The organism is Chitinophaga sp. XS-30, from assembly GCF_008086345.1.
In the GTDB taxonomy this organism is placed as follows: domain Bacteria; phylum Bacteroidota; class Bacteroidia; order Chitinophagales; family Chitinophagaceae; genus Chitinophaga.
Map to the genome: position 1 here is coordinate 1 of NZ_CP043006.1, position 57,671 is coordinate 57,671.

Sequence of the window (57,671 nt, forward strand, 5' to 3'; positions counted from 1 at the left end):
ACAAATGACCTGTTAATCATGCCCGTACGGTTTAACACTTTTCATTGTAGTGAATTGCAGGCTAAGCGGGTGTTTTAGCCGACAAATACTTGAATAAACAGGAGCCGACATTCTGTAATTGTTCCAAATAAAACAAGGGCAGATTTATTTTTTTTTTCAACATTTTAATCAGATATTCGTCGTCCTGTCAAAAAATTCTTCAACTGCCCATATTGAAGAATTTGTATTCGAGAACACCCAAATTATAAACACGATTAATTTTTTTTGATTAAATGAATAAAACTTGCGAACAAGTTTGGGAGAAGTGTCTGAATATAATCAGGGATATTGTGGAATGGCAACCATTCAAAACATGGTTTGAACCAATAAAACCAGTAAAGCTAGAAAACAATGTTTTAACGATCCAGGTCCCCAGCCAGTTTTTTTACGAGTACCTGGAAGAACACTATGTCGGACTGTTAGGAAAAACGATCAAGCGCGAATTAGGAAAAGAAGCAAGACTGGAATATCGGATAGTAGTAGAGAATGGCACCCCCCATCAACATCCTAAAACGGTGAATATGCCTACGCAGTTTACCAAGCCTCAGAAGGATAGTGAAGTAGATTTTCCGTTAACGATACAAAATCCGGTGAAGAACCCTTTCGTCATTCCGGGTATCAAACGCGTGCAGATAGATTCCCAGCTGAACCACAACTACACCTTTGAATCCTTTATTGAAGGAGATTGCAACCGTGTGGCCCGCAGGGCCGGCAAAACGGTGTCCGACAAACCGGGCGGCACATCCTTCAACCCGCTCGTGATCTACGGTGGTGTGGGCCTTGGCAAAACCCACCTGGCACAGGCCATCGGCAATGAAGTGAAAAGGCAGAACCCCAACAAGGCCGTGCTTTACGTCAGCGCCGAAAAATTCATCAATCAGTTCATCGATCACTCCAAGAATAATATTATTAACGATTTCATACACTTCTACCAGTTAATAGATGTACTGATCGTTGATGATATACAGTTCTTTGCCCGTGCGGAGAAATCGCAGGATGCGTTCTTTGCCATCTTCAACCACATCCATCAGAGCGGCAAACAGCTGATCCTTACATCGGACAAACCGCCGAAGGATCTGGACGGCCTCCAGGAACGCCTGCTCAGCCGGTTCCGCTGGGGCCTCAGCGCGGATATGCAGATACCCGACTTTGAGACCCGCATGGAAATACTGGAAATGAAGATGCGGAACGACGGCCTCGAAATGCCGAAGGAAGTTGTGAAGTACGTAGCTTACAATATCCAGAGCAATGTAAGAGAACTGGAAGGTGCACTGATCTCGCTGCTAGCCCAGTCTTCCCTCAACCGCAAAGAGATAGACCTGGAACTGGCCAAGCGCGTGCTGAAATCCTTCGTGAAAACATCCTCCAAGGAGATCACGATCGAAAGCATCCAGAAAATGGTCTGCGAATATTTCGATGTGCCGTATGACAAGCTGCTGCAGAAAACCCGCAAGCGCGAGATCGTTCAGGCCCGCCAGATCACCATGTACCTGGCCAAGAGCTTTACCAAGAATTCATTAAAGACCATCGGCGAACACTTCGGCGGACGGGACCACACCACCGTGATCCACTCCTGCCAGACGGTGAAAGATCTGATGGATACGGACAACAGTTTCCGTGACAGCGTTATAGAGCTGCAACAAAAAGTGCAACTCGCCGCAATGTAACAATCCATGTAACCCTATCGCAACTATCCTTGCAAAAATATTTGATACCGGGCCAGGCGCCCGGTATCTTTTTTATATGCAAAACTGTAGTGCCGGCAGGAATTATGTGCGTGTACACCCTGTTCAGTACCACCGGCAGCGCGGAAAGTGCGGGTGCAAACCGGCTCAGGATCACGGGTAACAACGCGGGCCGGCGCGGGCATAAACCCTGCTCCGGGTCACATACCGCATCGCCGTTGTGCCGGACACGCATTAAAGCAGCGCATCCAGCTTCGTCTGCCATTGCCGCTCCATGGCTTTGACCTCCGCTTCCGGTATGCCATATGTACTGATCCATGCCCATACAACAATATCGGCATCCGGACTGTACCTGTCCAGTATCAGCCGGAACAAGGCATCGTTCATCCCGGGAATAGTGCCGCAAAAATCCTGCGGAGGATTGAAATAGGCAACGGCGCCTTCGTACCTGTCCCCAAACGGTGTGGTGTAGGCGTAGCTATCCCCATTCACAGTCAATCCGTTTTCCACCAGTATATTCCATATCTCTTCGTGCGACCTGGCAGACTTGCGTTTGGCAAAGGCCACCAGCCTGTCTTTCCCCGCATGAAACTCCAGGTAATGTTTCAGGCCCAGGGATTCTGTATCCCATCCGCGGCGCACACCATCATACATCTCGTCCCAGTTGCTGCCACCGCCGAAGCCGGCATGCACGATCCGCAGCATGGTGCTGCCGCCCCGGGCCTCCAGGAAAAACTCCACCGCCAGTCGGCGTGGCTCGGGCGATACAATGGAATGATGCTCCTGCCCATATCCGAGGCGGAGATAATCCAGCTCTTTTTCCTCTTCGATTTCCATGCGCCAGTCCACCTTGTCGCCCCAGGAAAGCTCAACAGCTTCGCCGGGCTGAATATTGGCGTGCAGCGGGAACCAGCGTTCCATTTCCCGGGCATCCGTAAGCGCTTTCCATACCGCTTCCACCGGAGCGTGGATCTCACGGGTAATATCTACTACCCTGCCGGGTGCTTTAGTGATTGGATCGTTTTTCATGTTGTTGTTTTTTAAGTGTGGGGTGAGAGAATACGTGAAACTGGTACGGCCTTGCATGCGGATCATCCGTATGATACCGGGCTGCCAGTTTCGCGATGGTCCTTGACAGTTCTTCCGTGAAGGCATGCAGTTTTTCAGGGTCGGTAAACCGTACTTCCGTCTGCAAAGAAAAAGTGGCCAGCTTTTTCTTTGCCTTATGGGCGCCGGTCTGCAATTCCGCTACTTCCTGTATCAACCGGGATGCTGCGGACACCAGGTAATGGGACGAATATTTGTCCTGTACTTCTTCCGGGTCCACCTGTGCTGTATTCAATACCACGAGGTAAGATTTGGCGCTGGCTCGCATGATCCTTTCGGTGCAGTTTCCCTTCCGTCTTTCTTCCACCAGTTCTATCAGTTCATTTTTTTCCAGTTCCCTCAGATGATAATTGAGCTGCTGCCGCGGCATATCCAGGATGCGCGAGAGCCCTGCTGCGGAATTGGGTTCCCGGAGATTTTCGAGGATACTCATCCGCAAAGGATGCATCATGGAAGCGGCTACCTGTTTGTCCCTGATAAATTGTGCTTTCATCTGTCAATAATTATTCTTTACGGGTCAGATGGAATGGTATTTCATCTGTTCCTATTTATTCTTTACGGGTCAGATGGAATAATACTTCATCTGACCATATCTCAAAATTACACCGAAAAATTAATTTTTCAAGGAAAAAATATTAATCGGTAAAATCAGCTACAGATTATTGATATACATATAGTGGAAATTAAATTGTTATGATCGGTATTGAAGGAGCTATCGGGGATCAGCATTAATTCACTAAATTGATAGAGTCACAGGACATCAACCAAAATCTAAACCCTTTTTTATGGCAACATCTTCCACGCAGGAGGCACAACGGCGGGAAAACCCTATACTTGCCGTTATCACCATCGCCTTTGCGGTGGGCATTCTGGATGGGCTTGCCGCTATTATCAATTCCTTCGTCCGCTCCGGCGTAAAACCAGAACAGGTATTCCATTTCATTGCCAGTGCGTTGCTGGGTAAAGCTGCCTATAGTGGTGGCGGAGGTACTGCGCTGCTGGGGCTGGGACTGCATTTTCTGGTGGCGCTGATCTGGAGCGCGCTATTCTTCGCGGCCTATTCGCGCATGCGGTGGCTGCAGGGGAACAAATGGCTGACAGGCTTTGGGTACGGGATATTTGTATGGCTGGTGATGACGTTCATTGTGCTGCAGGCAGCGGGATTATTACGGCTGCCTCTCGATCCCTGGGGTGCGGTTACGGGCATACTGATCCATATGTTCCTGGTAGGATTGCCCATCGTGATCATGACGCGGCGGTTGAGCAATCGTCCCGTTTAACCCAGCGTTTCCCCAAAGAGCCGCAAAGTGCGCTCCCAGGCGAGTTTGGCTGCGGCTTCATTATACCTTGCGGCGGAAGTATCGTTATGGAAAGCATGCTGCGTACCTTCATAGATGTACAGCTCATACTTGATCCCGGCGGCCTTCAGCGCTGCTTCAAAAGCAGGTATGCCGGCGTTTACGCGATCATCTTTTTCTCCGTAATGCATCTGCATCGCCGCCTTGATCTTCGGCACATCGGATGCGGCGGGTTGCGTGCCATAGAAAGGCACCGCTGCTTTTAACGCCGGATGATGCACAGCCATCTGATTGGTCAGTGCGCCGCCCCAGCAAAACCCCACACATCCGGCCTTGCCATTGTATTCGGGCCTGCTCTCCAGGTAATCGAAAGCATTAAGAAAATTATGCAGGTTCTTCGGAGCTTCCAGCTTGCCGAACATCCCCCGCGCTTCATCTTCATTGGCGGGCGTTCCGCCGAAAGGGGACAATGCATCCGGCGCCAATGCCAGGTAACCGGCCTTGGCTACCCTGCGGGTAACGTCCTTGATATGCGGCGTCAGGCCACGGTTCTCATGTATCACCACAACAGCGCCGCGTTTGCCGGCTTCATCCGGACGAACAAGATAGCCCTTCATGGTGGTGCCTTCGCCGGGATAGGTAATATCCTCTTCCCGCAGGCCTTCCTGCAAAGGCTGTATGGTAGCCGCGCGGGCGTAGTTGGATTCCAGCATCGGCAATACGGCCATCGCAGCGGCCATGCCACCGGTCAGCCTGATCAATTGCCTGATGAAATCTTCCCGCTTCAGGGGCTTATGGGTGTACTCGTCGAATAGATTGATGATGCGCTGGTCCATAGGAAACTATTTACAGTAAATTAAGCAATTTTCCCCTCATGTCACGATGATCGCTCCCATTATTTCCGCCTCCGGTACAACGCACATGGTGATTCGGGAAAGAATACTTAACTTGATATTGTCATCCCAATACACCATCAAATGTTCGTATATGCTGTTGCGTGACAGGCTTTCGCTGGTACAGGTATTCCGTATCACCTGGAAGCTGGATATTTTCATTGTCCTGGTCTGTACACTTGCCTACCTGGTAGACACCTACTGGCTGAAAGAACATATATCCATCCCTGCCAGCATCACCGCAGTACTGGGTACCGCGCTGGCGTTCTTCATCGGTTTCAACAACAACCAGGCCTATGACCGGTGGTGGGAAGCGCGAAAGATCTGGGGCGCCCTGGTGAATGATTCCCGTTCCTGGGCCAGGAACCTCCTCTCTTTCTGTGACAACAATGCCGCGGGGGAAACAAAGCATATCGCCCGGCGGATGATCTTCCGCCACATCGGCTTCCTCTATGCCCTCAAAGCCAGTCTCCGGCAAACGAATGACCGGTATTACGAAGGCTATCTTGGCGGTACGGAAGACGATGCCGTCAGGAACAGCCAGAATATTCCCAATGCCATCCTCAACCTGCAGGCAGCTGACCTGCAGCTTTTACGAGAGCAACAGGCGATAGACGGGTTCCTGTTTCGCGAACTGAATACCATGCTGGTCAACCACTGCGATAATATGGGGAAGTCCGAACGCATCCGCAATACTGTATTCCCGCCCAGTTACCTCTTCTTTACAAGGATATTCATCTGGTTCTATGTCATCTTGAATACGCTCATGCTGGCGGAGGCCATCGGCTTCTGGTCCGTTATCTTTGGCTGGGCGATAGGTTTTGTTTTCCATGTTACCCATATGAACGGCATAAGCCTGATGAACCCCTTCGAGCAAAACCCCATGTCCATTCCGCTGGACAGCATTTCCCGGACGGTGGAGATCAACCTGCTTGAAATGCTTGGCCATCAGCCCCTCCCATCCCCCATTGAGCCTACCGGGGGACAATACCTGCTGTAAATCCGGGAATTGTGAGGAAGGCGGGACGCCGTATCCTGAATCTTCGTTTCAGTCTCCGATACGGATATTTTTCAGTACATTTGAATGCTAGTTAAGAGAAAAGTGTGTGTCCCAAAATCTCTCCTGTATCTATTATAATGTATTTCGATGTCCGGACAAACCAGTAAGCATGCCGACGAACACCCCCCGGTGATGAAATTTAAAGTACCTCCGGAGATGGAGGTGCTAACACAAAAAACCAGTACACTCCCTAAAGACTATGAGCGATACCGCGTTCCCGGAGCTGATGTTGAATTTATCAGCGGCCCTTTCGGTTGTTATTTCACGCAGGAGATCCGGCAGAAAGACTGGGTCATCGGCTGGCTGAATTTCGACATCAGGGAAAGCGTATATCTTTATCCTGTAACCTCAGCGCCTTTTGTGGGCCTCTATTGCGGTCTGCGGGGCAATATCCCATGCGAGCTGCACGGGCGCGAAGAGATCCTTACCCTGCAGGAAGACAAGTTCGGGTTCTATTATGTACCGGAATACGCGATGAACAAAGCGGATTTCATGCCTTTCCATTATACCGCCGTGTACATTTCCTTCACCAGCAGGTTCCTGCAAAAGTTCGGGGCCAGCAATCCGGAATTCACATCGGTGATCGAGAAACAGGTAAAACGGGTCATGGAAGGTGAAGAGGTGAACATTATCGCCCTGAATTCAGATGCGCATTCCATCATCAAAAAAATGAAGCTCCGCCCGGCAGACGATCCTCACTTTCTCATATTTCAGGACATTAAAGTGAATGAATTGCTGCTGCAGTATTTTGAACTGCTCAGAGCGGCACAGCACGTACCCGCCAATATCCAGGCAGCGCTGAACTTCATTGCCGAATACTTCGATACGCCGGTTTCCATTGCGGAACTGGCGGAGCAAGCCGGACTGACCGGTGATGAAGATACCTTCAAAAAGCAATTCAAAGCCGTTACCGGCCTGGCGCCGGACCGGTATCTCAAAAAATTCCGGACAGAAAAAGCAGAGCAGCTGTTGCTGACCACTACCCTGAAGATCGGGGAGATTGCGGTCAAAACCGGGTTTACCGACAGTGCGCATCTGGCACGGACTTTCCTGGAAAAACATAAAATGACGCCCAAGGCTTTCCGGGCAAAACAGCAGTAAGTTCCCGGAAGAGCGTTATACACCCGGCAAAAAACCATACAATTTTTTGCAGGCAACCGTACAAATCATTCTGATAATTTCTCTATTACTTTGTTTCAGCACGAGCCGGTAACATACCAAGGTTATGCTTCTGTCTAACCCGGCTTTATGCTTTCAGATTAACTAGTAGTTTTTTTCCATTTTTAGCTTAAGACACACAAACTGTTTGTTTCTCCAACTTAGCTCAATACCGCTGTAAAAAGCGGGCAACTGATCCTCTCCAAGCCTTTCTGTAAGCCACCAGGTAATTCACATGGCCGGCTTGCGGAAAGGTCACCAGTTGCTTTTTTCCTTTCAGGTTGCCATATATCCCGTCAATTTCCGCTCTTGTTACCCTGTCGTCCTGTTCTCCGTAGAAAAGCAATGTGGGGATATCCACCGCTTTTGCGTATTCCACAGGGCGGTGCGAGAAGGCTGGAAAGCCGTGCTGTACGCCGCCCCAGAAGATCAGGAACCCCGCCAGCGGAAAACCCGGAACGCCAACTGCGTTGAAACGCGCGCAGGCAGCTTTGTACAGTGAACCGAACGGGCATTCCAGCACCAGCGCCCGGGGCCGGATATGGTCATCATGCACCGCCTTCAGCACGGCCACCGCACCCATCGATGTACCAAATAGCAGGATGTTTCGCTCTCCGGTATTGACGAGGTGCTCGTACACCGTTTTTACGTCCCTGGCCTCCTTGTAACCGATGGTGGTAGCGTTGCCGCCGGAACGGCAATTTGTAGTATTTATTCGACCGCCTTTTCCATACGGCTTCTAATTCAGATAAAATAAATACATTTGCCCCTGAATAGTACCCCGTTAACCGTTGAGCATAACTACATTCTTATCACTAAAACAACGCAAATGAAAAAAATGATCGCTGAATTCATCGGAACATTCTGGCTTGTGCTTGGCGGCTGCGGCAGTGCCGTACTGGCTGCTGCATTTCCGGAAGTAGGGATAGGCCTGGCAGGCGTATCACTGGCATTTGGCCTGACAGTGCTCACGATCGCCTACTCGCTGGGGCATATCTCCGGTGCGCACCTTAACCCGGCGGTATCTATCGGGTTATGGGCCGGTGGCCGGTTCGATGGCAAAGATCTGCTACCTTATATTGTAGCGCAGGTCTTGGGCGGGATCGCCGCCGCAGGTGTTCTCTACATCATTGCTACCGGTAACGGAAGTGAAGTAGGCAGCTTTGCCGCTAACGGGTATGGGGAACATTCACCGGGCGGGTACAGTCTCACTGCCGCACTGGTCACGGAGATCGTGATGACGGCCATGTTCCTGCTGATCATACTCGGCGCCACGGACGACCGCGCACCGAAAGGATTTGCCGGCATAGCTATCGGCCTTGCCCTCACCCTGATCCACCTGATCAGCATCCCGGTAACGAATACTTCGGTGAACCCGGCCAGGAGTACCAGCCAGGCCATCTTTGCGGGAGGCGCCGCCCTCGGACAGCTATGGCTTTTCTGGGTGGCCCCGATCGTTGGCGCCCTGCTGGCAGGGACGATCTATAAAGGCGTATTTGCTGAAAAGAAACTGGCGTAAAAAACGCCGACTGTTATTAAAAATACGGGCTGGCTAAATGTATAGCCAGCCCGTTATGTTTTTGCCAGGCAAGTCCTCAAAGCACCAGTTGTTCAAACAGCCGGGCGAGCGCCTGCTGCGGGTTGCCGCAAAGGCCGGGATGCACCCGGGATGTTTGTACCACGGTGCTGCGCATGGCCGTGAGCCAGCGGAAGCGGGACGCCACGTCCAGCCGCGCGATAGGGCCTCCTTCTTTATCGCCGTTGCAGATATGTTCAAATGCCATGAGGTAGGTTTTCAGTTCCGCGATATCCAGGCCTGGACTGAAGGCATGCAGGCGTTGTTCATCCAGCGCATACATCATCCGCAGAAAGTTTTGCTGCCTGCAATACAACACCACGCCCACGTTGAGGAATTCCTCACGCTCCACTCTCGGCACTACCCGGATAACGGCGTACTCAAATAAGTGATGTCCTTGCATGTTGCGCTTCTTTTACAAAAATTTCCGATGATGCCACCCTGTTAGCCAGGAACCGGGCATATACCTCCCTCCGTTCGGCCGCCACGGCATCCGGGGCGGATACGGTGAGCCACTCGTCCGGGATCAGCGATACGATGGCCTGAATGCGTTCCTCCGTGAGCATGGCGCGGAACCGGGCGTCCGCCGTTTCCAGTTCAGCCGCCTGCGGCAGCAGCACATGGTCTTTTACATTCACAAAGGGGCGGCGGGACTGTTCTTCCCAGTTATCCCAGGAATGATGGAAGTACAGTGATGCACCGTGATCGATCAGCCAGAGCTCTTTGTTCCAGATAAGCATATTGGTGTTACGCGCCGTTCTGTCCACATTCGTGAGCAGGCAATCCAGCCACACGATCTGCGAAGCCAGTTCAGGGTCGATGCGTGTTACCGCGGGGTCGTAGGTGATGGCGCCGGACAGGTAATGCAGTCCCAGGTTCTTCCCTACGCTGGCTTTGAGCAGGTCCTGTATCTCTTCATCCGGTTCGGTTCGGCCGAAAGCGGTATCCAGCTCCGCAAATACGATCTCCGGCACTTTCAGTCCCAGGCTGCGGGCCAGTTCACCGCCGATCAGGTCGGCTATCAGGGCTTTGATGCCCTGGCCTGCTCCCCTGAATTTGAGCACATACAGGAACCCGTCATCCGCCTCCGCGATGGCCGGCAGAGAGCCACCTTCGCGCAGCGGTGTAACATACCGCGTTACGTTTACCGTTCTGACCGGTGATTGATCATGATGCATAACAGACATTCGATAAATATAGCGCAAGATATCAAGAAATCAGGAGGAGGCCCCGCCTGCGGGCGTTATTTATCTTTCCCAGAAATGAGGCGGTTGAATGCCAAGGGAACGGAGGTACACATATCCCTGTCCGCGGTGATGCACTTCATTATCGATCCAGTACAGGGTGATGCTGTACAGCGGCCCTTCATATTCCCCGAAGGCCACATCCACTTCCTGGAAGCGCTGCGGCGTTACCCTGGCCCACCATGCATCGATCTCGGCGGTTACCTCGTCCCAGCGCTGCAGCAGGGCGGCTTTGGTCCTGGGTACGGCTTTCTGTTCATGATGGAACAGCTCATCGAGCTTTTTCCATTCGCCGGTGGCCAGTCCTTTTGCCCCCGGTGCCGCCATGCCGATCATTTCCATGGCCAGGTCCGCAAAGGGACGCATGCCGCCAACGGAATAGGAAAAAAGTTCTTTTTCGGGGAATGCTTCGATCGTACGGCGTGTCAATCTGCGGTGTCCCTGCCAGTGTTCCAGGAGTTGTGAAGCAGTGATAACGGTGTTTTCCATGACTGATAGTTTTTAAGTTGATCACAAAGAACACCGCGGGAAATGACAGCCCTATGTCAGCAGCATTTTTCTTACAATAAAAAAAGCGGTCGTTCGTCTACTTACTTAAATGCTGTCAGCGGAACGATCACTTTGTTCCGGGCTTACGAATCAAAAAAACGGCGGTACGATGTATGCATCACTTTTACTCATTCATTCCATCATGAGGTGGCTGGTATTGCTGGGCCTCCTGTACACGATCATCAGGGGCATCAGCGGCTGGTCCGGCAGGCGTTCCTTTACCCGGAGAGATGATACGGCGCGGCATGTTACGGCCACGTTCGCGCATATACAATTGCTGATCGGGTTCATATTATATTTTAACAGTCCGCTGATCAGTTATTTCCGGTCCAACTTCGGAGAGGCGATCCGGCAGCCCCAGATGCTGTTTTTCGGGCTGGTGCATATCGGGCTGATGACCTTGTCCGTTGTGCTGATCACTATCGGTTCCGCCTCCGCCAAGCGCCGGGAAACCGATCAGGCCAAATTCCGTACGATGGCGGTATGGTATGCGGTGGCGCTGTTCATTATTTTCATCGCCATACCCTGGCCGTTCTCGCCATTGGCAGGCAGGCCGTACCTGAGACTGTACCTGTGATGAGGGTTGGATTGACGGTAATATTATATAGCTGAAAACACGTCCCTTTTTGCAGGTTTTCTATAACCCGGCAGCCTCGTAAAAAAATATTTTTCGAACGCAAAAAAGCTACTGACATACTGCTGTCACTTTCATGCATTCTCTTTGTATTGTACTTTAAAAAACGCTACCATGATGATACAGGAAAAAAAAGCACCCGCAACCGATCAGGCCTCCATTGTGTACCTGATGCAGAATTTTGCCAACTACAATCTCTGGGCAAATACCACCCTGGTCAACTGGCTCCGTACGAAACCCGAAGCCGAGCTGGAGCGGGAAATGTCCTCCAGCTTCCCCAGCATTAAACTGACCCTGAACCATATCTGGCAAACGCAGCGTTACTGGCTTTCCATTATCCGGCGGGACCAGGCGGAGACTTACCGTGATGACTCCGGCAGTTCGAAAGATGTGCTGGACCTGATCGTGGAACAGTCCGAAGAGCTGGCCGATTTTGTGGGCCGGATGACGAAAAGTGCGCTGGAAGATACCACGATGATCGTCAGCCCCTGGTTCCAGTGCGATTTCCAGCATTTTGAGTACCTGGTGCAGGTGATGAATCACAGCACATACCATCGCGGGCAGATCATTACCATCGGGCGGCAGCTGGGGTATGAGGATGCGCCGATGACCGATTATAATTATTACAATATTTATGGTAAGTAGGACGGGGCGGGATGTATTGCGGCAGCCAGGGATGGTGGCGCGAATCCAGGAGCCATTGCGGTAGCCAGAGGACTAGTGCTGGGCAGGGGCCGTTACGACAGCCAGGGGATAACAGCGCGGGTCAGGGAACTGCATCCACTTACCGGCGTTGCAATGCCGAGCATCTGCGCAATCATTCCGTACACTTCTTCCGGTGTTTTTCCCGCTTTGCAGAGGAAGCCGATGGATGTGTCTCCCGCGGACTTGGAGAGCTTCCTGTTCCCTGTGAGCAGCAAAGGATGATGATGGAAGACGGCATTCCGGAACGGCTGGTAGTCCAGCACCTCCGCGAGATAAAGCTGCGCCAGGGTGGAGGGCCAGAGGTCTTCTCCCCTGATGATCAGGTTGATGCCGAAGAAATGATCGTCTACTAGGGACGCCAGCTGATAGGCCGGAAACCCGTCTTTTTTCCGGATCACGAAATCCTGCATTTCCGGTGGCAATGTTGCGGTGATCTTTTCTCCGCGGAGGGTGTGGACGGTGAGGGCAGTTTCGTTGGTGCGTAACCGCCAGTTCACGTCCGGGTGATCCAGGGGGATGTGTTTATTGCGGCAGGTGCCGGGATAGATGCCGTTGGGGACCTGGGTGCGGGAGCAGGTGCAGGCAAAGATGGTCCCCTTTTCCCGGAGGTCCTTTAAGGCACTGTTGTAAAGTCCTGTGCGGTGGATCTGGGAGTACCGGGACAGGTATTCCGGGTAGTTGTCGGGGCCCTCGTGGTGAGGGATACCGAGGAACTCCAGCGTATCGAAGATATCCATTACATACTTTTCCTCCACCCGTTGCCTGTCGAGATCATCGATGCGAAGGAGTGTTTTTGCTCCCATATGTTCCGCGATGCCTGCTGTAAGTGCGAAAGACAGGGCGTTGCCGAGATGTAAATAGCCGCTGGGAGTGGGCGCCAGTCTGGTTTTCCATATTTGCTGCGGGGAGTTCATCGGGTTGCAAAATACATTTTTGCCGGAGGATTTGGATAATTGGGATATTTGTTCATATTTTTGCAGCCCGACAATGAAGGATCGGTAGTTCAGTCGGTTAGAATGCCGCCCTGTCACGGCGGAGGTCGCGGGTTCGAGTCCCGTCCGGTCCGCAAAACATCTCAGAGATCCGCGCTTGGCGCGGGTTTTTCGTTTTTAGTCGAGTTTCCTTTTATTTTCAATGATCTTTACGGAGGTTAACATCCATCTATTGAAGAAGAATCTCCTACTTAAAAGTTAGCCTAAAATTTTTAATCGGCCAATTTTGTAATTTCAAAGAGCGATTAAACTTGCCTATTATGATTTCAAAAGGGGAAGGGCTAACTGCCTCTGAAAGATATTTAAAAGCTCTTTGTGAACATTCCTTCTTGTCACTTTGGAGCTATACAAACATTTTTAGACAACCTGGTAATGAATTATGTGATTTATTAGTAATTGTTGGGGATGATATTATTATTTTTTCCGACAAACAATGCCAGTTCCCATCAACAGACAATCTAGAAATAGGTTGGGCTAGATGGTTTCGCCGAGCGGTACATGAATCTGCAAAACAACTATGGGGCGCGGAAAAGTGGATAAGGAGATATCCAGACGAGGTTTATACCGATAATAAGTGCCAAAACAAATTTCCCACTCCAATTGAAATAAATTCGCAAACTAGATTTCATTTAGTATTAGTTGCCAATGGAGCTTCCGAAGCTTGTAAAAAAGTTAACGGAGGAAGCGGAAGTTTGGAAATAAATAATGAAATACAAGGAGTAAGCAGCCATACTACGCCTTTCGTAATTGGTGATTTGGATTCTAGTAAATCATTCATTCATGTTCTCGATGAAACGTCACTCGACATTGTTTTAAAAAATAGAGATACGATTTCTGATTTCACTTCCTATCTAATAAAAAGGGGGAAATTCTTACGATCAAAGTTGAATATTAAAAGCGATGGCGAAGAGGAACTACTTGCACAATATTTAAAGTTGCTAAACACTGATGGGGAAAGAGACTTTGTGATACCGGAAAATATAACTGATGTGTATTTTGAGAGAGGGATTTGGAGGGATTTTCAAAAGCATCCCCAAAGAATTGCGCAGATTAAGGAAGATGAAATTAGTTATTTGTGGGACAAATTAATTGAAGAATTTAGCAAACACGCAATTAATGGAACACAATACTATGTTTCTGAGGGCGGTTTTTTAGACGTGGAAAAGGCCTTACGGTTTCTTGCGAGAGAGAATAGGTTTACTCGTAGAGTAATGGCTTCAGCTTTATCTGAAATCGTATTGACTACTCCCTCAGATAGAAGAATGCTCCGTGTCATTCCGATGCATCACGATAATATTTACTATGTGTACCTCTTGTTCCCATATCCCAATTTTAAGCCTCGAATAGATTATGATGAATATCGTAAGGTGCGGATGAGTTATCTCGAAGCTGTTTGTATGGTGACGCGACTTATTAAGCCAGATGCCAAGTTTGTCATTGGCATTGCTATGGAATCAGGCCTTAATAACTCCAATAGCTCTGAAGACTTAATTTGCTTTGACTGTAGTTGTTGGAATAGAGAATTAGAAGAACAGGCCCAAAGGGATCAGGTAGAGTTAAATATTCTGGTTAAACCCAACCGGGTCGAAAGATACAGTAGTGAATATCCTAATATTAACAAATAACTATAAGTTATATATCATTCCTCTCACGTTATCAACCAAGTGATCGATACAACGTTGTGAACTACGGATATTTTTAGCTTCTAAGATGTCGATTGGTTTCTTTTGAGGTGCGGAAAAAGAATAATATGCCGTCAGGGGGTTGAGATTAAAAACATTCTCATTGTTTAAATGTATGAATGAGTTTCGTATCTTTTGAATATGTACAATATCGGTATAATAATGGGACAATACCCCCAACGTTGTCGCAAGGTGAGCATGTGACGAAAGTAACGCAGTAGATAAATCTGAAATAATTTTAGGGTCTCCCCAGGTGGCCTCCTGATGACAACTTGAAATGGCATCTCCCAGATTATGACTTTTTCTCTTTCGTAGCAAAAATAGGAGATAGTGACATCCTTGCTTATCTATATAAGTTGGATGAGTTGGAATCAAAGGTGTTCCATCTAAGTTCATACCACCAGTTACGTGCGCAAGCCAATAGTCTCGCCAGAAATTGTTCCAACTGTTCCAAATGAAGTTAAGCACCCCAGCTGAAACCACCAATTGCTCTTTACTATTGGTATATGAGTATAGGGCGAGGTAATCTTGGGTGATTCCCAAAAATCTTTTCCTCCTTTTTGAAAGAGTTCTCATTGTTCCTGTAATGCGGAAATTAAAACCTTTATTCGAACCAATCGATGCTTGTAGCTTTGAGTTGTTGAGATCGATGCTTTTACAAATTCCGAATATGTTCCCATCTCGTTTCTGTCATCCACTTCACCGAATATTCGTCTAAGAAGTTCAGAACTTCTATTGGCATTAACACAGTAATGACCTATAGAAGTTAATTCAACCAGGTCGTCTTTTTCATCCGGAATATTGAACTTGTTGAATATTAAGGCACCCATTAGGGAATAAAAATTGTAAGATTTTACGTTGCAGGCCTCAAATACGTCGTTAAAATTATCCTTTATGAAGTTGAATGCGCCCTCAAGCATTGTTCTCACCTGCTCTTCTTCCGTAAAAGTTTCATCATACTTTTTATATAAAGCTTCTAACTTACTCGTTGATCTCGCTTGTATGCCCTCTAAGCAAATTTGGCTACACTCAGTTAATAAATCCGCATCCATCATTCTTGAAATATCTCTAATGCTTACGATGTCGTAATTTTCGAGAAACGGACTGAAAACTTCTGTTAGATCACTTATAAACCATTTAAATTGACCTTGATAAGTAGCATGTCGTAGTTCCGCAGTATTTAATGGTAAAGTATAGGAGTTTATTCTCCTGAAAATTTCAAGAATCTCTTCTCTCGTGGCCGTAACGATATTGTCAATTGAAACTTCGTAAGCCAGAAAGCTGGCTCGAATATCTTCATCTAATTCATCAAACGTTAATCCCTGAAACTTCTTGCTGACGGCTGTTAACTTAAATTTGTTGTCGATGTAATCTCGAATTGTTGTTAATCTCTGTTGACCGTCAATAATTTCTCTTTTCGACTTTTTCGTTTTTAAATCAACACCCTGTTGAATTACGGCCTTTGGGAATGGAAAATCATTTAATATTGTATCAATGAAATATGATCTAGCATTTTCAGGCCAAAGCCCTGTACCCCTTTGATAACTTTTGTTTACAACAAGTTCACCTGATTTCATCATATTATAGATATCAGATATCGGGATAGTATTTCTAATTATTTTCATTGGGTGAAATGTTGAAATTAACGGAATTAATTTTGGTTACTGGATGCAATATATCGTAAAATTGTTGTTCAAAATTGGTCATATATTAACTTTTTTAGCTAAAATTTGAATGATTATGGCGATGAAAATATTAGGAGTTCAACGTTTGAAATCATTTATAACTTTTAAAGTACTAATTGATTTTCAGTATTTAATGGCACATTTCGTAAAAAAGCATAAGGGAAATCAATATCCCACCTGGCCCACTTCAGCAACACGCCGCCACTTGATAAACGATTATTGGCTCCATTCCTTTATTCACTATGGGACAATTGTGCTACTCGCCAGTATGCTTATTATGCCATTTTGGGATTCTTTTGACAGAGACTATTTTTCAGTCCGGGCAGTAGTAGCAATCGCTTTGTATTTTCTATTACGCTTTTTATTTATAAACCGGTTTATACAGGTAGTTTTTTGCCAATATTGGAAGCTGTGGTTAGCGAATATGAACGTGATGAGATATCTTGGATGGAGCGGCAGGGAGGCCAGTCTGCTCCCAGGTCAGCGGCTCTTCCGTACCTTGTCAGAAGGTCGGGCATAACGCGCAGGAATTTTCGGTTCCAGAACTTCGGGGGAATAGCGATTTCCGTATTAAGCAGCACCTTTTTATTGTCTGTGCCGCAATACTGGATAAAGATAAGGCCGTGCCCTCCCGGCGCACCTTGCTTTTCGGGCAGATCGGTTTGATTGGTAACAACATAGTTTGTCGATTTTTTAGTCGAGTTCAATGTTATCAACTTCAATAAAGGTACTTTAAAAAAAAGGGATGTTGTTATAGAATGCTGAAAATCAGCGTTCTAATGATGGGTTATGTAAGCCCGAATAAACTTCGATTTGCCACGTGCAATCCCGTCCGGTCCATAGGTCTTAAAGCCACACTTTTGTGTGGCTTTTGTCATTCTGCACCTTTTTGAAGGTTACGTTCAAGGTTACGTAATAAGGGGCATGTGATGAAAGCCAATACAGGCGTGGTTTTAAAGATATCTGGACAATCCCGTCCAGTCCGCAAGTCTTAAAAGCTACGCAAAACGCGTGGCTTTTTTTATGGGCAAAAGTGGGGGGGGTACGGAGAGGATTACGCAGCACTTAATTTTGGCTGAAACACAGTGCAGATAATGCTTTCGGCGTTCGGATAAAGTCCAAAGTAGTCCGAAACCCATCCGGAAATTTTTCCACCCCTTTTTGCCTCCGAAAAAAAGCAGTCCATTCTGATCCACTTCGATCCATCCGGTTCGGTTACGTACGAGGTTACGTAGGCAATCCCCCAAATTCACGCAACCTTTTTCCAGGAAATGCGAAGCGATGTTTAGGAACAGACCACCGGTGTATTCGTTCTCAAACGCCTTCTCTTACAACAGCCTGAGGCCGAAAACGCTCCTTTCTCCAACCATGCCGAAACATCAATCTTTTTTTATTACCTTAGTTCAGTACATGAAGGCGTATAACACTTTCACCGATAATGAATTGTATCTTCTGTTAGTTCAGGACAACGAAGAGGCATTTACCATTTTATACCATCGGTATTGGAAGCGCATGTTATACAAAGCCGCTATAAAGTTACAATCCAATGCTGATGCGGAAGAGGTTGTTCAGGACGCCTTTACAGACATCTGGAAAAGCAGGCATCGCACACAAATACAAAATAGTTTTCATACCTATATTGCTGCCGTCATACGTTACAAGGTGATGGCAAAGATGGCCTCCAATAAACGGGGAATCACGGAAGCTGTGCATGCGTTGCATGTGGAAGACAACGCCACCGAGCAATGGCTCAGCTTTAATGCGCTGCGGAACGAAATCGAAAGATCGGTGAAAGCCCTGCCGGAGAAGTGCCAGCTGGTATTTCGGATGAGCCGGGAAAGAGGTATGAGCGATAAAGAAATAGCGCGGGACCTGAATATTTCCCCGAAAACGGTGGAGGCCCATATCTCCAGGGCGCTTAAATTCCTGCGTGTTTATATCAATAAATCCCTTTCCATTCTTGCATTTATCACTACGATCATAACGAAAGCGTAGGAATTTTCATTTATTTTTTGTTCAATGTAGGGTAGTCCCCGTTTCTCATACACTATATAAGAAACGATTTACCTATGACACGACCGACACGGGCGCAGCTGAACGAACTGGCCGATAAGTGGTTGAAGGGCACTATTACGCCATCGGAAAAGGAGTTGCTGGACAAATGGTATGACCTGGACGCAGCGGAGCCCCTTACCTGGGATGACGAGTCTGAAGAGCAACTGGCTGCACGTTTACGCAATAATATCAATACGCGGAAAAATCCCTCATATTCCTCCGGAAGAAGGTGGCAAATCCCCGCCGCCGCAATTGTATTGATCGCGTTGGGAATAGGCGCTTACTTATATGTTTTAAGATCAGATCCCCCCGGGCAGGTGGCTGTAATGAATAAGGAAGTCAAACCCGGAAGAAACCAGGCGATACTGACGTTGGGCAACGGGGAAAAAATTGTTCTTACCGATGCGGCAAACGGAGAAGTGGCGAGCCGCTCCGGCGTGAAGATTACAAAAACCGCCGACGGACAACTCATATATGATGCCGCTAATGCCACCGATGACAGCTCGCCGCTGGAATACAACTCCATAGAAGCCCCCGCCGGCGGGCAGTGGCAGGTAAAGCTGCCGGACGGTTCGGTGATATTCCTGAACGCTTCATCAGGCATTACCTATCCAACACGCTTCGTTGGTAACGAAAGAAAAGTACAAATGACAGGGGAAGCATATTTTGAAATAATACCCGATAAGAAAATGCCATTCCGGGTGGAAAGCCGCGGGCAGACAGTTGAAGTATTGGGAACACATTTTAATATAATGGCCTATGCCGATGAAAAGATGATCAGGACTACGCTCCTGGAAGGATCTGTGAGGATCGTTACGGATTCGGAATCAAAAATGCTGGAACCGGGCGAGCAGGCGCAATTGGCGGGAAATAACCTGAAAGTTGCCCGTGACGTGGATATGGAGGAAGTGGTGGCCTGGAAAAACGGGTACTTTAAATTCAATGAAAGCCTCGAAAGCATCATGGCAAAGATCGCAAGATGGTACGATGTAGATGTGGAATACCGGGATAAGCCCGCTTCAGACCTTACCTTCTCGGGAAAGATCTCAAGGTCGAGAGATATATCCGGAATTTTAAAGATGTTGGAATATACAGGGGATGTTCACTTTAAACTGGAGGGAAGAAAAGTGATCGTTACTAAATAAACAGGCAGCCAGGGCGCTCAAAAACCAAATCCCGACTGGCATCGGGACTTGGCAGACGTTGAGCGTACCTCTCCTATAAGGATTAAAATTTTTGACTGGAATCAAACATTTAAGGTCTAAACCCAACAAACCAAAATTATGCATTTAAAATTACATTTCAGGAGCCGTGGCCGCCGCCATGCTCTGGATCAATTCGTACTCGTCATGAAACTGCTAGTAATTCTGCTAACTACCGCATTTATGCAGGTCAGCGCAAGTTCCTCCGCACAGCGAATTACCATGAACAAGGTCAATGCCCCGCTGAGCGAAATAATTGATGAGATCAGGACCCAAAGCGGCTACGACTTTCTGTACAACAACAAGGTGTTAAAAGCCACCCATCCCGTTACCATTGATGTCCGGAACGCAAGTATCGAAACGGTGCTCGCTATTTGTTTTGGCCATCAACCGGTAACGTACACTATTTCAGACAATTTTATTGTCATCAAACGAGGCCGCGCTGATAAAACAATCATTCCCGCAGATATAAAAGGGAAAGTGACCGATGAAAAAGGAGCACCGCTGCCCGGCGCTTCCATTAAGGTGAAGGGGACCAACCAGGCCACCAACACCGATGCCAATGGCGAATTTATCCTGAAAAATATTGCACCGGGAGCAGTGCTTGCCGTTTCATTCGTAGGTTTTGTTACGCAGGAAGTTGCCGTTGACGGCCGAAGCGCCATACATATTGTATTGGTCGAAAATACTGAAGCGTTGAATGAAGTCATAGTAGTGGGATATGGAACACAGCAGAAAATTAACCTGACAGGTGCGGTATCCACGGTTGATTCGAAAAGTATCGAAAACAGACCGGTCAGCAATCTTGCTACCGCACTGCAGGGAACATCACCCGGACTTATTGTTACCCGTACTTCCGGGCAACCGGGCAACGAAAATATCGGGATACAACTGAGAGGGGCAACGTCCGCAAACGGAAATGTGAACCCTCTTTTAATTGTAGATGGTGTTTCCGCGCCCATCAGCACCTTGCAATCGTTAAATCCGAATGATGTTGATAATGTGACCTTTTTGAAGGATGCGGCCGCGGCGGCCATCTATGGCGCGCAGGCCGCGGGAGGCGTGATCCTTGTTACGACGAAAAAGGGCGTTGCGGGAAAAACGAAAATTGAATACTCCAACCTGTTCGGCGCCGACAAAATGTTGAATGTTCCCCGGCGGATGACCTTGCTGGAGGAAGCCAGATTCAGCAATTTGTCCGCGGAAAATGCAGGCCTGGCACCGCCGTACCCCGCGGCGGATATTCAGCGGATCATTGATGGCGTGGAATATTACGTAGACCCCGTTGATACGAACAAATATGTTTACCTGAATCAAAAGGACTTTGTCAGCCAGACCATACGCGATGTTACCACTATGCAAACGCATAACATAGCCGTCAGCGGTGGAACGGACAAATTGAACTTCCTGGTTTCCCTGGGAACCTACTCCAAAGATGGCGCCTTTAAAGTGGGCCCGGACATGCACAACCGCTACAACGGAAGGGTGAACCTGGGTGCCAGGCTCAGCAAACATGTATCCATTGAATCAAGGATCTCCTATACGCGCAAAAGAACTGAAATGCCGTCGCGGGATGTTTCCGCATTGCTTTACCAGGCGCTTCGCCTCCGGCAAAAATGGCCCATATTTACCCCGGAAGGCAGACTGAGCGGCGAGGGCTCGTTCTCCGCCAACCAATCTTATGCTTACCTTAAAGAGGGAGGATATAATAACCGTAACGATAATAACTTCGATGGCGTTTTTACACTTAAAATAGCCGATGTTGTAAAAGGCTTGCAGCTGCGCGGCATCTATGGCGGAACATATAACCGGTCAGACCGCGATCATTTCTCCCGCACAGTGGAGTTGTGGCAACGCTATTTCCCGGTGGCTTATATCAACCAGACGAATATGTTTGAAGTCACCCGTGGCGTGTACAACACAAACAACCTGCAATTGCTGGCCGACTATTCTTTACGCCTGGGAGGGAAACATAACTTCCATGTGCTGGCCGGTTACCAGTTTGAGGATAGCAGAAGCTCATCAGTTTACACTTCAGCGCAGAACCTGGCCAGTAATGACCTCCCGACACTTGGTCTTGGTGAAGATGCTACCAAAACGAATAGCCAGACGATCAATACCTATGCATATAAGTCGTATTTCGGCCGCCTTAATTATAATTATCAAAACAGGTATCTCTTCGAAGCAACGATCCGCACCGATGAAAGCTCCAGGCTGGCGCCGGGCTTACGGGTAAAAACATTTCCTTCCGTATCCGCCGGGTGGAACATTCATAAGGAAAACTGGTTTCCCGCAGGCTCCTTTGTTTCTTCATTGAGGCTCCGGGCTTCATGGGGGCAGTTAGGAAGCGCCCTCGGGAACATCATCGGCAACTATGATTTCATGAACATGCTTTCCCGGAACAATAACCTGGTATTGGGTGCCGCGGAAGACCGTACCATGTACTTCTATCAAAGCGTAGTTCCTTCCTCAAGCCTGACATGGGAAACGGTGGAAACCACTAACGGCGGATTTGATTTCGCCATGTTTGACAGCAAATTATCTGTTAGCGCGGACTACTACGTGAAATTCAACAGGAACATGCTCACACCCCTGCAATTGCCGGTAACCTTTGGGGTGGCTACACCGCGTACCAACAACGGGGAACTGAAATCCTGGGGATGGGAGGTAGAGGCCAGTTTCCGGGACAGGATCGGAAAAGATTTCAGCTATTCGATCGGGTTCAACCTGTCAGACAACCAGAACAAAGTCATGAACTATGCCGGAAGAAAAGTGGTGAATGCCGGGATCGTGAATATACTGGAAGGTTATCCATTGGGTTCCATCTGGGGATTTCAGACGGATGGATATTATCAATCGCAGGATGAAGTGGACAAAGCGCCATTTTACAATGCCCGGACAGGCGTAGGGGATGTCAAGTATGTAGATCAGAACGGAGATGACCGCATTAATATTGGCGGCGGGCTGTTTGACGATCATGGCGACCTTATCTATCTCGGAACGGATCAGCCACGTTATAATTTCGGGATCAACGGTGGATTTGAATGGAAAGGATTCGATTTTTTCGTCTTTTTCCAGGGCGTAGGATCACGGACTTTTTATGCAACCGTAAATACGGTGAACCCACAGGTGACAGCACCGCGTCAGCCATTGGCCATTCATAGGGACTACTGGACGGAAGATAACCGGGACGCGGCTTTTCCCCGCCCGTATAGCGGAGGGCAGCATAATTACGTGTTTTCAGATAAATGGATGCTGGACGGAAAATATATCCGTTTGAAAAATATCCAGCTGGGATATTCCCTGCCGGCCAGTCTGTTGCAGAAGGTCCATATAGCAAGAGCGAGGGTCTATTTTAGCGGCCAGGATCTTTTAACATTTTCAGGCCTCGGCATTTTTGATCAGATCTTCAATCCGGAATATAACAATAACGTTGAGTTTGAATATCCATTTGCGGCTACTGCTTCTATTGGACTGAACATTTCATTTTGATACGCACCTTAAAACAAATCGAACATGAAGCATCTATTATACCTTGCCATCCCGCTGTGTCTGTTAAGCGCCTGTGATGTTGACAGAATCTCGGAAACCAATCTCAGCGACGGGTCCTTCTGGAAGAGCGAGCGTGATCTGAAGGCTGCCACCAATTACCTGTACACTTTTCTGCCCAGCCTGCTGGTAACTTCTGATAACTGGTCAGACGACGGGTTTGGTACTGCGCCACATACCACAAGCGACGGCACCAGGCTTGCGCCTGCAACATCCGGTGACTACAGCACGCCTTACAGGATCATACGGGCGGCATCCAACATTATGGAGAAGTCGTCATTAGCGGAAAATGCAGGGGTGCCCGCGCAGATTGTGGATATATATGTAGCGGAAGCCCGTTTCTTTCGTGCATGGGCTTATTTTCAGCTGGTGCAGAAATTTGGCGACGTTCCGCTTATTTTAGGATTGTTAAAAGAAGATTCACCAGAGTTGACTGCGCCCCGGACGCCCAAAGAACAGGTGTACGAAGCGATTTATGCGGACCTGGATGATGCCATTGCAAAGCTTCCCACGCCTACCGCAAGAGGTACGGCCGGATATGGACGTATCACCAATACGGCGGCGCTGGCGTTTAAAGCAAGGGTTGCTTTATTTGAGGGCACCCGTTCAAAGTTTCATCAGTACGGAGATCCGAACAAACATCTCTCACTGGCAGTAGCGGCTGCAAAAGAAGTGATGGAGAGCGGAGAACATCAGCTGTTTGATAATTATTTCGGACTTTTTCAGTATGAAGGCGAGGGCCGGCAGAATAGAGAGAACATGCTGGTGCGGCAATACGGCAGAAATATTGCTGATAATATTTCCGGCTATAATTGCGGAACGCTGATAAACGGCGCCACAAACGCCACCAAGGCGCTGGTAGACGCTTACCTGATGAAAGACGGACTGCCCATCGAAATATCACCCCTGTATACCCCGCCCGCCACTTTTGCCGAAACATTTATTGACCGGGATGAGCGTTTGAATGCAACGATCATGAAACCCGGAGATCCGTATTTCTACAGCGTACCTTTTGTGGCGCCCGCCCTGGTGTATCACACCACGGCATATTGTCCGCGGAAATTTGTGGATGCCCATACAGTAGGAACCGGGGTCACATTTATAGATTACCCGATCATCCGGTATGCAGAAGTGCTTCTGGCATATGCCGAGGCGCTTTATGAACTGAACGGATCTATTTCCGATGCGGACCTTAATGCAAGTATCAATCTTTTACGTGATCGCGCCAATTTGCCCGATCTCACCAATGCTTTTGTGCAGGATAATGGCCTGGACATGCGCAACGAGCTTCGCCGGGAACGAAGGGTAGAGCTGGCGATGGAGGGTTTCCGGTATTGGGATCTGATTCGCTGGAAGACAGCGGAAACAGAACTCCCCAAAGCTATTCTGGGTAGCTATTTCTTTGCGGACGAACCGGGTTTTTCAACTGCAAGCCCGAAGCTCACGCCCGACAATTATATTTTATTGCAAGCCGCTGCCAACAGGATGTTTGACCCGGAAAAGGATTATTTATGGCCTTTGCCGGTGAACGAGCTGGCGCTGAATCCGCAGTTGAAGCAGAATCCGTATTGGGAGTAGTATGCATCAATGACTAAGACACAGTGCTGTATTTCGATACAGCCTGTGTTGTCATACCAGGCTGCCACTGCAATAATTGCTGTTTCTCTCCGGGATGCTTTTGTAGCTGGCTTTTTTTAATTACTTCAATAACTGCAGATCTGTATCCTGAACTGCCGATCTGGTCCGGGCGTTGCCGGCCCTCCCTGTTTGTAACCGCGGGGGGAAACACTGAATTGTTTTTTAAACTCATGGCTGAAATACTTGGTATCGTTATAGCCTACACGGTCGGGTAAATGAGCCGGTGCGTAGTACTGCGGCAGCCTGCTGACAATCTCCCATTTGACATTTTGCTTATATTTGGCCGGTGTCGAATGGGGATTGTACTTTTTATTTACCTGGCCGGGAGCAATACACCTGCAATATTTGAATCCAGATGGTTACCGATTATAAGAAAATAGACTTGTTTAGGAAAACATTTTAAAGCAAAAGATCATTATTACATTCGTTTTTGTAGATTTTCTACAAAATTTAACGAAAAAATTCTATAAAAAGAGAAACTTGGCTTTTCCACCTCCCCTCACCTCCCTAAAACAAGATCAACTGCCAGGAAACCCCGAATTTATCCGCCACCCATCCAAACTTTTTACCAAAACCATAATTATCCAACGGCATCATCACCCGCCCGTTTTCCCCGAGCCTGGAAAAAAGCATATCCAGTTCATCTTCATCTTTGCATTCCACCCAATTTGAAATGGCCGGCGTGAACGTCCAGTCGTGTTTGATGAAACTATCGCTGCAAATGAATTCCTTTCCGTTCAGCTCAAATACAGCTTTCATAACGGAGCCTTCTTTCCCCGGCCCATCTTTTCCGTAACGCTGGATATCAATAATTCGTGAGTTGTCGAATAAACCGGTATAAAAGTTCATCGCTTGTTCAGCATTGTTTTCCTGGAAGGTCAAAAATGTGGTTATCTGCGTTTTCATATCAGCTTTGTTTTTAGTGATGTAATAAGATGGCTCATTTGCAGCACCTTCCTTCAAAACTAACATACGCAAATGAAGCAGCCGCTATACTTTGGTACTAAAAAGGCTGGTTTGTTGTATTTGGTACTAAAGTATGAATTTTACTATTGAATGATTATCAATGCCTTAGGCTAAAAGCAGGTAAACAACTCTCCCCGGTGAACCTTCCTTCCCCGGATGCGTTATTTTCAGATAGCACCAAAACAATTGCTCATGGGCAGACAAACATCTTTGCTCACCTTTACGGGGAGAGTAGGCAACCTGATCGGTTACAACCGCAACGGCAAACATTTCATGCGCTGCATGCCTGAAACGGTCAGACAAACCTCCGCTACCCGCCAGGCCGCACAACGCTTCGGCGTTGCCAGCAGGAAAGGGCGTCTTATCCGAAGCGCTTTTGCGCAGGAACTGGATATCCGTTCCGACGGCAGTCGGGTTAACCGGTTGAATAAGACCATTATCAAAGGTGGGAGGAACAACCCCGGGGCCATTGCGGGCTTCCGGTTTAACCGTTATACGGGAATAGACAAGTTCTTTTGTGTAGACCCGGTACTGTCTGCTGATGGTATCCTGCACATCCCCGCACAAACGTTGAAAGACCTCAAGGGCTTCACCGCCCTGGAGGTAAAAGTGATCGCCGCGCGGATCAGCTTTGCAGAGCGTAAAGTGGTAGACACAGAAACGGCTACCCTCATCCTCAACACGCGGGAGCCTTTCGCCGGGGCGGCATTATCTGTTGACGTACCGGGGAAGGGGACATTGATTGTGATCTTACAGGTCAGGGCCATGAAGGACGGATATCCTTCCGGTAACCGGAAATACGTAGCAGCGGATATCGTAGCGGTGCAGGAACCACAAACCGGAAAGATCTTCCATCAACCACCGCCACCACCCACCACTATGCTCAGGCATATCAAAACCTCATTCCGCTCTCCAAACGGGCCATCCACCCGACACATCATACAAAGAGAATAGGTTATCCCCGCCTTGAGTACTGTATTTGGTGAGCAAACTATCCTGAAAACCGATCTTGAAAAACACATACAATAACCCGCAAATTCCCCTGCAGGCCTTCGCTGCGGGCATTCCTGTTTTTGAGCATAACACCGCCTCATCCGGTATCCTGCAAATACTCATTCCCACCTCGCCACCGGATCACCACCGCTACAAGTCCACGTTTCTCCCGGTTGCCTCCCATGTTCCATCCGCCATCCGCCCGGTATTCCTCAGACCTATACAGCCACTACAGAAGGATCATAACACCCACTGAATTGAAACAGGAAGCCGGGGGAGAAAGACAGCTACAGCCACCGAGGAAGGATCACAACACACACCGAATTAAAACAGGAAGCCGGTCGAAAGACAGCCATCCAAAAGCACCTCAGCCTCCATACATCACCCTATTCTCCTCCGGCAGACTGTTCAAATGCGGCATTTTCCCGCTGTTGTACTCCCGGTACAATCGCACAATATCCTCCCGGGTATCCGCAACAAACGGCCCGTGGCTTACCACCGGCGCCCCATGCGGCGCAGCGGCGTAAAAAATGAACCGCGTACCCTGCTCCCCTGCCTTGAATGTGATCTCGCTTTCCCCGTTGGCATCTGCCTCATCCAGCCAGGCGGACTGCCCCGCCTGCACTTTGGTGGCGCCTGCCCAAACTTCCCCTTCCAGCACATACAGGAACCCGTTATAGCGGGCGGGGATGTCCTGCCCTGCTACGGCATTTCCTGCCAGCGTGAAATCCACCAGCGTAAAGGGCGTATGATTCCGGAGCGGCGCGGTCAGGCCATTGCTGCTGCCGCTGTACACCCGTATTTGGCTTCCGCCGGTGGCGAGGGTGGGTGCGTCTTCCTGCCGGATCTGTTGCCAGAAGGGTTCCGCCCAGCGCTTCTCCGGCGGCAATACCAGCCACAACTGCAAAATATGCAGGTCCGTCCGGGATATGATCTCTTCCGAATGGATAATGCCTTTACCGGCGGTCATCAGCTCCAGGCTGCCGGTATGCCAATCCTTTTCATCGCCTTTGATCACCAGGGTCACGGTCTCGAATCCCGCATGGGGATGCGGCCTGCCCGCAGGCGTGCCGCCGGGGAGCTGCAACCTGTCGTCCATCAGCAGCATAAACGGGTCGGTACGCCTGAAATCATTGCCGTCTATAATGGCTTTGGCCACATGCCCTTCCCCCAGGAAGCCCTGGTGAGCGTGGGGAGTATGTACCCGCACAATTTTCCGCGCTATCATTTTCATCCGTTTAATCGTGTTTGATCAATCGCTGTGTGGCCGGGAACAGCTGGTGCAACAGCACCGGATACCGCAGGGCCATAGCTATCCAAAGCAGTACCTGTGCCGCCACCGCCATGGTAGCGGGATCCTGGTGCTGCAGATGCGTGGCGATAGCACCACCCAGATATGCGATCAGCAACAGCGCCCCAAGCAGGCCGGTACGCGGGATAAGGAACAGGATGAGCGACAGCAGCTCTATCACGCCTATAAGGCGGTAAGTGCCTTCATCAAAACCCACCAATGCTGCCTGCGCCAGGGCGGCCTCGTCTGGTGACAATTTCATAAATGCACTGAAGGCAAACAAAAGGCCCAATACAACAGAGATGATCCACCCAATGATCCTGATTTTCTTTTGTGACATCGTTTTCGATTTTTGATGACACAAATGTCCAAAAGAATGCTATACCTTTGTTACTTGTTACAAAAAGAATAGCGGTTACAAAAAGAATACCATGCATACAGCAGAATCCTGTAAAAAATCGCGACTGGCCATCAGGGACACGTTAGACGTTGTAGGCGGCAAATGGAAGCTGGTACTGCTTACCATCCTGACCACGGGCAAACGGCGGTTCAGGGAACTATCCAGGGAAGCGGAGATATCTCCCCGCATCCTGTCCAAAGAATTGCAGGAAATGGAACTGAACGGACTGGTGCACCGAAGGGTCTGCGAAACCAAGCCGGTTACGGTGGAATATTCCCTTACACCCTACAGCGAAACATTGAAAGAGGTGCTGGAGGCTTTAAACAAATGGGGCATGCAGCACCGGGAGCGAATGATGAGCACTACGGCCCCAACGGCAACGCCTGTTGATTCAGGGTATAGTAAAAGTGAATGACCGCTTCCTCTGCGGTTGGCCGGGTGGACCGGTAAAAGTCAATGGCATAGTCATCCACCACATCGGCCTGCACGAATACTTCTTCAAAACCTTGCTGCGCGCAATATGCATTCAATGCGGCGATCAGCTTCCCGCCTATGCCCTGCCGCTGGTACTGCGTATCTACCGCAAGATCGAACAGGTATGCCAGCGGCCTTTCCGCATAATATTGTTCCAGGGTATAGGCGGTAAGGCCTCCCACCACTTTGCCTTCAAAAAGTGCGATGAAAACGAAAAGATCTTCCCGGCCTAATAGCCGCTGCAAATGAGCTGCACCGGGCATTTGAAAGCCCTTCATCTCGAAAACCACTTCAAACAACCGGATCAGTTCCATGAATCTGTGCAGGTCGTTTTTACCAAGCCGGGAAACGGAAACGGGTAAGGTCATGAATTAGTTTTTTTTGTTCAGAGAGGTACGCCGGTCATACTTCCGCAAATGAACGGAATTCTTCCATATCATGATAACAGAAAATGCGGACCAGGGTTTTCAGCGTGATGATAGCCATATCTGAAATCTAACGAAAAAACGGCGGAGCTGTTCGCCTCTACAAAAAGAAAAAAGGACGGCAAGAATACCGTCCTCAGTTATTTTTTAACCATATCCTATGAAAAACCAAGACAAAGATGCGCCGGGAAGCGCTCTCCTCCAAGTGGAAATTGGTAAATGGCTGTTTTTAGATGGTAACCGCGTAGAATACGAGGGTGTTAACTTCGACTTAACAAAAACCTAACGTTAACGGTCACACTGTCAGTTTACGATGATCTCGCTGATGAAAACCCATCCTGGCTTGCCTTTCGCGCCATGCCAGGCGGGCAGTGAGGCCAGCGGATGCACCACCAGGCGGATGCATTGCACTTCTGCGGGCGCAAAAGTTACTTCGCCCTGGATCAGCCGGGCCGGCTCTCCTTTATCGGGCGCAGGGGGACTGACTTTGCCCAGGGGTTTCAGCTGATCTTTCTGCATACCGCCCCAAACCTCCATCTTCACCGGTGGAAAGATATGCCCGCCCAGGTTCTGCATCATGCTGAGCATCACGCTTTGTACGGTCACCGGTTTATTGAAAAGCAGGTAGTAAGCGGCTTCATTGCGCTGATAGCCAAACCATTCCCCATTGCCGTAATTGGCAAAATCACCCAGCTGGCCATCGGCAAGCAGGGCGGCGCTGGTGGGCGCATAACGGGGGTCTGCGCTCGTGGCCAGAATGATGGAATCGGGTGTTACGCCCCGTTTGATGAAAGATGACTGTACGGTTTTGCTGCCGTACCACCCGGGCTTGAAGGCCTTTGCGGTGACTGTAACGTTCTTGTCGATGGGCAACGGCGCGGTGTACACGGGGCTATGCAAACTGTCCGGCGGCGTGCCGTCCAGCGTATAGCGGATCTCGGCATCCTTGAAGGGGTGTTTCATTTCCAGCTGTATGCTTTTGTCGAAAACCCCGGCGGGCGTGCTGATCACCGGCGGGCTCAAGGCGATCACCTGCCCGTCCTTATCCGCAAAACCTGATTCGATATATACTTTCGCGAATTTCTTTTTCAGTGCGCTCACCTGGTTGCTGTCGATCTTCGTGTCCCAGATGTACACGGATGGCACGGGGCGGGCGGACAGCAGCTTATCCAGCGCGGCGGAGGTGATGCCGGTGCCGGACAGGGCCAGTTCTTCCAGGTGCTGCAGGCCGGCCAGCTCCTCCACACCGGCGGAGGTAACGCCGGTGTAGTTCAGGTTCAGCTTCCGGAGCTGCTCCAGCTGCCGGATGACCTTCATATCGCCGTCTTTCACCGGCAGCCGCGAGAGGTTCAGCTCCACGATCTGTTGCTTTAACGGAAGTATTTCTTCCAGCGATGCGGTGCTGTACACATTCCTGCCGTAAAAATTTACCGTCAGTGCCGGTGAATTTTTACCAAGCGGAACAATGCTGCGATAGTTATTATTGAGCGATGCGACCTTTTCTTCATCTGCCGCCGCAAAGTCATATACCGGTGTTGGGGCTTCTCCGGCGGCAGGGGCCAGGTAAGCGGTGGCCAGTACCCGGAAGGTATCTTTTTCAGGAAGACTGAAGAGCATTTCATCCGTAGCGGCGCCGGACTTCACCCAGGCATACAGCAATGCGGCCTCCTCTTCGGTAAGCTGCGGTTTGGATGCGGGCGGCATTCTCTTTTTATCTCCCAGCGGAAGGTGCAGGCGTTTGATCAGCAGGCTGGCGTCCGGCTGGCCGGGAATGAACAGCGGGCCGGTTTTGCCGCCGGCCATCAATCCTTTTATATCTTTCAGCGTCAGCCCTCCTTTTACGCTGGAAGCGCCGTGGCAGCTGATACATTTTTTCTCCAGGATGGGGCGCACCACATCAGCAAAGATCACGGCTTCTTCCGGGGGAACAAGCCGCTGCTCGTTGCTCCGGATGGGGGCCAGCACATAGTCTTCCCCATGCGTAAGCCCCGCGCCCCAATGCCCCGTCAACAGGATGGCGATGGCCGCGATCACGGTAAAAGGTTTTGCCAGGGATGCTTTCCGGGCGAGGAACGGATAACCGGTGTAAAATATGAATCCGGCAAGGGCTACCAGCACGCCGCCCCATTTGTGCAGCGTGAGCGTCTGCCCGGCGCGGTCGCCTTCCAGGGATAACAGCATTCCCATAATAGCGGCAACTACGGCGGATAATGCAGCGGCGAGCCTTAACAGATCGAGCCACTCATTATCGCCTTGCCGGCTTGCGGGTATCCATAATGTAAAGAATGATACCAGCAGCAATACGATGGGAAAATGAAGGAACATGGGATGCATTCTGCCTGCCACGGCCAGCCATGAAGGTATCCGCAGGAAACTTTCAAAAACTGCCAGAAAAAGCAGGAAAACCATGCCGCCGAACAAGATGCCGTTGCCTGTTGTTTTTACCTTTTGCATGAAGCGATGTTGCGGAGTGCGGTTATACTCTGGTGAATTTATAGGGATACACTTTGCCGGATGCCCATTGCGCCACATAAATATTCTCTTCGTCATCAACACATACATCATGCGGATTGGCAAATATCTTGTCCGACTGCCGCATGGGCTGCAGCTTGCCGTCTTTATACTCCGGCGCGGAACCGCCGATGTTGGATACCACCTTGTTGTCCTTATCCAGTATCGTTACAAAACCGCTGTCCGCGGCATCCAGTCCGGGTGACCGCAGTACGGCGGCATACAGGTGATCGCCTTTGATCACGGGCCGGCATACGCATGCGCCCGGCAACGCGATCACTTCCAGCAGCTTCCCTTCCGGCGAAAAACGTTTGAAACAGTGACGGGTGCGGTCGGTTACCAGCAGCGTGAGCTTCCCGCCCCTGCTGTCTGTGGTGATGCCATGCGCATTATCAAGATGTGCGGTGGTTTCCCCTCTTCCGCCAAAGACATTTTTGATCTTTCCTTTCTCATCATAATGAATGATGTGCTGCGCACCGTACCCGTCCGCGATGTAAAACTCCCCGTTGTCCAGCACGGTGGTTTCGGTGGGCACAAAGGCGTCCCGGTTTTTATACAGGCCGGTTTCCTGCGGGTAATCGATGGTGAGCAATATCTTTCCATCAAGACTGGTCTTATATACCTGGTGTTTGCTGGTGTCTGTAATGAACAGGTATTCTTCCCCTCCGGCGCTGTGCAGGCTCAGGCCGTGCGCGCCGGGGAAGTCGTGCCCCCAGCTGTGCAGGAGCTTCCCGGACTTGTCGTACACCAGCACATTGTTGCGGGTCTCGTTCGTCAGCAGGATGATCCTGCCTTTGCTGTCCTGCACCATTTCATGGCAATCGTTAACGGGGTATAACGCAGGGTTCAAAGCGCCCCATTTAGCGTTCATCCTGTAACGCATATTGTTGTGCCCGTACACCATTTCATTTTTCCCGGCAAACAGGTCTCTGGTGATGCTGAAAGCGGCAACGGCAAGCCCGGCCTGCTTCAGAAAACTTCTTCTTTTCATTCGTTCGGTTTATGCATACGTATCAGGAAATGATATCTCTTACCACATGCCCGGCTACATCGGTCAGCCGGTAACGGCGGCCCTGGAAGCGGTAGGTCAGGCGCTCATGGTCAAAGCCCAGCTGGTTGAGGATGGTGGCGTGGAAATCATTTACATGCACCGGGTTTTTCACGATGTTATACCCGAATTCATCCGTTTCGCCATACACCATGCCGGGCTTGATGCCGCCGCCGGCCATCCAGACGGTGAAGCAGCGGGGATGATGGTCCCGTCCGTAATTATCCGCACTGAAATTTCCCTGGCAGTAGTTGGTGCGGCCAAATTCACCGCCCCAGATCACGAGGGTCTCATCCAGCAGGCCTCTTTGCTTCAGGTCTGTGATCAGCGCTGCGGAAGGCTGGTCCACATCTTTCGCCTGGCCTCTCATTTCATTGGGCAGGTTGCCGTGCTGGTCCCAACCCTGGTGGTACAACTGCACGAAACGCACGCCGTTCTCGGACAGCTTGCGCGCCAGCAGGCAGTTGGCGGCGTAAGTACCCGGCACCAGGCATTCGGAGCCGTACAGTTTCACGATATCATCGCTTTCCGTGGAAACGTCCATGATCTCGGGAACAGCGGTTTGCATGCGGTAGGCCATTTCATATTGCTGGATCTTGGCGGCTATTTCCGGATCACCGAAATGTTTCAGCTGGATGTCGTTCAGCTCGGCTACCTTGTCCAGCATCTTGCGGCGGGTGGCCCTGTCCATTCCCTCGGGGTCCTGCAGGTAGAGGATGGGGTTTTCCCCGCTGCTGAACTGCACGCCCTGGTGAATGGAGTCCAGGAAACCGTTGGACCATAATTTGGAATATACGCCCTGCCCGTTGCCTTTGCCGCGGGACAGCAGCACGCAGAAGGCGGGGAGGTTCTTGTTCTCCGTTCCCAAACCGTAGCTTACCCATGAGCCCATGCTGGGGCGGTTGCCTTGCTGCGCCCCTGTCTGAAAGAACGTGAGCGCGGGATCATGGTTGATGGCTTCCGTATGCATGGAACGGATAATGCAGAGGTCGTCCACGATCTTCGCCATATGCGGGAATATCTCGCTGACCCAGGCGCCGGATTCTCCATGCTGGTTGAACTTGTAGTAAGAGCCTACCAGCGGGAAGGATTTTTGCCCGGAGGTCATGCCTGTCAGGCGCTGACCGCCACGGATGGATTCCGGCAGGTCCTGCCCCATCATGGTATTGAGCACCGGTTTATAATCGAATGTTTCCAGCTGCGAGGGTGCGCCGTTCTGGAAAAGATAGATCACCCGTTTGGCCTTTGGCGCGAAATGCGGGATGCCGGGCATAAAACCCGCTTCCTCTCCTGCCGCACCGCTGAAAAGGTCCGGCACCAGCAGCGAGCCAAGGGCTACGCTTCCGAGGCCTATGCTTAATCTTGACAGGAATTTTCTCCTGCTGATATTGAGCCCGTGTTGAAATAATTCGTTTTCCATGACTTAAGTTTTTGTGATCGCTTCCTCCAGGTTATAGATGACCTGTATGGTCCTGGCCATGGCAGCGATATCCGGTGAAGGACCGTTCTTCAGCTTGTACTCGCCCACACTGATCGCTTTCTCTACCGTTTCCGGATGGGCTTTGAAATATGCATCCTGGTCCTTTTGATATTCCAGTAAAATTTCCAGTTCCTGTTTGTCAGGCCGCCGGTTAACGATCCGCATGAAAGCATCGGTAAGCGCCGTGGCGGTATTCGTTTTGCCGGATACCAGCCGGTCCGCCAACGCTACGGAAGATTCCAGCACCGTGGGGTCGTTCATCATGATCAATGCCTGCAGCGGCGTATTGGTGCGGGAACGTTTCACTTCGCACTGGTCCCGGTTGCTGGCGTCGAATATCATCATGGACGGCGGTGGCACGGTACGTTTGATGAAGGTGTACATTCCTCTGCGGTACAGCTTGTCCCCATGGTCCTGCTTGTAAGTAGCCAGCAGTCCCCTTCCGGATGTGGCCATTTCCCACAGGCCGGGGGGCTGGTAAGGTTTTACGCTGGGGCCGCCGATAATGGGCCGCAGCAATCCGCTGCTGGACAATACCAGGTCGCGGATCATCTCCGCGTTCATGCGTATGCGCGGGGCGTAGGAAAGATAAATGTTCTCCGGGTCCGCTTTCAATTTCTCCGGCGTGATCACGGAGGACTGGCGGTAGGTGGCGGACATGCAGATCTGTTTTACCAGCCGCTTGATGTCCCAGCCGTTTTCCCTGAAATCCACAGCCAGCCAGTCCAGCAGCTGGGGATTAACGGGCAGCTCTCCCTGCATGCCGAAGTCCCCGACGGATTTCACGATGCCCCGCCCGAAGATCTCCTGCCACATCCTGTTCACAAAAACCCTGGCCGTCAGGGGATTGTCCTTATGGAAGAGCCAGCGCGAAAGCCCCAGCCGGTTGGGCGGGAGACTATCGGGGTATGCCATGATGGATGCCGGTGTACCAGCGTACACTTCTTCCGCATGCTGATCGTAGTTCCCACGGCTAAGCACATACGTTTTCCTGGCCGAGTCCAGGTCTTTCATCACGGATACCTGCAGCCGGTGGGTATCTGCTTTTTGCATGAAGCTGAGCACACCTTCCAGGTCTTCCCGGGTGATGTCCATCCGGGGATTCTTGGCGAAGGTTTCCTGCCCGCCTACGGTGGATTCCAGTCCTACTTCATTCACGCTGTTGAAGAAAGCGGAAAGCTGGAAAAAGTCTTTCTGCGAAACGGGATCGTATTTATGGTCGTGGCATTTTGCGCATTCGATGGTCATGCCCAGGAGGGCGGTGCCGAGGGTGTTGGTCCTGTCCACCACATATTCCACCCGGTACTCTTCATCTATTACCCCGCCTTCTTCGGTGATCTTGTGATTGCGGTTGAAGCCGGTGGCCAGCAGTTGCTCCTTCGTGGCATCGGGCATCAGATCGCCGGCCAGCTGCCAGGTGACGAAGGTGTCGTATGGCATGTTCCGGTTAAAGGCATGGATGACCCAGTCCCGCCAGGGCCATTGGGTACGGTAGTTGTCGTCCTGGTAACCGTGGGAGTCCGCATACCGTGCCACATCCAGCCAGGGAATGGCCATTCTTTCACCGTAGGCCGGGCGGCTCAGCAGTTCATCGATCTTCTTTTCATAAATATCCGGATCGGTGCTTTTAACGAAACGGTCTATTTCTTCCGGTGTTGGCGGCAACCCGGTGATATCCAGCGATATGCGCCGCAACAGCCTTTCCTTGTCCGCTTCCTCATTGGGAGCCAGGCCATGCTGCTCCATTTTTTGCAGTACAAAACGGTCTATTTCATTGCGGGGCCAGTCTTCATTTTTCACTTCCGGGGCCGCCGCTTTCGCGGGAGGTACAAAGGCCCAGTGTTTTTCATATTTCGCGCCCTGTTCGATCCATTTTTTGATGATGGCCACTTCCGCTACGGTAAGGGGAGGAAGGTTACTGGCGGGCGGAGGCATCAGTTGGGAGGTGTCGCTGGTACTGACACGCAGGTAGAGTTCGGACAGCCCCGGTTTGCCGGGCACAATGGCATGGGCGCCGGGATGCTCCTGCAGCGCTTTGTAAGCCTCCGCCTCAACATCCAGCCGCAGGCCGGCCTCCCGTTTGGCAGCATCGGGACCGTGGCAGTTAAAACATTTGTCTGACAGGATAGGGCGTACCTGGAAATTATAGCTGATCAGGCCGTCACCGGCATCTTTCCGGGATGGCCCGAAGAAATGCCATGCCGTGTAAATGGCAACCGCCCCTATCAGGCAAAAAAGCATGATTATCGGTAGCCTTTTCATCATAAAATGAGCATAACGTGTTGGTATCTAAAAAACTGTATCGTGGCAGTGTTGATTTGATTGATCCTGAAACCGGCGCTAACGCCGCGCTGTATCCCGTTCGCCTTAATTTAAACGGTGTGCTATCATACCTTTCTACCCTAAGATAAATCAGTTTTGGCAATTTTTTCAGGGATAATACGTCAACATGATAAGCGGCTTTGCTTCGTATAGCATAATATTGCCGGTGAACATCATAAAACATAAAACAGGTGCGGAAAAGGGGAATCATCATTTTAAAGCAGGTATCGATAACGATCCTTTCACTGATCGTATTGCTGGCCGTTGTGACCTATGCCTATACCCGGCAGGAGAAGTTCGGGCAAACGCCTTCCGGCGAACGCCTGGAACGGGTGAAACGGTCGCCCAACTACCGTGACGGCCAATTCCGGAACCAGCATCATACGCCGATGCTCACCGAAGGTTATACCTACCGGGGCGTGATGTACAATTTCCTGTTCGGCAAACAACCCAGGCTGTCGCCCGAAGGGCCGGTCCCCACCATGAAAACCGATCTCCTGGCGCTGCCGCCGGAAAAGGATGTGCTGGTCTGGTTCGGGCATTCGTCCTATTTCATTCAGCTGGATGGTAAAAAAATACTGGTAGACCCCGTGCTCAGCGATGCGGCAACGCCTGCCCCTTTTGGCACCAAAGCTTTTGAAGGCACCAACCCCTATACCGTGGATGACATTCCGGATATCGATTACCTGTTCATTTCGCATGATCATTGGGACCATGTGGATTATGAAACGCTGATGAAGCTGCGGCCCCGCATCAAAAAGATCATCTGCGGGCTGGGTACGGGAGAACATTTCGAGTACTGGGGCTTTGATGCGGAGCGGATCATTGAAAAGGACTGGTATGAATCCGCAGCGCTGGACAGCGGATTTACGGCCCATACCGTTCCGGCGCGCCACTTTTCCGGCCGCGGATTTACCGCCAACCAGTCGCTCTGGACGGCATTCGTGCTGCAAACGCCCACTTTCAGGATATTCATCGGGGGAGACAGCGGTTATGATACCCATTTTGCCGAAGCAGGTGAAAAATTCGGCGGCTTCGACCTGGCGATCCTGGAAAACGGGCAGTATGACAAAGCCTGGAAATATATTCACATGATGCCCGAAGAAGTACTGCAGGCAACGGCAGACCTGCACGCCAGGCGGTTGTTCCCCGTCCATTCCGGCAAGTTCCCCCTGGGCAATCATGCCTGGGACGAGCCGCTGATAAAGATCACCGCGCTCAACAAAAGCCGGGGCCTCTCCCTCGTCACCCCCATGATCGGGGAACAGGTCAACCTGAAAGACAGTGCGCAGGTATTCCGCGAGTGGTGGACCGGCGTCAGGTAAAAAAATACTCATTTTTAAGTATTGCCCATCCTTTTTGCTGCTTCTACATTTACCGGTCCGTAAAACACCTGTAATGAAGAAACACCTGCTGACGTGCATCCTTACCTGTGCAATGATTCCCCTGTACCTTGCCGTGAACGGGCAGACCGCCGGTTCCGGGGCCCTTTCCAGCATCGAGTCCAAAGCGGATGCCATCTCCCGTAATGATGAAAAGGTAGCGGAACTGAACCGGAAAAGAATGGATTCCTATGCCGCGGAAAACGATAAACTGCTGGAGCTGAAAAAGCAACTGGCCGATCTGCGGGCGGAAAAGTCAAGGGCCCGGTACGAACTGCAGAACGGCTACTATTGCAGCAAATGCAATACGCCCAAATCTGAATTCGAGGCCCGGGGCGAGAGCTTCGAGCGGCACCTGGCTTCCGTGAGCGGACGCGCCGTACCGGCAGATCCTTCGGTCATCAAATCCAAAATGGAGGAATATGACCGGCGCATTGCCGCCAAAGAAGCGGCGGTAAAAAAGTTCGAGCTGGAAGAAAACGAGTTCTCCCGGAAACGCGCGGATTTCGACCGGCAAATGAACGAACTGAAAGCGAACAGCGACAGGCTGCGCGAAGAGATCGTGGAGCTGAGCAAAACATACAAGGAAAAGGTAATGGCCGAAGCGAAGGCCATGCATCTCTTCTGGGCGGGCGACCTCATGCGCACCGCGGCGGAAAAACATTTCGTGGAAGACCGCATCAATATCCTGCAGGTAAAACAGAATGATCTGCAGGCGGAAGAAAGCAAGGCTACCGCAGCGCTGAAAGACAAAGTGGCGAAGAAAAATGAAGCGGACAAAAAACAGCTGGACGAAAAGATCGCGGCCAATAACTACCGCCTGCCCGCTCTTGAACAGGCTTACCGGGAACGGGCATCCCGGCTGGAAGGTCAGCTGGCGCAATGGCAGACAAGGCTGATAGCCGTGAATGCCGATCTGATCAATACTGCTTCGCTCGCCGCCGATGACCTGCAAACGCTGCAATCGGAAAAAAGTGATCTCGAAACAAAAATATCCACCGCAAGAGAGCAGCTCAGCGAATATGAAACGGCTTACAACCGTGAGCGCCAGACCATACTGGATGAAAATAAAATGCTGAGCGACAAAAAATGGGACCTGACGGTCAATCTCCCCAAAATACAGGAAGCCGCGCTGGAAGGATTGCGCGATGCCTTTACGGCCAAGCGAAAGATACTGCAGGATGCCGTGGTAGCGCGCAAAGCATCCCTGGAATCGCTGGGCAGGCTACTGCAGACCAAAAAAGACGCTTACCGGCAAAAACACCTGCAATACGCCGCCAAGGTGGACGCTGAGCGCATACGCCTGCTGCGGGCCTGCCAGAAAGCAGGTTGCTCCTGCTACGGCGTGGATACGCATGGTGAGGTGAACGGCAACTGGAACCGCACCCTGGGATGCGTAGGCGAAATGGAAGGCGCGCACGCCAGCGGCGATCCGGTGTACGGATGCGTGGAGGAAGGTGCCATCTACCAGCAGCATTATCATTCCATGGTCAACGGTCTTTCGGATGCCGACCTGGAAGCACTGCAACGCGCATCCTCCAAAACACGCTACGATATGATCTTCAGAAAAATAACCAATTAATGCCCTGCACATGAAACTACTGTTTACATGGCTGATGCTGCTCTGCTGCGGTATCGCCTACGGACAATCGAATACTTTTGCCGGTATGGAAAAGAAAATAAAAGACCGTGTTGCCGGCGGGCAATGGGATGAAGTACTGATACTCGCACCGGACCTGCTGATAGAAGACCCCACCAGGGGAGAAGGTTATTACTATACCGCCCTCGCCTTCCTGAAGCTCAACCAGCCGGACAAAGCGGAGGAATACCTGGCGAAAGCGGAACCGCCGGCGGATGGGGAATTGCAAAAAAGCATCCAGGCCCTGAAAGACGAGATCAGCCAGTACAGAACGGCGCATGCAGTATTGGAAAGTGCGCAGAAGGAAGAACAAAGCGGCAACAAAAAAGCGGCGGACGAATGGCACCGGCTTTGGGAAATGGACAAATCCCGCATCAGCTACGCCCTCAACGCCGTGGAGCTGTACGTGGAGCAAAAGAACTACCCGCAGGCGCTGGAAATACTCAATGATCCCGCACTGGCCAAAGACCAGGGCGCCAGGGCCCTCCACGCCAGGATCAACCAGACGCCGGAGATGCACAAGATCAATGGCTATAACGATGCCCTTCAACTGGGCAAAAACAATATCGCCAAAGGCAACCACAAAACCGCCATCAGCAATTTCGACGACGCCCTCCGCTTCAGGCCCAATGATACCGAAGCCCTGCAGCAAAAAAGGACGGCACAGGATGAACTGGCCTGGCAGAACGCCAGAAGCAAGAACACGATAGAATCATTCGACGCCTACATTGCCGGCAATACCATCAGGAAACACCGCACCGAAGCGGAAAATATCGTCAAACGGGCATTGATGCGGTTCGGCGGGCAGTATGCGGACAAGAACGATATTCCGCGGATGGAGTATTATCTGAACAAGTACCTGAAAGAATACCCCAACGGAAGCGATGCGGCCAAAGCGAAAGAAATGATGTGCGCCGCTTATCTCCGCGCAGCGGAACACTCCCGGCAGGAAAAATACGCATCCTCACAGGAACAGGCGCTCACGTATTACGGGCAGATCAACAAATTCTGCCCAAATGCCTACGACCTGAAAGAGCTGGTCAGGGACACAAAACGAAAGCAACTCCGTTACGGGCGCCCCGACCGGTTTTTTATCAGTTATATGTACGACAGCATCACGCCGATCGGCCTCTCCATCGGCTCCGTGAACAACCGTTCCGTGGGCATGTACCTGACCTTCCGGATGAATGAGAACTTCCTCACCAGCTCCGCCTACTACACCGTAAACAACAGCGGTGAACTGGACGGGAATGTTTACCAGGATATCCGTGCCACCGGAGAAAGCCGCAAGGGCGATGCCGATATCATGCTGGGCCTGACCAAAAAGATCACCTACCCGCTCTGGATATATGCAGGGGGCGGCGTTACCATCCATCAGCACTGGGAGGAAATGTCCACCTACAACGACAATGGCACTTACTACGAAACGGAATGGGTGAAGAACACCGATGAGAAATTCGTTAAACCCGTTGCGGAGGCGGGCCTGATCGTTGACCTGAGCGGTTTTAATATACGGGCAGGCGGCAAGATCATAGATTTCAAGGATATCTATTATACGCTGGGCGTGGGCTTCTCGTTCAAGCGTTAGTGCAGAGACGGATTATTTGCCCATTCGCGCCACCTGTCCCCTGCAACTGTTACGCTTTTGCCTTTTCGCAATTGAACATCCACACTTTGCCGAATTTGTCCTGCGCCGTGGCGAACCACGCGCCCCAGGGGGCTTGCTCCAGCGGGTGGGCCACAACTCCGCCCCCGCTCAGTTTTTCGAAGCATTTTTTTATTTCCGCTTCGTTATCAAAACTCAGCGAAATGGCCATATCACTGCCCTGGACGTACCCCGCCGGGCCGGTCATATCCGTAGCCATCAGCAGCAGGCTGTCATTCGCCAGTACGGCATGCATGATATGCTGCTGCATGCCGGCGGGGCATTGCGCGGCCAGCGGGGTTTCCGCTACTGTTTGCAACATCAGCTCCCCGCCGAAACATGCTTTATAAAAATTCATCGCTTCCCTGCAGTTCCCGTTGAATGTCAGGTAAGGTGTTGCCTGGATTGCCATATGCGTATCTTTTTTGTTGATAAAAATAGCATTGGCAAGGATTCCGGCGGGTGGCTGAAAGTGCCAAAACATGGGGGCAACCGGGACAAATTGCCGCATTATCTGCGCAACATCAGTCCCTGACCGGCATTGTCAGCGTCAGCTGTTTTTCATTCCGCAGCATCCGCGCCGCTTCTCCCGTCAGCCAGAGATAATGGTCCGAAGGCTTTCCGTCATTGCCCACGAATGAGGTGACGGTGCTGACCGGCGGGTTATCCGTGATCTTGAAGATGGCTGTAGCCTCGTTCACTTCATCGAACATGGCCACGTAGAGCATTTCCGCACCGGCATTCAGCACGGTGGAGATCTGCTGCCAGTAGAAACGGCCGCCCTGCCGCGGGATGGAGCCAACGGGCTTCACATCGTCAGGGAATTCGTACCGGCTCAGGTTATGCCAGCTGAAACCGGGATACACACAGGGAACATAGTCCACCTTGTTCTCCCGGCACCATTGCATATCGGCCAGGGTATTGTCCCGCAGGCGGTCCATATCGTTATGCAGCAGCGGTGAATAGCGTTGCACCGTCCAGGGCAGCACAATATCGCAACGGCGGATCAGCTCATGCAGGTAAGGATCATTCACACAATCCGCCCGCAATTCCCGGAATGCCGTTGGCACGCCCAGCATAACGGCGCAATGACCATATACCGGATCATGCTTCAGAAAATCGATGAACCGCTCCAGGCCGATGTTCCGGATATTGTACGGCCGGTCCGGAAAGCCAACGCCCCAGATAGCTACCAGCGGCCGGCCATTATGATGCAGGTACGTTTGCTGACCAGCCTGGCTGGTCACTTTCAGCTCATCTACCAGGTACTTCCAGTCCGCTATCAATGCGGAGCAATCCTCTCCACTGCCCTTCAGTCCCGAGAGGTCGTACATCACGGCAATGGCGCGATTGTACTTCGATGCGGCGGAGAAGGCATTCCGCAGGATGGCGGAGGACTGCGGGTCCCGGCGCTTTGCATTGCCGAAGAACCGCTGCATGAATACGCCATCGATGTTGTACTGCTGCATCCATTTGAAATGCAGGTCCGTTGTGCTTTCATCATGCGAGCTGAAGAAGCGCGCCTGATCTCCGTTCTTCAGCTTCCAGGGAGTGGGGTACGTTTTTTTGTACTCGCTTACATCCGGCCACATATCAATGCCGCTGCGCTGTTCGTTGCCGTATGCGAAACGGCGGGCGGAGGTGCCATCCCCTTCCGCCCGGAACCAGCCCTGGTAGCCGGCCATTATCAGTCCCTTGTAAGCCGGGTATGCGGTTTGTTTGCTGTGCTTCAGTTGCGCATGCGCTGCGGCCGTGCATAATAGCAGGCCGAGCACAGCGATGCTGTTCCTTATATTCATGCTGCGTATTTTAATAATGCTCCGTGAATGTTCCTGCGGGCGATGATCCTGAACTGCGGCATCAACGCACCGGCTTCGTGGCGGAGAACCCGCTTTCCCCACGGAACCAGCGGCCTGCCTGGCCCGTCAGCCAGAGGTAGTAATCGGAATCCAGGTCCGCTTCAATGCCGACGAACCTTTTATCCCCATGCAAGGGCAGCTCGCCTTCTTTCGCGCATTTGTAAATAGCCGTGCCTTCATCTATTTCATCGAACATGGCTACGTAAAGCGACTTCGCCCCGGATATCTTCGCTCCCGCCACCTGTTTCCAGAGGAAATCGCCCTTCAGGCGCGGAATGGAATTGTACTGTGCGGGGTCGTTCTTCAGGTTGCCCCAGCTGAAGCCGGGGAAGGCCAGCGGCACGTAAGTAATGTTGTTGTTCCTGCACCATTGCACATCCCCCGCCAGTTCCGCCGCGGCTACATTGTTGTAGTTATCGCTGTTGTACCGGCCAACGGCCCAGGGCATGATGATATCGCTTTTTTTGATGAGCGTATGCAGGAGCGGAGAATTCTCGGTGTCATTACGCATGCTGCGCCAGTAATACGGCACACCCAGCATAACGGAGACTTTTTTCTCCGGGCCTTTCAAACGGTCCACCAGCTTGTCCACATCCGCGATGGTGTATTTCCGGTTATCATTGAAGCCCACGCCCCATATGGTCACCAGCGGCTTTTTATTATGCCGGAGATAGGTGGGATGCGTTTTATTGTCGAACAGGGAAAAGAGATTTTGCAGTTCTGCCCAATCCTGCTCCAGGTATGCCACATCCGCGGCGGTGCAGCCGCTGAGATCATACATCACGCAGATGGCGCGGTCGTATTTCTTAGCCGCCCTGAGCGCGTTTTCCAGCACTTTATTGAAATGCCGTTTGCCTTTGGGGTTGGATTCCTTTATTTCCACCACAAAGCGTTGCATGAACACCCCGTCGATACCATAGTCCTTCATCCATTTGAAATGCAGGTCTATCGTTTCTTCGTCATATGGACTGTACATCGTCACATCCGAGCCGTCCGGGTAGGTGAATGGTGTTTTATAGGTTTTGGTGTATTCCGTCATATCCGGCCAGAAGTCCACCGTAGAGCAGCCCGGAAAAAAACCGCCGCAGCTGCCGTTGGTCAGGTGGTACCATCCGCGTTCGGAAGCATCGCCTTCGGCGGCAAACCAGCCCTGGTAACCGGCCATCACCAGCTTGTCATACGCCGTATAAAGGCAACCGGTCTCATCATACACTTTTTCCTGTACCGGGGGTTCCGGCGGGTTGGGACCGGGTTCCGCTCCGCCGCTGTTCCTGGAGCAGGCCAGCAGCAATACTATTCCGGTGGCTATTAATCCTTTCATCATCAGCTTTTTTTATAGCAGGCGCCGGCCAACTGTAACCGGCGGCCGGCGCCTGCAGGGTTTTAAAGATCTATTTCAACAACAGGTGCGTAGTTCAGCTTGGCCTGCGAAATATCCACTACGGCCCCTGCCCTGAAGTAATACTTCCTGCCGGCAGGCAGCTGCGAGGAATGCGCCGCCACATCCAGCGTGAGCGTGTACACCTGGTTCGGATCAGCTACGGCATTGATGTTCTGCTCCGCTGCTACGAGGCGCATCGGTTCACCCACCCGCGAATCGGAATGCACATACAACCCTATTTTCCGGATGTTGGTACCGACAGTCTGCTGCAGTTTGAACGTGGCCGTTACAATGTTCCCGGATCTGGTGATGCTGGGTTCCAGCACGCGGATGTAGGGCGTCACCGAAAAGTCCAGCGTGGTTTTGCCCGCTATCCTTATCTCCTGCGGCTCCACACTGATAAAATTGCCGTTCATGGGCGTAACCGTGTACGTGTTTTCGAACAACAGGCTGTTCTCATACGTGCCATCGTTTTTCACGATGAGGAAGAACGGCGATACCGGATCATATCCATGTTCCAGCAACTCTATCTGTGTGCCGGAAATGATATCCTGCTCTACCAGCTGTTTGGTATCGGCATCGATGAACCGGCCGGAAAGGCCTGCGGTGGGGCCGTCGTAGTTATCCTTTTCACAGGAAGCCAGCGCCACAGCCGCTATTAAAAAAATCGATCTTAACATTTTCATAAAAACAGTTTTTCAGTTAGTACTGCGGATTCTGCACAAGGCCATTGGAACCTATACCTGGAATGAAGCGGTAGTAGGACCTTTCGGTGAATGTTCTGGGATTGGAATTGGGCAGGTTCACCCGCACGAAGATGTATTTCGTTTCAGGCAATGCCCGGAGATCCTGCAGCGGCAGTATGGCATGCACCATGCGGTTGTTGAACTCGGTATGGTATTCCCTTCTGCGGATGAGGTCCCAGAACCTTTTGTTCTCGAATGCCAGCTCTACCCTTCTTTCCCGCTGTACATTCCCCACGGTCAGCGGGATGTCCACAGTATGGCCCGCGCGTTTGCGGATATCATTCAATGCTTTTGCGGCCGCGGCAGCATCACCCGTTCCGCTTTCTATCACTGCTTCCGCGTAGTTGAGCAATATTTCGGCATAGCGGAATTCCATGAAATCCGTAGTGCTCTGGTTCCATCCGGGCGTGATGGGATTGAGCTGGTTCATGAACTTCTTGAAGGAAAAGCCCGTGCGGGTGTTGTTGCCGCCGTAGGTATCGAAGCCGGAGTATTGTGTGGTGCTGGCGGCGCCGTAAGTATAGTAGGTGGTGCCGTTGATGGTGATGTTGTCATTCGTGCGGATCACGGCGCTGCCGTCAGGCCTTACATAACCGGCCTGAATGATGATGGGTGTTCCCTTCCAGTTGGTTTGCGGGAGGATGGCGGTGCCCCACAGGCGGGCATCTTTTCCCTCGAATATCTCGTTCGGTGAATCGAAGCGGATGTAATTGAGGGAAGGATTATAGCCGTTGTAGTCGTTTATGTTCCCTTCCACGGTGGTCACCACCGGCGCGCTCACGCCGGGATTGTCATACCGCTCGTAGGTATCCACGAGGTCCAGCGTGGGGTTCATGCGGCCGGGATGCGGCCAGCCATTGGCCGTTTGCGCCGGCTGGAACCAGATATCGTAGTTGTGGCCAAGATTGTTGCCGGGCAGGGTGTAGCCTTTGATCATGATGGCCTCGTTACCCGCGGTGTTGGGGTTCTGGAACAGCAGGCGGTAGTTCTCCGCCGCTTCTTCCGGGCTGGCGGGGCTGGGCATATACAGGCCAAACTTGCCGGAGGAGATGATCGCTTCGTTTGCCAGGATGCACTGGTTATAATATCCTGCGGCGGCGGATGCATCCAGGCCCACAAGGCCCTGGGTAGCGGCATTGCCGGAAAGCGGCGCGCGGTTCCAGAATTTGGCGATGGATGCGGCATGCAGGGCGGCCCTGGATTTCAGCGCATAGGCCATCCATTTGTTGGCGCGGCGGCCGGTGCCTTCACCCAGATTATCGATGGCCTGATCGCACAGTTCCATTACATAGTCCCAGGTTTCTTTTTCCGTACTGCGCGGCACTTTCAGACTTTCCACATCGCCGGTGTACTGCTGCGTGGCTTTAATGAGGGATACGCCGCCATACCTTTTGGCCAGCCCGAAATAGGCGAAGGCTTTGATGAAGGCGCTTTCGCCGGTGAGGGCGCGGCGTTCCTCTTCGAGGATATTGAGGTTGGGGATCGCATCGGCCAGGAGGTTCACGTCCCGGACCAGTTTATATCCCTGGTCCCACCAGTGAAAATCCCCATCGCCCAGGAAGTCGCCAAACTCGGTATGGGCCGCTTCATCCGTGATCATGGCCGGAACGAATCCGCCATTGTTGGGATCGCCGCCGTTCTGATTGAAGCCACCCCTGAAATATGCGAAATCTTCCGTGGGCAGCTGAAAATACAGGTTTGCCATGTACAGCTTCACGCCTTCGGGATCGCTGAAGAGATCTTCCGCGCGTATCTTGTCCGTCGGCTGCAGCTCCAGCACGGAGTTGCAGCTAAACAGCAGCATCCCGGCAAACAACATCATTAATTTCTTATAGTAATACATAACCAGAGTCTTTAGAAGTTTACGTTGAGGCCAAAGTTGAAGGTCTTCATGAGGGGATAGTTAAATCCCGCATTGAACAAGCCTTCCAGCCTTTCCGGGTCAAATGCCTTTACAAAAGGATCAGCGAAAGTGAGCAGGTTGAAGCCGCTGGCAAACACACGTATCCTTTTGATGCCGGTAATGCTGTAGAGTTCCGGCGCTACGGTATATCCCAGCTCCAGGCTCTTCAGCCGGGCATACGAAGCATCCTTGCGCCATACGGAACTTTCCGCATACATCTTGCCCACATCGCCATTGAAACGGGAAGCAGGCCATTTCCCCGCCACCCATTCGCTGTTGGGATCATAAGGGTCCGCCTTATGCCAGCGGTCGAAGAAATAGGCGGGCGTATTGCCGCGGAAAGCCAGCACCTCCGCATACACTTCGCTGAAACGCACGGTGTACATGGCTGCGCCCTGCCAGAGCATGTTGAGGTCAAATCCTTTGTAAGACATGTTCAGGTTAAGGCCGTAGTTCATCTTTGGATTTTTGCCCGCGGGGTTCTGGTTGTTATTCGTGCCGTTCGCGCCGAGGAACATCGGCAGCATATCCCGGTCGTCCACAACGCCGTCATTATTCACGTCCGCATATTTGAAGTCACCGGGCAGCTCGCGGATATTGGCCTGCGCACCGTTCTGTATGGGATATTTCGATATCTCTTCGAGGGACTGGAACTGGCCCAGGTACGTGTACGCCCAAACGATATCATTATACCGGTTGGCCGCGCCGTTGCGCCATTTCTCCCAGCTGTTCGTAAACGGGGTGCTTTCCACGTAGAGGTTCATCATACGGGAGAAGTTGAAGTTGGCGGATACGTTGTAGCTGAACTCCCCGATCCTGTTCTGATGCCCGATGGTGAAATCGAAACCCTTCACCCGGTCGCTGTTGAGGTTTTCCTGCGGAAGCGTGCCGCCAAAAGTATTGGGCAGGGAAACGTTGCGGAAGGCCAGCGTGCCTTCACGGTCGCGTTTATACACATCAAACTCGAAAGTGAATTTGTTCTTCCACAGACCGATGTCTATGCCGATGTCCGTCACCTTTGATTTTACCCAGCTCAGCTGCTGGTTCACGATAGCCGGGGAAGCCGCGCCATTGGTGAGTGAGCCGTTATCAAATTCGTAGGTCCCGCCACCGCCGGTGGAGAAGCCTGCAATATACTGGAAGGGATTGCCGGCATCCTCACCCACAAGGCCATACGAAGCCCGGATCTTCAGGTTGCTGATCACGGGAAGGTTCTCCCTGATGAAATTCTCCTCCGAAAGCCGCCATCCGCCGGATATCACGGGGTAGAACGACCATCTTTTGTCAGGATGATACCGGTAGGAGCCATCCTGCCGGAAGGCAAAATCTATCAGGTATTTGCTTTTGTAGTCGTAGCTCAGGCGGCCTACGTAAGACAGGTTGGCGGTCTGTGTTTCAATACCGCTGTTCTCCATCTTCGCCGTACCGGCGGAGTTCACCTGGTCGTTCGTATAAAAATCGTAGAAGCGCCGGAGGTACCCGTCCCGCACCCAGAACTGCTGCTGCTCCACGACCATCGTAGCGCCTACATTGTGGGCTTTTGCGAACGTATGGCTATAGTTCAATTGCGCCTGCAGGGTCACGCGGTTATTGTTGGAATAGTTGTTGCCGATGCTGGCGGTGCCCACCCTTTGCGGCTGGGCAATGTATTCATCCCCCACATAGGTGTACAGCTTGTAGCCTTTCTGCAGGTCTTTATTGGAATAGTTGTTCATGTCGTAAGCCGCCATGCCGCGCAGGGTCAGCCCCTCCACGAAAGGAAAGGTATAGGTCAATGCCACGGAAGACTGCACATTGCGGTTGATGCTTTCGTTGTAACCGGTCACACCCGCCTGCGAAAGCGTTACGGGGTTCTGGTTGGACGGGGCCACCACCGCCGGATAGGAAGGATTATTATTCGCATACACTTTATCCGTTGGCAGCGTTACACGGGTGCCTTTGAAGATGTTGAAGAAATTTTCGCCCGGCACCATTCTCACATCATACCTTCCGGCGATGAACACTTCAGCCTTCAGGTTCTGATGCAGCATGGTGGTGATATTGGAGCGCAGGTTGAAGCGCTTGTAATACATATCGTTGCTTTTCAGCAGGCCCAGCTCATCCGCGTAGCCGAAGCTGAAGAAGTACTGCGTTTTGTCCGTGCCGCCGGAAGCGGAGATATTGTGCTGTTGCTGCATGGTGGAGTTCTTCATGGCAGCGGCGTACCAGTCCGTGCTCTCATAACCCGGAGCGCCATCGATATACTTCTGCAGCTCATCTTTGGGGAGGAAAGGTGTTCCCCTGCCGAAGATATCCGCGTCATTGCGCATCTGCATCCACTCCGATGCATTGGCCATGCGCGGCACATCTGTAGGTTTCATGATGCCCACAACGCCGGTGTAGTTGAAATCCACCTGGCCGGCCTGGCCTTTTTTGGTGGTCACGATCACTACGCCGTTGGAAGCACGCAGACCATAAATCGCCGCGGAAGCATCTTTCAGGAACGAGATGCTTTCAATATCATCCGGGTTGAGGCGCTGGAATTCCGAAGCGCCGTCCCTGGCAATGCCGTCGATCACGAACAGCGGTGTGCCGAAACCCCGGATATTGATCATGTTGTCGAAAGTGCCCGGTTCGCCGCCCAGCTGGCGGATCTGCAGGCCCGCCACCTTACCCTGGAGCTTTTGCGCCATGCTGATATTGGTAGTGGTCTGAATATCCTTTGCGGTGATATTGCTTACCGCGCCGGTGAGCGTTTCTTTTCTGCGGGTGCCGTACCCCACCACCACTACGGCGCTCAGCTGCTCTTCCGAGGAAGTGAGCGCTATATCGATAGTGCTGCGGCCATTGATATCTTCCGTAAGCGTGGTCATGCCCAGGAAGGCGAAGGTAAGCCGGGTGGCCTGTTGCGGAACGGTGATGGAATATTCACCGCGTGTATTGGTGGTAACGCCGGTCCTTTTACCGGCCGCATCCAGGGTAAAGACGCTGACGCCGGGGAGCGCCGTGCCGTCTTTTGCGTCCGTAACTTTCCCGCTGATGACTTTTTGCTGTGCCAGCAGGCAGAGCGGGACAGTGCATAGCAGGATCACGAGGAAATAAACTTTCTTCATAACGTTTTTTTTTCGTTCAGTCGATTAAATAATGGTGATAAAACTGTGCTGGTTGTCCAGGGATCTAAGGTGGATAGAAGATAACGTGTTGCATGTTGGTGGAATAAGGTATTGGTGATGAGATCATTCAGCATCCGGACGGCCCCAGGCCTTGTCCGGCAAAGGCCCCATTTCCAGCTCCAGGTGCCCGCCGGCTATCAGTTGCTCGTGTGTGAACCAGGGCGTATGGAGCGTTTCGCCATTGAACTTTGCCTGTTGTATATACTTGTTGACGGATGAACAGTTGTTGGCGGTAATGCGGAACACCTTGCCGTTGGGGAGCTGCAAACTCACCTTGCTGAACACAGGGCTGGTGATGGTGTACACGGGCAGGCCGGGCGTAACGGGATAGAAGCCCATGGCGGTGAACACCACGAAAGCCGTCATACCGCCGCCGTCCTCATCCCCGGGAATACCGAAAACATTGTCCGCAAACCAGGTATCCAGCAGAAAGCGGGTGCGCTTCTGCGTTTTCCAGGGAGCATCGGTGAAATTGTAGAGATAGGGAATGTGAAAGCTCGGTTCATTGCCCATGGAGAACTGGCCGACGAGGCCGGTTGCATCGGGGAATTTGCTCCAGAATTCATACCTGGAACGGTCCAGCCCCTCGCGGAACAACTGGTCCAGCTTCTTTTCAAAAGCCTTGCGGCCGCCCATCAGGGCGATCAGTCCGGGTATATCCTGCTGCACCTGCCACATATAGGTGTAACCGTTATTCTCGTCGTAATAATCGCGGCCGCCCATGCCGCCATCGAATTTCGGGTCTATCATCACCCAGTTGCCCTTGTCGTCTTTCGGCATGAAGAGCTGTTTCTCCGGATGCCAGAGGTGGCGGTAATTGCGGCCCCTGGCGGCGAACAATGCCGTATCCGCCGTTTTGCCCAGGTCTTTCGCCATTTCTCCCAGGGCCCAGTCGTCATAACTATTGCCAAGCGTTACGGCAACAGATTGTCTTTTTTCAAAACCATGCACCCGGTCTATGGTTTCTTTTTCACCGGGATGCAGTGCGGGGAAATAGCCATGCTGGTAATAATATTCATCCAGCACTGTTTTCTCTCCATTCCGCCAGGGTAGCATGGTAGCTTCGGTGGCGTTTTTGAACATGCCTTCGTAGGCTTTCTGCACATCGAAGTTGCGCAGCCCCTTCCGGTAAGCGTCGAGGAAAACGATGGAAGAATGGAAACCGTTCATGCAGGCATGGTCGCCGAACAGCACCGGGAAGGTGGGCATCCAGCCGCTTTGTTCGTACATGCGCACGTAGGATTGCAGCATGTCTTCCTCGGCGGCGGGGTCGAGGATCATCCGCAGCGGATGATGGGCGAGGTAAGTATCCCACGACCAGTCATCCACATAGAACGGACGATTATCCCGGTTGACCTTTTTATTATATCCGCTGTAATACTGTCCGTCTTCCGTAATGTCCACCATGCGCTCATAACACCGGTACAGGGCCGTGTAGAACGAGCGGCGCTGCGCGGCCGTGCCGCCTTCCACATTGATCCGGGACATCACTTTCTCCCAGGCTTTCCTGCCGTTCTCCGAAACTTCCTCAAAGGAACGGCCCATCACTTCCGCCTCGAAATTCTTCCGCGCCTGCTCCGGACTGACATAACTGATGGCATACCTCAGCTCCACATCCTTCACCGCTGCCGGGAAGGTGATGAAAGCCCTGGCCCCCTGCCCCGAAACCGCCTGCTGCGGTCTGATATTGCCGCCTTCCAGCACACCCGGCTTCCCGGCCTGGCTGAAAACGCCATACATATATACCTTTACTTCGCCCTGGTACGTTTCCATGCCCCGCAGCGCATTGCCCGGCAGAAATTCCCAACCGGCCTCACCGGGATTGTACACGCCCAGCAATATGGACTTGTCCCCCGCATCTTCCGGGAAACGGAAACGGAAGATCCCGGTTTTCTTTCCCACGGTAAAATCCACCGTCACGCCTTCATCGATCAGCAGGGTGGAATAATACCAGGGGCGGTTGACCTCCAGGTCATGGTCCCAGGTCATCCGGGAGCGCCAGCTTTCCACGCTGACCGGCAGGATAGACGGTTTGATGGAAAAAACCTGGCCCAGGCGATGGGATACCACATTCAGGGGGAAACTGGAGATCTGGTCGTCCAGGAAATCTTTCCGCTGCGGTGTAAAACGGACCATCTGGTTCGGCAGCTGTACCGTGGGGCGGGTAGGCTCCAGCAGGTGGCCGACCGACCCGATCGTGGGGTCCACATCATTCAGATTAGACCTTTCTACAGATCTTGCCGCATTACAGGCGATGCCCAACATCCAGACAGATAAAAAAAATAAAAGCGATTGTTTCTTCATAACCGGACAATAACGTATTGGAATATGGATGCAATAAACCCGGATGCCGCTAACAAAAGCATTAATGAAAACACTAACCGGGAAATTAATTTTATTAATTTTTTCAATGTCATGATTATCAAAATAGTAGAAAGGAATTAATTTTCTAATTTGAATAAGGAAAAAGCAGGGATTTTAAGTGTAAGCCTTACGTATAACTGAAGCCGGAACAGGCTTTGGCGGGGTGGAATGCGCCCGGCGGTTAGTTTTACATCAGAAATTAAGTACTTTGTAGCTCATTGGATAATAAGCCTCTCATGGGGAGATATTTTTACTGTTTACTGTATATTATATTAACTGTTCAGTTCGCAAACGGCCAATCTCACGGGTTGGCATTTTCCAGTCACGAGGTTGTTCCGGAAAAAAGGACTTCGCTGGACCTGACGCCGACGGACCCGGTATGCCTGGGAGACGTTACAGAAATTTCCTTTGACCTGATGCTGCGGCCTAACCTGGAAACCTATTTCGGGTACGTTATGCGGTTGCTGACCAGCGACCACCGGAATATCGACCTGGTATATAACCAGCGGCTGGCTACCTTCAATTTTGTGATCAGGGAGGTCATTACCGGCAGTTTTGTGATCGATACGGCGCAGATATTCGGGAAATGGAGCCGGTTCAGGCTGCTTTTCGACGGCAAGCGGCAGGAAGCATCCTTTTATTATAATAATGAACTGATCGCCAAAGGCCACATCGGGCTGGACAAGCAGCCCTGCGCCCGGATATTCTTCGGCGCCAACAGTTTTGAAGGTTTTCAGACGCTGGATGTTCCCCCTATGCGGATAAAGGATATCCGCATAAAGGCAGACGGCAAGCTGATCCATTACTATCCGCTTTCGGAAAGCAGTGGCACAACGGCGCAGGATGAGGTCACCCGGCAGGCCGCCCGGGTAAAGAACCCGGTATGGATCAAGCCGCGGCACCAGCATTGGGAACAGGTAGCGGCCTTTCAGACAAAAGGGGCACCGAGCACGGCGTTCGACAAAAAACAGGAAGTCCTCTATATTGTTACGGTGGATTCGCTGTACCGCCTGTCACTGAAGAACATGACCCTGACCGGCGAGCCTGCGGCCCGCAGCAGGGACATACTGCCCGCCGGGAACCAGTCCGTGTACAGCAACACGCAAAACAGGCTGTACAATTTTTATATCGATGAAAAGCAGGTCAGCACCTATGACACCGCCAGCCGCTCCTGGGATTCCGCTTTCAGTTCCATGGAGCTGACCGAGTACTGGCAGGCCAACAAGTTCCTCTCGCCGCAGGATTCCGCTTTATATATCATGTGCGGCTACGGCCAGCTGCAATACAAGAACCTGGTACAGCGCTATCATTTCCCCACCCGGCAGTGGACGCTGGTGCCGGTAAAAGGCGATACGCTCATGCCGCGTTACCTGGCCGCACTGGGCCTCAATGAAACGAACGATACGGCTTTTATCATGGGTGGCTATGGCAGCAACACAGGCGATCAGGCCGTTAATCCGAAATATAATTACGACCTGATGGCCTACAGCATCGGTGACAGCACTTTCCATCTGCGCTATCACCAGCCGGAGCCGCCACGCCAGTTCTGCTTCGCGAACAGCCTGGTGATAGACCCTGCGGGGCAGGACTATTACACGCTGATCTACCCGAACGATCAGTTCAATTCCTCCCTGCAGCTGATCCGCGGATCATTGCATCAGCCGGGTTACCAGCTGATCGGCGATACCATTCCTTACGCTTTTTATGATGTCCGCTCCTTTGCCGATCTTTTTTATTCCCCGGTCAGTCAGAAACTGGTGGCCGTTACGTTATACCATTCCAAAGAAAATATTGCCAGCGTGAAGGTGTATACGCTGGACTTCCCGCCCAATCCCGCGGAGCCGGCAACAGCGGCCGCAGCCGGCGGCCGGGGCTACTGGATGTACCTGCTCGCCGGCATCGTGCTGTTAGCAGGCATTTTGTTATGGCGGAAAAAGCGCAGGCCCGCGGAGACCGTGCCGGACAATGCAGCTTTCCCGGAGGAAGAGACGGAAAAACATCCGGAGACTTCCGCCATTTACCTGTTCGGCCAGTTCGAGGTGTTCGACAAGGAAGGGCAGGATATCACCAAACTGTTCACCCCACTGCTGAAAGAGCTTTTCCTGCTGCTGGTGGTGCATTCCATGAAAGACGGCAAAGGCATCGCCTCCGAAGAGCTGTATGACATCCTGTGGAACGACAAGTCCCCGAAGGATGCGCGCAACAACTTTTCGGTGAACATCGTCAAACTGAAAGCCATCCTGGAAAAGATCGGCGGGTTCCATATCGGCAGGGAATCCGGGAAGTGGAAGCTGGATGTACTGGAAGAGCATATTTATGTGGACTACCAGCATTTCATCCGCCTGCTGCACGATCATCCGCATGGTATCGATCATGCCTTTGTACATGGATTGCTGGAGATCGTGCACCGCGGCGCGCTGCTGCGCACAGTCCATTATGAGTGGCTGGACCCGTTGAAGTTCGATACATCCGTACAGGTGATCGACCTGCTGCTGAAATACGCATCCCGGGCGGACCTGCATGCGGAAGCGGAGTTTATTGTCAGGATAGCCAATGCTATTTTCCAGTTCGACAACCTGAACGAAGAAGCGCTGGCCTGGAAAAGCAAAGCGCTCATCCACCTGGGAAGGCACAGCATGGCAAAAGAAACCTACGGGAAATTCGCCAAGGAATACCGCGAGAGCTACGGGCAGGATTTTGGCAAATCGCTGGTGGAGATCACGCAGCAGGCCGGATGATACATCATGCGGAAAAATTTTCACCAGTCATGATATCAATCATCCGTTCCCCTTTTTTATCTCAGCCCTGCCCCTCATAAATTCCCTAATTTTAACCCAAAATATCCTTTATGTCCATCTACAGCCGTAAGCAGGAAATTATAAACGGGTTGATCCACGGCCTTGGGGTAGCATTCGGCGTTAGCGGGCTTCCGGTGCTGATAGGGCTGGCAGCCGCGCATGGCAATACCGCCGGTGTTGTTGGCGCCGGTATCTACAGTTTCTGTTTCATCCTGCTTTTTTCCAGTTCCACGATCTATCATCTTTCGCTGGAACCTGCTGTTAAAAAGATATTCCTGATCTTCGATCATATCAGCATTTATTTCCTGATCGCCGGTACTTATACGCCTTTTCTGCTGGTGTATATGAATGATGCTTTCGGCATTTCGCTATTGTCCGTTTTATGGGGCCTGACCATTGTGGGTGTTTTCTTCAAGATCTGGTTCACGGGCCGGTTCGATATCATCAGCACGATCATTTACCTGTTAATGGGATGGATCATGATCGTTGGCGGCCGGCGGTTCTACGACGAGCTGCCGCTTTCCATATTGATACTGATCGCCACGGGCGGCGTATTGTACTCGGTTGGGGTGATATTTTATATGCGGGACAAGGGAACGTACAGCCATGCCATATGGCATACATTTGTGCTGGTGGCTGCCATCTGTCATTATGTGGCGGTTTTGCTGGCGATGTAACGCGCACGGCTGGGCGTCAGGGCGCGGGCTGCGCTTTTCTCCGATAAAATAAAACGCATTTTTGTCCCCGTACGGTACCTTCAATCGTTGTGAGCATGAACCATAAAATTTAACACAATGAAAGAGTTTGTATTGATTTTCAGGAACAGCAGTAATCCGCATGCCAGCCCTTCCCCTGAGCAAATGCAGGAGAGAATGAACTGGCTGGCCGGTGTTGCGGCGCAGAACAAGCTGGCGGACAAGGGCAACAGGCTCTCCGCCACCGCGGCAAAAACGGTAAAACCCGGCGGCGTGGTAACGGATGGCCCGTACACCGAGATCAAGGAATTTATCAGCGGCTATATGATCGTAAAAGCCGCTACGATCGAAGAAGCCGTGGAGCTGGCGCAAAACAACCCGATCCTCAAAGGCGGCGGCAATGTGGAAGTGAGGGCAGTATTGACGCCGGAAGAGAAATCATAACACCTTGACAGCAAAAACAGCATACCAGGAGCTTTTGCCTCACCTGTTCCGGCTGGAATATTCCAAAATGACGGCAGTGTTATGCCGTCATTTTGGCTTGCAGCATATCGGGATCGCTGAAGATATTGCCAGTGAAACTTTTCTGAAAGCCACGGAAACCTGGGCCATCAGCGGCATACCGGAAAACCCCGCCGCCTGGCTCTATACCGTTGCCAAAAACAAGGCGAAAGACCATTTCAAACGGCAGAAACTTTTCGACACAAAGGTGCGGCCGGCCATCCGGCAGGATGAAACGGAGCCTGAACCCGATTTTTCACAGCAGACCATTACAGACAGCCAGCTGGCGATGATCTTTGCCGTCTGCAACCCCGGCAATTCAAAAGAAGCCCAGATCTGTCTTGCACTGCAGATCCTTTGCGGTTTCAGCATCACAGAGATTGCCGGTGCATTTCTCAGTAAACCGGAGACGATCAAAAAAAGACTGCTGCGGGCGAGAGCGAATCTGCGCAACGACAATTTCCAGATCAGGGAACTGCCCGGGGCGGCCATCCGGTCCAGGCTGGAAGTAGTGCTGCGGACCTTATACCTTTTGTTCAATGAAGGGTATGCTTCCCGCTCCGGCGATCACCTGATCCGGAAAGATCTGTGTTCCGAGGCCATCCGGCTTGCCCTGCTGCTGGCCGAGAATCCGCTGACCAGCCTGCCCGAAACCAATGCCCTGCTGGCGTTGATGTGCTACCAAAGCTCCAGGCTGGATGCCCGGGAAGATGAAACCGGGGCGGCGGTGTTATTTGAGCAGCAGGACAAGGACCGCTGGAGCCGGGAACTGATCGATAAAGGCAATCACTACCTGGTCAATGCCTGCACCGGGAACGAAGCCTCAAAATACCACCTGGAAGCCGGCATTGCCTATTGGCACACCACCCCTGACGCCGGCAAAAAATGGGAACATATCCTCACGTTGTACAATCAGCTGCTGGTGTTGGAATACTCTCCCGTCAC

The 57,671-nt window shown here is 51.4% G+C and carries 49 protein-coding genes and 1 tRNA gene (1 of these 50 running past the window's edge); 25 read left to right on the forward strand and 25 right to left on the reverse strand.

What is annotated here, in order from left to right; translation table 11 throughout:
- Positions 1-272: 272 nt before the first annotated feature.
- Positions 273-1,706, forward strand: coding sequence for a chromosomal replication initiator protein DnaA (gene dnaA, locus FW415_RS00005; protein WP_148382269.1), 1,434 nt, complete (start codon positions 273-275; stop codon positions 1,704-1,706).
- Between the two features lie 252 nt (positions 1,707-1,958).
- Here dnaA and FW415_RS00010 read toward each other — a convergent pair whose 3' ends face one another.
- Positions 1,959-2,753, reverse strand: coding sequence for an SRPBCC domain-containing protein (locus FW415_RS00010; RefSeq protein ID WP_168208601.1), 795 nt, complete (start codon positions 2,751-2,753; stop codon positions 1,959-1,961).
- Complete coding sequence (locus tag FW415_RS00015; protein WP_148382271.1) at positions 2,731-3,324, reverse strand: helix-turn-helix domain-containing protein; 594 nt, start codon at positions 3,322-3,324, stop codon at positions 2,731-2,733. Before FW415_RS00015 ends, FW415_RS00010 begins: the two co-directional genes overlap by 23 nt.
- Positions 3,325-3,616: 292 nt before the next feature.
- On the opposite strand from FW415_RS00015, the gene FW415_RS00020 reads away from it, so the two are divergent.
- On the forward strand, positions 3,617-4,111 hold the full coding sequence (locus tag FW415_RS00020) for a hypothetical protein (protein ID WP_148382272.1): 495 nt from the start codon (positions 3,617-3,619) through the stop codon (positions 4,109-4,111).
- On the opposite strand, the gene FW415_RS00025 is transcribed toward FW415_RS00020, so the two are convergent.
- A complete protein-coding gene (locus FW415_RS00025; protein ID WP_148382273.1) occupies positions 4,108-4,965 on the reverse strand; it encodes a dienelactone hydrolase family protein in 858 nt (285 codons plus the stop codon). The two genes, FW415_RS00020 and FW415_RS00025, sit on opposite strands and share 4 nt — an antisense overlap.
- 151 nt (positions 4,966-5,116) lie before the next feature.
- On the opposite strand from FW415_RS00025, the gene FW415_RS00030 reads away from it, so the two are divergent.
- Entirely contained in the window at positions 5,117-6,022 is a 906-nt protein-coding gene (locus tag FW415_RS00030) for a bestrophin family protein (RefSeq protein WP_148382274.1), read from the forward strand.
- Positions 6,023-6,214: 192 nt separating this feature from the next.
- Positions 6,215-7,183 carry a helix-turn-helix domain-containing protein gene (locus FW415_RS00035; RefSeq protein ID WP_168208602.1) on the forward strand — a complete coding sequence of 323 codons (969 nt, stop codon included), beginning with the start codon at positions 6,215-6,217 and terminating at the stop codon, positions 7,181-7,183.
- A gap of 223 nt (positions 7,184-7,406) precedes the next feature.
- On the opposite strand, the gene FW415_RS00040 is transcribed toward FW415_RS00035, so the two are convergent.
- A complete protein-coding gene (locus FW415_RS00040) occupies positions 7,407-7,955 on the reverse strand; it encodes an alpha/beta hydrolase (RefSeq protein ID WP_148382276.1) in 549 nt (182 codons plus the stop codon).
- A 48-nt stretch (positions 7,956-8,003) separates the two neighbouring features.
- Between FW415_RS00040 and aqpZ the strand changes: the two genes are divergently transcribed.
- Positions 8,004-8,759 (forward strand): aquaporin Z, encoded by a 756-nt coding sequence (gene aqpZ / locus FW415_RS00045; protein WP_256378902.1) that lies wholly within the window; start codon positions 8,004-8,006, stop codon positions 8,757-8,759.
- A 76-nt stretch (positions 8,760-8,835) separates the two neighbouring features.
- Here the strand turns inward: aqpZ and FW415_RS00050 are convergent, their stop codons facing one another.
- The 3 genes from FW415_RS00050 to FW415_RS00060 all read right to left on the reverse strand — a co-directional run bounded on the left by FW415_RS00050 (position 8,836) and on the right by FW415_RS00060 (position 10,549).
- Positions 8,836-9,219, reverse strand: coding sequence for a DUF3037 domain-containing protein (locus FW415_RS00050; protein ID WP_148382278.1), 384 nt, complete (start codon positions 9,217-9,219; stop codon positions 8,836-8,838).
- Positions 9,197-9,994, reverse strand: a complete 798-nt coding sequence (locus FW415_RS00055) for a HipA family kinase (RefSeq protein ID WP_148382279.1) — start codon at positions 9,992-9,994, stop codon at positions 9,197-9,199. Before FW415_RS00055 ends, FW415_RS00050 begins: the two co-directional genes overlap by 23 nt.
- 69 nt (positions 9,995-10,063) lie before the next feature.
- A complete protein-coding gene (locus FW415_RS00060; RefSeq protein ID WP_148382280.1) occupies positions 10,064-10,549 on the reverse strand; it encodes a DinB family protein in 486 nt (161 codons plus the stop codon).
- Between the two features lie 169 nt (positions 10,550-10,718).
- Between FW415_RS00060 and FW415_RS00065 the strand changes: the two genes are divergently transcribed.
- Complete coding sequence (locus tag FW415_RS00065) at positions 10,719-11,186, forward strand: hypothetical protein (protein ID WP_148382281.1); 468 nt, start codon at positions 10,719-10,721, stop codon at positions 11,184-11,186.
- 171 nt (positions 11,187-11,357) lie between these two features.
- Complete coding sequence (locus FW415_RS00070) at positions 11,358-11,888, forward strand: DinB family protein (RefSeq protein WP_148382282.1); 531 nt, start codon at positions 11,358-11,360, stop codon at positions 11,886-11,888.
- Positions 11,889-11,980: 92 nt separating this feature from the next.
- On the opposite strand, the gene FW415_RS00075 is transcribed toward FW415_RS00070, so the two are convergent.
- Positions 11,981-12,862 (reverse strand): glutamate--tRNA ligase family protein, encoded by an 882-nt coding sequence (locus FW415_RS00075; RefSeq protein ID WP_148382283.1) that lies wholly within the window; start codon positions 12,860-12,862, stop codon positions 11,981-11,983.
- Between the two features lie 78 nt (positions 12,863-12,940).
- Between FW415_RS00075 and FW415_RS00080 the strand changes: the two genes are divergently transcribed.
- Both FW415_RS00080 and FW415_RS00085 read left to right on the forward strand, forming a co-directional pair.
- Positions 12,941-13,014 (forward strand) — tRNA-Asp (locus FW415_RS00080).
- Between the two features lie 186 nt (positions 13,015-13,200).
- Positions 13,201-14,565 (forward strand): hypothetical protein, encoded by a 1,365-nt coding sequence (locus FW415_RS00085; RefSeq protein WP_148382284.1) that lies wholly within the window; start codon positions 13,201-13,203, stop codon positions 14,563-14,565.
- Here the strand turns inward: FW415_RS00085 and FW415_RS00090 are convergent, their stop codons facing one another.
- Both FW415_RS00090 and FW415_RS00095 read right to left on the reverse strand, forming a co-directional pair.
- A complete protein-coding gene (locus FW415_RS00090; RefSeq protein WP_148382285.1) occupies positions 14,566-15,198 on the reverse strand; it encodes a hypothetical protein in 633 nt (210 codons plus the stop codon).
- Positions 15,195-16,247, reverse strand: coding sequence for a DUF262 domain-containing protein (locus FW415_RS00095; protein ID WP_148382286.1), 1,053 nt, complete (start codon positions 16,245-16,247; stop codon positions 15,195-15,197). Before FW415_RS00095 ends, FW415_RS00090 begins: the two co-directional genes overlap by 4 nt.
- A 115-nt stretch (positions 16,248-16,362) precedes the next feature.
- Between FW415_RS00095 and FW415_RS00100 the strand changes: the two genes are divergently transcribed.
- From FW415_RS00100 to FW415_RS00120, 5 genes are all read left to right on the forward strand, one after another.
- Entirely contained in the window at positions 16,363-16,827 is a 465-nt protein-coding gene (locus FW415_RS00100) for a hypothetical protein (RefSeq protein WP_148382287.1), read from the forward strand.
- An 890-nt stretch (positions 16,828-17,717) separates the two neighbouring features.
- Entirely contained in the window at positions 17,718-18,302 is a 585-nt protein-coding gene (locus FW415_RS00105; protein ID WP_168208603.1) for an RNA polymerase sigma-70 factor, read from the forward strand.
- A 74-nt stretch (positions 18,303-18,376) separates the two neighbouring features.
- Positions 18,377-19,507 carry a FecR family protein gene (locus tag FW415_RS00110; protein WP_148382289.1) on the forward strand — a complete coding sequence of 377 codons (1,131 nt, stop codon included), beginning with the start codon at positions 18,377-18,379 and terminating at the stop codon, positions 19,505-19,507.
- A gap of 204 nt (positions 19,508-19,711) precedes the next feature.
- Positions 19,712-23,056 carry a TonB-dependent receptor gene (locus tag FW415_RS00115; RefSeq protein WP_210420794.1) on the forward strand — a complete coding sequence of 1,115 codons (3,345 nt, stop codon included), beginning with the start codon at positions 19,712-19,714 and terminating at the stop codon, positions 23,054-23,056.
- Positions 23,057-23,080: 24 nt separating this feature from the next.
- Entirely contained in the window at positions 23,081-24,691 is a 1,611-nt protein-coding gene (locus FW415_RS00120) for a RagB/SusD family nutrient uptake outer membrane protein (RefSeq protein ID WP_148382290.1), read from the forward strand.
- Positions 24,692-25,258: 567 nt separating this feature from the next.
- On the opposite strand, the gene FW415_RS00125 is transcribed toward FW415_RS00120, so the two are convergent.
- The gene (locus FW415_RS00125) at positions 25,259-25,657 is read right to left on the reverse strand and encodes a VOC family protein (protein WP_148382291.1); all 399 of its coding nucleotides are present in this window, start codon (positions 25,655-25,657) and stop codon (positions 25,259-25,261) included.
- 252 nt (positions 25,658-25,909) lie between these two features.
- Between FW415_RS00125 and FW415_RS00130 the strand changes: the two genes are divergently transcribed.
- Positions 25,910-26,671 (forward strand): hypothetical protein, encoded by a 762-nt coding sequence (locus FW415_RS00130; protein ID WP_148382292.1) that lies wholly within the window; start codon positions 25,910-25,912, stop codon positions 26,669-26,671.
- 55 nt (positions 26,672-26,726) lie between these two features.
- Positions 26,727-26,966 carry a hypothetical protein gene (locus FW415_RS00135; protein WP_148382293.1) on the forward strand — a complete coding sequence of 80 codons (240 nt, stop codon included), beginning with the start codon at positions 26,727-26,729 and terminating at the stop codon, positions 26,964-26,966.
- A gap of 111 nt (positions 26,967-27,077) precedes the next feature.
- Here FW415_RS00135 and FW415_RS00140 read toward each other — a convergent pair whose 3' ends face one another.
- Positions 27,078-27,938: a pirin family protein gene (locus FW415_RS00140; RefSeq protein ID WP_148382294.1), complete on the reverse strand. Its 861-nt coding sequence runs from the start codon at positions 27,936-27,938 to the stop codon at positions 27,078-27,080.
- 10 nt (positions 27,939-27,948) lie between these two features.
- Positions 27,949-28,341, reverse strand: a complete 393-nt coding sequence (locus FW415_RS00145) for a DoxX family protein (protein WP_148382295.1) — start codon at positions 28,339-28,341, stop codon at positions 27,949-27,951.
- 91 nt (positions 28,342-28,432) lie between these two features.
- On the opposite strand from FW415_RS00145, the gene FW415_RS00150 reads away from it, so the two are divergent.
- Entirely contained in the window at positions 28,433-28,816 is a 384-nt protein-coding gene (locus tag FW415_RS00150; RefSeq protein WP_148382296.1) for a helix-turn-helix domain-containing protein, read from the forward strand.
- Here the strand turns inward: FW415_RS00150 and FW415_RS00155 are convergent.
- The gene (locus FW415_RS00155; RefSeq protein ID WP_148382297.1) at positions 28,764-29,243 is read right to left on the reverse strand and encodes a GNAT family N-acetyltransferase; all 480 of its coding nucleotides are present in this window, start codon (positions 29,241-29,243) and stop codon (positions 28,764-28,766) included. The genes FW415_RS00150 and FW415_RS00155 overlap by 53 nt on opposite strands.
- 217 nt (positions 29,244-29,460) lie before the next feature.
- On the opposite strand from FW415_RS00155, the gene FW415_RS25490 reads away from it, so the two are divergent.
- Positions 29,461-29,586: a hypothetical protein gene (locus FW415_RS25490; protein ID WP_256378903.1), complete on the forward strand. Its 126-nt coding sequence runs from the start codon at positions 29,461-29,463 to the stop codon at positions 29,584-29,586.
- A gap of 17 nt (positions 29,587-29,603) precedes the next feature.
- Here the strand turns inward: FW415_RS25490 and FW415_RS00160 are convergent, their stop codons facing one another.
- Genes FW415_RS00160 through FW415_RS00175 form a run of 4 tightly spaced genes read right to left on the reverse strand, consistent with a single transcriptional unit; the run spans position 29,604 to position 36,604 of the window.
- On the reverse strand, positions 29,604-31,754 hold the full coding sequence (locus FW415_RS00160; RefSeq protein ID WP_168208604.1) for a chitobiase/beta-hexosaminidase C-terminal domain-containing protein: 2,151 nt from the start codon (positions 31,752-31,754) through the stop codon (positions 29,604-29,606).
- Between the two features lie 22 nt (positions 31,755-31,776).
- On the reverse strand, positions 31,777-32,802 hold the full coding sequence (locus FW415_RS00165; RefSeq protein WP_148382299.1) for a 6-bladed beta-propeller: 1,026 nt from the start codon (positions 32,800-32,802) through the stop codon (positions 31,777-31,779).
- A gap of 22 nt (positions 32,803-32,824) precedes the next feature.
- The gene (locus FW415_RS00170) at positions 32,825-34,279 is read right to left on the reverse strand and encodes a DUF1501 domain-containing protein (protein ID WP_148382300.1); all 1,455 of its coding nucleotides are present in this window, start codon (positions 34,277-34,279) and stop codon (positions 32,825-32,827) included.
- A gap of 3 nt (positions 34,280-34,282) precedes the next feature.
- Complete coding sequence (locus tag FW415_RS00175; protein ID WP_246858863.1) at positions 34,283-36,604, reverse strand: PSD1 and planctomycete cytochrome C domain-containing protein; 2,322 nt, start codon at positions 36,602-36,604, stop codon at positions 34,283-34,285.
- A 248-nt stretch (positions 36,605-36,852) separates the two neighbouring features.
- On the opposite strand from FW415_RS00175, the gene FW415_RS00180 reads away from it, so the two are divergent.
- The 3 genes from FW415_RS00180 (at position 36,853) to FW415_RS00190 (ending at position 41,270) form a co-directional block, all read left to right on the forward strand.
- Positions 36,853-37,986, forward strand: a complete 1,134-nt coding sequence (locus FW415_RS00180) for an MBL fold metallo-hydrolase (RefSeq protein WP_246858864.1) — start codon at positions 36,853-36,855, stop codon at positions 37,984-37,986.
- Positions 37,987-38,059: 73 nt separating this feature from the next.
- The gene (locus FW415_RS00185) at positions 38,060-39,625 is read left to right on the forward strand and encodes a hypothetical protein (RefSeq protein ID WP_148382301.1); all 1,566 of its coding nucleotides are present in this window, start codon (positions 38,060-38,062) and stop codon (positions 39,623-39,625) included.
- Positions 39,626-39,635: 10 nt separating this feature from the next.
- Entirely contained in the window at positions 39,636-41,270 is a 1,635-nt protein-coding gene (locus FW415_RS00190) for a lipopolysaccharide assembly protein LapB (protein WP_148382302.1), read from the forward strand.
- A gap of 49 nt (positions 41,271-41,319) precedes the next feature.
- Here the strand turns inward: FW415_RS00190 and FW415_RS00195 are convergent, their stop codons facing one another.
- The 7 genes from FW415_RS00195 to FW415_RS00225 form a co-directional block, all read right to left on the reverse strand.
- Complete coding sequence (locus FW415_RS00195) at positions 41,320-41,739, reverse strand: VOC family protein (RefSeq protein ID WP_148382303.1); 420 nt, start codon at positions 41,737-41,739, stop codon at positions 41,320-41,322.
- A gap of 112 nt (positions 41,740-41,851) precedes the next feature.
- Positions 41,852-43,126, reverse strand: coding sequence for a glycoside hydrolase family 71/99-like protein (locus FW415_RS00200; protein WP_148382304.1), 1,275 nt, complete (start codon positions 43,124-43,126; stop codon positions 41,852-41,854).
- Positions 43,127-43,187: 61 nt separating this feature from the next.
- Positions 43,188-44,510: a glycoside hydrolase family 71/99-like protein gene (locus FW415_RS00205; RefSeq protein WP_148382305.1), complete on the reverse strand. Its 1,323-nt coding sequence runs from the start codon at positions 44,508-44,510 to the stop codon at positions 43,188-43,190.
- A gap of 59 nt (positions 44,511-44,569) precedes the next feature.
- Positions 44,570-45,247 carry a DUF3823 domain-containing protein gene (locus FW415_RS00210; protein ID WP_210420795.1) on the reverse strand — a complete coding sequence of 226 codons (678 nt, stop codon included), beginning with the start codon at positions 45,245-45,247 and terminating at the stop codon, positions 44,570-44,572.
- A gap of 22 nt (positions 45,248-45,269) precedes the next feature.
- On the reverse strand, positions 45,270-47,156 hold the full coding sequence (locus FW415_RS00215; protein WP_148382307.1) for a RagB/SusD family nutrient uptake outer membrane protein: 1,887 nt from the start codon (positions 47,154-47,156) through the stop codon (positions 45,270-45,272).
- 11 nt (positions 47,157-47,167) lie between these two features.
- The gene (locus FW415_RS00220) at positions 47,168-50,308 is read right to left on the reverse strand and encodes a TonB-dependent receptor (RefSeq protein ID WP_148382308.1); all 3,141 of its coding nucleotides are present in this window, start codon (positions 50,306-50,308) and stop codon (positions 47,168-47,170) included.
- Between the two features lie 123 nt (positions 50,309-50,431).
- Positions 50,432-52,672: a GH92 family glycosyl hydrolase gene (locus FW415_RS00225; RefSeq protein WP_148382309.1), complete on the reverse strand. Its 2,241-nt coding sequence runs from the start codon at positions 52,670-52,672 to the stop codon at positions 50,432-50,434.
- 368 nt (positions 52,673-53,040) lie between these two features.
- Between FW415_RS00225 and FW415_RS00230 the strand changes: the two genes are divergently transcribed.
- From FW415_RS00230 to FW415_RS00245, 4 genes are all read left to right on the forward strand, one after another.
- Positions 53,041-55,470 carry a hypothetical protein gene (locus FW415_RS00230; RefSeq protein ID WP_148382310.1) on the forward strand — a complete coding sequence of 810 codons (2,430 nt, stop codon included), beginning with the start codon at positions 53,041-53,043 and terminating at the stop codon, positions 55,468-55,470.
- Positions 55,471-55,580: 110 nt separating this feature from the next.
- Entirely contained in the window at positions 55,581-56,207 is a 627-nt protein-coding gene (locus FW415_RS00235; protein WP_148382311.1) for a hemolysin III family protein, read from the forward strand.
- A 117-nt stretch (positions 56,208-56,324) separates the two neighbouring features.
- Positions 56,325-56,669, forward strand: coding sequence for a YciI family protein (locus tag FW415_RS00240; protein WP_148382312.1), 345 nt, complete (start codon positions 56,325-56,327; stop codon positions 56,667-56,669).
- A 4-nt stretch (positions 56,670-56,673) separates the two neighbouring features.
- Positions 56,674-57,671, forward strand: the 5' portion of a protein-coding gene (locus FW415_RS00245) for an RNA polymerase sigma factor (RefSeq protein WP_246858865.1). The gene runs 250 nt beyond the window's last position; 998 of the gene's 1,248 nt are visible here — the first part of the coding sequence; it begins with the start codon at positions 56,674-56,676; its stop codon lies off the right edge, out of view.

Excerpts from the sequence above, each read along its gene's own strand:
- FW415_RS00110 (WP_148382289.1), top strand. The coding sequence starts at position 18,377 with ATGACACGACCGACACGGGCGCAGCTGAACGAACTGGCCGATAAGTGG.
- FW415_RS00200 (WP_148382304.1), bottom strand. The coding sequence starts at position 43,126 with ATGAATATAAGGAACAGCATCGCTGTGCTCGGCCTGCTATTATGCACG.
- FW415_RS25490 (WP_256378903.1), top strand. The coding sequence starts at position 29,461 with ATGAAAAACCAAGACAAAGATGCGCCGGGAAGCGCTCTCCTCCAAGTG.
- FW415_RS00055 (WP_148382279.1), bottom strand. The coding sequence starts at position 9,994 with ATGCATCATGATCAATCACCGGTCAGAACGGTAAACGTAACGCGGTAT.
- FW415_RS00075 (WP_148382283.1), bottom strand. The coding sequence starts at position 12,862 with ATGAACTCCCCGCAGCAAATATGGAAAACCAGACTGGCGCCCACTCCC.
- FW415_RS00150 (WP_148382296.1), top strand. The coding sequence starts at position 28,433 with ATGCATACAGCAGAATCCTGTAAAAAATCGCGACTGGCCATCAGGGAC.
- FW415_RS00050 (WP_148382278.1), bottom strand. The coding sequence starts at position 9,219 with ATGCAAGGACATCACTTATTTGAGTACGCCGTTATCCGGGTAGTGCCG.
- FW415_RS00030 (WP_148382274.1), top strand. The coding sequence starts at position 5,117 with ATGCTGTTGCGTGACAGGCTTTCGCTGGTACAGGTATTCCGTATCACC.
- FW415_RS00070 (WP_148382282.1), top strand. The coding sequence starts at position 11,358 with ATGATGATACAGGAAAAAAAAGCACCCGCAACCGATCAGGCCTCCATT.
- FW415_RS00035 (WP_168208602.1), top strand. The coding sequence starts at position 6,215 with ATGAAATTTAAAGTACCTCCGGAGATGGAGGTGCTAACACAAAAAACC.
- FW415_RS00210 (WP_210420795.1), bottom strand. The coding sequence starts at position 45,247 with ATGTTAAGATCGATTTTTTTAATAGCGGCTGTGGCGCTGGCTTCCTGT.
- FW415_RS00205 (WP_148382305.1), bottom strand. The coding sequence starts at position 44,510 with ATGATGAAAGGATTAATAGCCACCGGAATAGTATTGCTGCTGGCCTGC.
- dnaA (WP_148382269.1), top strand. The coding sequence starts at position 273 with ATGAATAAAACTTGCGAACAAGTTTGGGAGAAGTGTCTGAATATAATC.
- FW415_RS00060 (WP_148382280.1), bottom strand. The coding sequence starts at position 10,549 with ATGGAAAACACCGTTATCACTGCTTCACAACTCCTGGAACACTGGCAG.
- FW415_RS00175 (WP_246858863.1), bottom strand. The coding sequence starts at position 36,604 with ATGATGAAAAGGCTACCGATAATCATGCTTTTTTGCCTGATAGGGGCG.
- FW415_RS00225 (WP_148382309.1), bottom strand. The coding sequence starts at position 52,672 with ATGAAGAAACAATCGCTTTTATTTTTTTTATCTGTCTGGATGTTGGGC.
- FW415_RS00170 (WP_148382300.1), bottom strand. The coding sequence starts at position 34,279 with ATGGAAAACGAATTATTTCAACACGGGCTCAATATCAGCAGGAGAAAA.
- FW415_RS00235 (WP_148382311.1), top strand. The coding sequence starts at position 55,581 with ATGTCCATCTACAGCCGTAAGCAGGAAATTATAAACGGGTTGATCCAC.
- FW415_RS00105 (WP_168208603.1), top strand. The coding sequence starts at position 17,718 with ATGAAGGCGTATAACACTTTCACCGATAATGAATTGTATCTTCTGTTA.
- FW415_RS00240 (WP_148382312.1), top strand. The coding sequence starts at position 56,325 with ATGAAAGAGTTTGTATTGATTTTCAGGAACAGCAGTAATCCGCATGCC.
- FW415_RS00215 (WP_148382307.1), bottom strand. The coding sequence starts at position 47,156 with ATGTATTACTATAAGAAATTAATGATGTTGTTTGCCGGGATGCTGCTG.
- FW415_RS00190 (WP_148382302.1), top strand. The coding sequence starts at position 39,636 with ATGAAACTACTGTTTACATGGCTGATGCTGCTCTGCTGCGGTATCGCC.
- FW415_RS00155 (WP_148382297.1), bottom strand. The coding sequence starts at position 29,243 with ATGACCTTACCCGTTTCCGTTTCCCGGCTTGGTAAAAACGACCTGCAC.
- FW415_RS00095 (WP_148382286.1), bottom strand. The coding sequence starts at position 16,247 with ATGAAAATAATTAGAAATACTATCCCGATATCTGATATCTATAATATG.
- FW415_RS00100 (WP_148382287.1), top strand. The coding sequence starts at position 16,363 with ATGGCGATGAAAATATTAGGAGTTCAACGTTTGAAATCATTTATAACT.
- FW415_RS00020 (WP_148382272.1), top strand. The coding sequence starts at position 3,617 with ATGGCAACATCTTCCACGCAGGAGGCACAACGGCGGGAAAACCCTATA.
- FW415_RS00090 (WP_148382285.1), bottom strand. The coding sequence starts at position 15,198 with ATGAGAACTCTTTCAAAAAGGAGGAAAAGATTTTTGGGAATCACCCAA.
- FW415_RS00195 (WP_148382303.1), bottom strand. The coding sequence starts at position 41,739 with ATGGCAATCCAGGCAACACCTTACCTGACATTCAACGGGAACTGCAGG.
- FW415_RS00140 (WP_148382294.1), bottom strand. The coding sequence starts at position 27,938 with ATGATAGCGCGGAAAATTGTGCGGGTACATACTCCCCACGCTCACCAG.
- FW415_RS00085 (WP_148382284.1), top strand. The coding sequence starts at position 13,201 with ATGATTTCAAAAGGGGAAGGGCTAACTGCCTCTGAAAGATATTTAAAA.
- FW415_RS00120 (WP_148382290.1), top strand. The coding sequence starts at position 23,081 with ATGAAGCATCTATTATACCTTGCCATCCCGCTGTGTCTGTTAAGCGCC.
- FW415_RS00185 (WP_148382301.1), top strand. The coding sequence starts at position 38,060 with ATGAAGAAACACCTGCTGACGTGCATCCTTACCTGTGCAATGATTCCC.
- FW415_RS00125 (WP_148382291.1), bottom strand. The coding sequence starts at position 25,657 with ATGAAAACGCAGATAACCACATTTTTGACCTTCCAGGAAAACAATGCT.
- FW415_RS00220 (WP_148382308.1), bottom strand. The coding sequence starts at position 50,308 with ATGAAGAAAGTTTATTTCCTCGTGATCCTGCTATGCACTGTCCCGCTC.
- FW415_RS00025 (WP_148382273.1), bottom strand. The coding sequence starts at position 4,965 with ATGGACCAGCGCATCATCAATCTATTCGACGAGTACACCCATAAGCCC.
- FW415_RS00115 (WP_210420794.1), top strand. The coding sequence starts at position 19,712 with ATGAAACTGCTAGTAATTCTGCTAACTACCGCATTTATGCAGGTCAGC.
- FW415_RS00065 (WP_148382281.1), top strand. The coding sequence starts at position 10,719 with ATGTATGCATCACTTTTACTCATTCATTCCATCATGAGGTGGCTGGTA.
- FW415_RS00165 (WP_148382299.1), bottom strand. The coding sequence starts at position 32,802 with ATGAAAAGAAGAAGTTTTCTGAAGCAGGCCGGGCTTGCCGTTGCCGCT.
- FW415_RS00160 (WP_168208604.1), bottom strand. The coding sequence starts at position 31,754 with ATGCAAAAGGTAAAAACAACAGGCAACGGCATCTTGTTCGGCGGCATG.
- FW415_RS00010 (WP_168208601.1), bottom strand. The coding sequence starts at position 2,753 with ATGAAAAACGATCCAATCACTAAAGCACCCGGCAGGGTAGTAGATATT.
- FW415_RS00015 (WP_148382271.1), bottom strand. The coding sequence starts at position 3,324 with ATGAAAGCACAATTTATCAGGGACAAACAGGTAGCCGCTTCCATGATG.
- FW415_RS00145 (WP_148382295.1), bottom strand. The coding sequence starts at position 28,341 with ATGTCACAAAAGAAAATCAGGATCATTGGGTGGATCATCTCTGTTGTA.
- FW415_RS00130 (WP_148382292.1), top strand. The coding sequence starts at position 25,910 with ATGGGCAGACAAACATCTTTGCTCACCTTTACGGGGAGAGTAGGCAAC.